The sequence below is a fragment of the Aeromonas molluscorum genome (assembly GCF_051376105.1).
Classification (GTDB): domain Bacteria; phylum Pseudomonadota; class Gammaproteobacteria; order Enterobacterales; family Aeromonadaceae; genus Aeromonas; species Aeromonas molluscorum.
In genome coordinates this window covers 1,139,047-1,191,093 of record NZ_JBPQCY010000001.1, presented here as the reverse complement: position 1 = coordinate 1,191,093, position 52,047 = coordinate 1,139,047, and the positions used below count along the sequence as shown (strand labels likewise).

Below are 52,047 nucleotides of genomic sequence, written 5' to 3'. Positions count from 1 at the left end.
GCTCACCTATGCCCGTGACATCGACAAGCAGGATATCCTGGATGCCACCGGACAGGAGTGGCAACGACTGGGCCTGGGGGATGAGCGGCAGCAGGTACGCTGGCTGGGGGCGCTGTCGAACATACTGCCCGACGTCAACAAGGGAGATCGGCTCACCTTCTATGTTAATGAGCAGGGACTCGGTGAGCTCTGGCTGCGCGACGCGCCCCTGGGCCTCATCACTGAGCCTGGCTTTCCTGATGCCTTTCTTGCCATCTGGCTCGCCGACAATAGTCGGGATCCGGCGCTGACCCGTCGCCTGCGTGGTCAGCCCTGAGCCGCGCTCAGCGATCCGGCGTCGGGGCATGGCCGTATCTCATCTGTGAGGCATAGCCTGTGTCAGCCCGGTTGACACCAGGCTTTGCCATATCCCTGGGATGGAGGCGCCAGTTAAGGGCCCCAGCGTACCAGGGCAATCAATCCCCCATCTGGAGCCTGTTATGACGTTATACCCTGGCCGCTGGCGCGGCGTTATTCTCCTGCTCTTACTCGCTTGCCTCGGTGGTTGTGGCGTTAGTCCGGATGCCTATCGTGGCCAAGGGCCAGACTGGGATCTTGCCCGCTTTTTCAACGGCAAGCTGGTGGCTCATGGTCTGGTGACCGACCGCAGCGGCGAAGTGACCAGTCGCTTCCGGGTCGAGATGGTGGGGCGCTGGCAGGATGGCAAGGGCGAGCTGTTCGAGCAGTTCCATTTCGATGACGGTCGTCAGCAGACCCGTACCTGGCATCTGGCCAAGGGGGCCGATGGTCACTGGCGCGGTACTGCATCGGACGTAGTGGGGGAGGCGATAGGCAAGACGGAAGGCTTTGCCCTCAACTGGCGCTACCAACTTGACCTGGCGCTGCCTGATGGCGATGTGGTGAGGGTGAGCTTCGATGACTGGATGTATCTGCTTGATGAGGATCGCCTCATCAATCGGGCCCAGATCAGCAAGTTTGGTATTCACCTCGGCGAGGTGATCCTCTATATCGAGCGACTGGGCGCCACCCCTCCTGCCCCTCCCGGTAACGGCAGCAATAAGGAAACCATTGATAGCCATTTGCTATCAATGGTTTAGCTAATAGCGATTACCTTTTGAGTCTGGTTGGCGATAAGCTACCCCTGTTTTCAAATCTGGAGGTGCATGATGAAGAACCCAATCGGCCTTGATATCGCCCAATCTCAAGCCCTGGCAACCGAGCTGAATCAGCTGCTGGCCAGCTACCAGATCCTCTACATGAACGTTCGCGGCTTCCATTGGAACATCCGTGGCAACCAGTTCTTCGAGCTGCATCTGAAGTTCGAGGAGATCTACAACGATTTGTTGCTGAAAATCGATGCCCTGGCCGAGCGTATCCTCACTCTGGATGGCGTGCCCCTGCACAGCTTTAGCGACTACTTGAGCGTCTCCGCCATCCCGGAGCAGAAGGGGCTGCATGACGGCCGTGCCTGCGTCGGCTCGCTGCTGGATGGTTTTCGCGAATTGCTCGGCACCCAGCGCCGTATACTGAGTCTCGCTGCCGAGGCGGGGGACGAGGGCACCAGCGCCTTGCTTTCTGACTACATACAGCAGCAGGAGAAGTTGGTGTGGATGCTGCGCGCCTACCTGGATTGAATCCAGATATTGTATTAACTAGCTGAGTTATCTCTCCTTTTATCTGGTTATCCACCCAGTTGCCGCCCGTTTGGGCGGCTTTTTTGTTTTTGATCTGCATCAATGAAAAGTTAATTGGTAAATTGAATGCCTATTAAGTTTTTTGCGAGAGACATAGAATCGCCACGGAACAAACAACTGAAATGTCCAATTAGGAGAGGCATGATGTTTTGTGTGCAATGTGAACAGACAATTCGTACCCCGGCAGGCAATGGCTGCGCTTATGCACAAGGTATGTGCGGCAAGACGGCTGAAACCTCGGATCTGCAGGATGTGCTGATCTATGCGCTGCAGGGGCTCAGCGCCTGGGCGCTGGCCGCCCGCGAGCACGGTGTCATCGACAACGAGATCGATGCCTTCGTGCCCAAGGCCTTCTTCGCCACCCTCACCAACGTCAACTTCGACTCCGCCCGCATCGTTGCCTATGTCAACCAGGCGCTGGCTCATCGTCGGCAACTGGCCGACCGTCTGGCTGCATTGGCGGTGCAAGTCACCGACTTGCCCCAGGCCGCCGGTTTCGAGCCGGGTGAGGAGCTGCTCGCCCAGTTGGCCCATGCGCCGCAAACCGCGGTCAATCGCGGCAAGAGCGAGGTGCACGAAGACATCATGGGGTTGCGTCTGCTCTGCCTCTATGGCCTCAAGGGTGCCGCCGCCTACATGGAACATGCCCGGGTGCTGGATCAGCAGGATAGCGAGGTGGCCGCCGAGTTCCATCGCATCATGAGCTGGCTCAGCACGGATCCGAGCGAGCTGGATCCCTTGTTCAAATGCGCCATGGAGATCGGCCTGCTCAACTTCCGCATCATGGAGATGCTGGATCTGGGCGAAACCACTGCCTTCGGCCACCCTGAGCCGACACAAGTGCGGGTCACTCCAGTGCCAGGCAAGTGCATCCTGGTCTCCGGCCACGACATGATGGATCTCAAGCTGATCCTGGAACAGACCGCAGGCACCGGCATCCATGTTTACACCCACGGCGAGATGCTGCCCGCGCTGGCCTACCCCTTCTTCAAGCAGTACCCCCATCTGGTGGGCAACTACGGCTCCGCCTGGCAGAACCAGCAGAAGGAATTCGCCAACTTCCCAGGCGCCGTGGTGATGACCTCCAACTGCATCATCGATCCCAAGGTGGGCGACTATAGCGACCGCATCTTTACCCGCTCCATCGTCGGCTGGCCGGGGGTGACGCACCTCGAAGGAGACGATTTCTCCGCCGTGGTGGTGAAAGCCTTGTCGCTGGACGGTTTCAAACACACCGAGCTTGAGCACTTCATCACCATCGGCTTTGCCCGTAATGCCCTGATGCAGGCCGCCCCAGCAGTGATTGACAAGGTGAAAGCGGGTGAAATCAGCCACTTCTTCCTGGTGGGCGGCTGTGACGGCGATAAGGCCGAGCGCGCCTACTTCACCGAGTTTGCCAAGGCCGCCCCCAAAGACAGCCTGCTGCTCACTCTGGGCTGCGGCAAGTACAAGTTCAACAAGCTCGACTTTGGCGACATAGGCGGCATTCCCCGTCTGCTGGACGTGGGTCAGTGCAACGATGCCTACTCCGCCATCCAGCTGGCGCTGGCGCTCTCCGAGGCGTTCGAGTGTGGCGTCAACGACCTGCCGTTGACCCTGGTGCTCTCCTGGTTCGAGCAGAAGGCCATCGTCATCCTGCTCACCTTGCTGGCGCTCGGTGTGAAAGACATTCGCACCGGTCCGACTGCTCCGGCCTTCCTGACCCCGGCCCTGCTCAAGGTGCTGGAGGAGCAGTTTGGTTTGAAAGGCACCACCACTGCCGAGGCGGACTTGGCCGAGATCCTGGCTGCCTGAATCCGGTGATAGCGCAAGCCGTGCCAGCCTGATCATCTCAGCATGTTGTAAGCGTTTGGCGAGCCCGATGGCTCGCCTTTTTTTCAAAAACTCGTATTTCAAAAGCTTTTTTAAATGAGGGGCCTTGCGATGATCTCCACCTCCCTTACCCTGCGTTGCATCGGTCGTCGCGCCGACACCCATGATGTGGTGAGCTGGCAGTTAGCGCCGGTTGCAGGAAGCCTGCCCCACGTGCTGGCCGGCCAGTGCGTCACTCTGCACACCGAGATGGATGGCCAGCCGGAGTGCCGCGCCTATACCCTCTCTTCCAGCCCGCAAGACACCCATTGGCAAGTCACCATCAAGGATGTGGGGCGGGTCTCCCATCATCTGCACCAGAGCCTGCAGGTGGGGGACGAGATCCGCGCCGAAGGTCCCTTCGGTGACTTCAACCTGACGGCGCTGCCCTGCGAGCGGCCGCTGCTGCTCAGTGCAGGCTCCGGCATCACCCCCATGTGGGCCATGCTGCGCGACGAGCTGGCCAAGCGGCCTGAGGCGGACATCCGCTTCATCCACAGCGCCCGCTCGCCCCAGGATGTGATCTTCGCAGACGAACTGGCCGTGCTGGCCGCAGCCCACCCCGGCGTGCGCCACGCTTTAGTGCTGGAGAAAGTACTGGAAGAGGCCCCGCCTGCGCACCCCTGGGTTGGCCGACTCAGCCCGGACATGCTCAAGGAACTGGTGCCGGACTTGCTTGCTCGCCACGTCTATCTGTGCGGACCTGCGCCTTACATGGCGGCCGTGAGTAGCATCTTGGCGGAGCTGGGGTTGCCGGCGGAGCAGTTGCATCAGGAGTCGTTCGGCCTGCCTGCTGTTACATCGAGCGCGGCGCCGGTTGCAGCCGCCAGCGACCATTTTTGGCTGACTCTCAACAAGAGCGGCAAGAAGGTGAAGATACTGCCGGGTCAGACCCTGCTCGCCGCCCTGGAAGCGGCGGGAGAGCGCATCAATGCCGCCTGCCGAGCCGGAGTGTGTGGCGCCTGTCGCTGTAACACGACCGGCGAGATCGAACGGCAGAGCGTGATGACGCTGAGTGAGCAGGATCTGGAGGGCGGCGTCGCACTGGCCTGCTCCTGTACCGCTAGGGGGGATGTCAGCCTCGACTATTGAGGGGCGTCATTAGTATCTCACTCTTTTCCCGAGCGGGCAGGGCGGGTAGACTCTGCCTCAGTTTCACCAAACACGGGATAACAAATGACGATATTGGTCACAGGGGGTGCCGGTTACATCGGCTCCCATACCCTGGTTGAGCTGCTGGGTGCCGGGCAGCGGGTCGTGGTGCTGGACAACCTCTCCAACTCGTCTCTCGAGTCCCTCAAACGGGTCGAGCGGATCACCGGCAAGCCGGTCACCTTCGTCGAAGGGGATATTTTGGACAGGGCTTGTCTGCAGCGGCTGTTTGCCGAGCACGACATTGCATCCGTGATCCACTTCGCCGGCCTCAAGGCGGTGGGGGAGTCGAGCCAGATCCCGCTCACTTACTATCAGAACAACATTACCGGCACTCTGGTCTTGTGCGAGGAGATGGCAAAGGCGGGCGTGTTCCGGCTGGTGTTCAGCTCCTCGGCCACCGTCTACGGGGATCCCGCCTCCGTGCCGCTGCGGGAAGACTTCCCCACCAGCGCCACCAACCCCTATGGCCGCTCCAAGCTGATGGTGGAAGAGATACTGCGGGATCTCTCCAGATCCGATCCGCGCTGGTCCATCGTGCTGCTGCGCTACTTCAACCCGGTCGGCGCTCACGAGAGCGGCCTCATCGGTGAAGATCCCAACGGCATCCCCAACAACCTGCTGCCCTATATCAGCCAGGTCGGTGTCGGCAAGCTCAAGGAGCTGGGGGTGTTTGGCAATGACTATCCGACCCCCGATGGCACCGGCGTGCGAGACTACATCCACGTGGTGGATCTCGCCATCGGTCACCTCAAGGCGCTGGCCCGCATCGAGTCAGATAGTGGCGTATTCACCTACAACCTGGGTACTGGTCAGGGTTATTCGGTGCTGGAGATGATCCGCGCGTTCGAAGCCGCCAGTGGCCGCACCATAGCGTACCAGATCAAACCCCGTCGCCCCGGTGACATCGCCGAGTGCTGGGCAGAACCGCACAAGGCCAGCGCTGAACTTGGCTGGCAGGCGCAGCGCGGGCTCGAGCAGATGATGGCCGACACCTGGCGCTGGCAAAGCCAGAACCCGAACGGTTATCAGTCGTAAGAGGTTGAACGGCAGATGGCAAAACGCCCCGACCAATGGTCGGGGCGTTTTAGTATGACGGGCAGTGTGTGACGGCTGAGTTACTGGATGGCTTTGCCGGCGCGTGCATCCTTGATCACATCTTGCAGGCTGGCCATGTCGCGAGGGGCGCCACGCAGGATCTGATCACCGATGATGAAACCCGGGGTGCCCGAGATATTCATGGCTTCGGCCAGTGCCCGGTTGGTGCCCAGGATCTTGTCTATGCTGGCATCCTTGAACTTGGCCTCGGCCTTGCTCCAGTTGACCCCAGCGCTTTCGGCGATCTGTTTGACCTGAGCTTCGCTGGCCAGCGGGCCCTGATGAGAGTAGAGAGCGTCATGGAAGGCCTGATACTTCTCGGGCTGACTCAGCTGGACAGCCAGGGCGGCGCGTGCGGCATAGGCGGAGGTCGGGCTCAGTATGGGGAACTGTTTGTAGATGTAGCGAATGTCCTTGTCTTCGGTCAGCAGCTGCTTGACGAGGGGGTGAGCCCGTTTGCAGTAGCCACAGTTGTAGTCAAAGAACTCGACCACGGTCAGCTTGCCTTTGGGGTTGCCGGCCTCGGGATCCTTGGCGCCATAGAGATCACTGGCATGGGCCTGGATCATCGCCTTGTCGTTGACCGATTGCTGGCTCTCCTGCTTGGCGCGCAGGGCATTGGACATCTCGACCAGGATTTCCGGGTTCTTGACCAGATAATCACGCACTATCTGTTCGACGTCGGACTTGGTCAGTTCGCTGGCCTGGACGGGGGCCGCGAGCAGGGACGCGCCAGCCAGGGCGCAAAACAGGGCATGCTTGATCGTCTTCATTCCATCTTTCCTGGCATTTTTACAGTGTTGCCTATAGTGGTGGAGCCATGCATCAAGTCAAGCCATCCGCTTGAAAAAGCGGGTCTTATGAGTTTTTTATCTACCAGATGTGCCAGATAGGCCAATAAAGCAGCAAACAGTCTGACAGGGGATTTACAAGGGCTCCGAGCATGGGTAATATCCGTCGCACTGCTGCGGAGGGGTGGCAGAGCGGCTGAATGCACCGGTCTTGAAAACCGGCGATGGGTGACCATCCGTGGGTTCAAATCCCACCTCCTCCGCCATTTATTGAAGCCAAAAAGGCCACCCAAGGGGTGGCCTTTTTGCATTGGGACTTTTGGTGCTTGCACAGCATTATTACTGTGCGTCGTCATGTTGCGCGGCTACCTGCAAGGCCGGCTGCCATGGCGGAGATCAGGCGCCACGTGTTATTGCTGCTACCAGTCTCGATAACTGCACAGGCGATAGCCTCGCTCGGCGATGAGGGCTGGCAGGGCTGGGTCGGTGAGAATGGCGAGCTCGGTGAGCCGGGGCAGGTTGTAAGAGCTGCGCTGCACGTCGAGATCGATGAAAGCGGGGTGGCACATGATCTCAAGGGAGCTTGCCCCTTGCTCATCGGCATCATCGAGCAGTTGCAGCAACCACTCCCGGGTGAGCTGTTCGCCATAGAAGCGACTGTCGAAATGCTCGCAGCTGAGCGCGTCAGTGACGGTCAAACCGTGGCGGCGAACTTCATCTCTGTCGATGCGCAGGGGAATACCCTGCTGCCGGGCAAAGGTTTCCACCAGCGGGTAGATGGTCGGCAACATATGCACATGGTGATGGCTGTCGATATGGCTGGGCGCCCGGCCAAACAGCGTCACGAAGCGGTCGAACTGCTGGTGGAGCTCCTGAATGATTTCGCTCTCGACCAGCAGGCCCTCCTCGCTTTTTCGCCAGATATCCTTGTCCAGCTCCCCTTGGGCGTTTACCAGGCAGGGGAGAGGGGAGAGGGGGTTGCCCCAACTGAGCACAAAATGCAGCCCAATGGGCAAGGCCGGGAAGCGGGCGGCCAGCCAGGCCCCATGTTCTATGGCCGGGGAGGTGACCATGGCGGTGGTCGAGCTGACCACCCCATGCTCGAAGGCTTCCACAATGCCGTAGTTCTGGGCGCGGCAAAGCCCGAAGTCATCGGCGTTGATAATCAATCTTTTATGCATCTCAATCTCCTGTATTGCCCCGCTGTAGGCCAGCGGGGTCCAGTGTCATCAGGCAAGATCCGCAATGGCGGCGGCAAACTTGGGCAAATGCTCGCGGTGTGCCAGCAGCAGCTCCCGCGCAACGATTTTCGCCTCGTTGTCTGAGTGGATCAGCGGATTGAGGTTCATGGCCAGCAGCAAGTCATCGAAGGAGCCACTCATTGCGGCCTGAGAGGCGGCAATCTCGAAGCTCTTGATGAGGTGAATGAGCCCGTTCACCTTGTCGTCAAAGCGAGTGAGGCGCGGGTGGGGAATGGCGCCATCACGGCCCACCAGACAGGTCATCTCGACGGTCCAGTCGGCCGGAATGTTGGTGACATGGCCATGGTGGGGGACTATCACATACTGCTCGCTGCGCTTGTCGTTATGGATGGCGCTGATCACCTCGCAGGCCGCATCGGAATAGTAGGCACCGCCGCGCAGCTCCAGCTCCTTGGGTTTCTCATTGAGTTCGGGGTTCTGGTAGAGCTCAAACAGCGTCTTCTCCACTTTTTGTACCACCTGGGCCCGGGCGCCGCCCTTGTAGAATTCGCCCATCTCGATCCCCAGCATCTCTTTCTCTTTGAAGTAGTAACGCAGGTAGGAGCAGGGCAACAGGCGCAGGCCACGCATCAGGCTCTCATCAAAGGGCAGGTCGAAGATATTCTTGACCGAGCTGGAGCTGGTGAGGCTGCCGTCGATCACCCCTTCGAGCAGCTCATCGAAGCGCGAGACCCCATTGACCCATACATCGCCGATGAAGACCAGGTGATTGAGGCCGAATATGTCGATGGAGAGCGTGTCCTGCGCCGTGACCTTCAGGGCGTCTCGCACAAACATCTGCATGCCGACCGGAATGTTGCACACCCCGATGAAGCGGCGGAACTGGGTGTGACGATGCACGGCTTCGGTCACCATGCCGGCTGGATTGGTGAAGTTGATGAGCCAGGCATCCGGGCAGATCTCCTCTACGTCCCTGATGATGTCGAAGATGACGGGGATGGTGCGCAGTCCCTTGAACAGGCCGCCCGCGCCATTGGTCTCCTGACCCAGCAGGCCATGGCTGAGGGGGATGCGCTCATCCTTCTCCCGGGCTTGCAGCTGGCCGACCCGCAACTGGGTGGTGACGAAGCTGGCGCCTTGCAGCGCGGCGCGGCGATCCAGGGTCTTGTGCAGTGTCATGGGGATGCCGGCTTTGGTGATCATGCGCTGGCAAAGGTCGAAGATGATGGCCAGTTTTGCCTCTCCTTCGGGGACATCGACCAGCCACAACTCGTCGATGGGCAGCTCGGCGTAGCGCTTGATGAAACCATCGACCAACTCCGGGGTGTAGCTGCTTCCGCCACCTATGGTGACCACTTTAAGCTTCGTGTTCATAAACACCTCTTCATCATTCTCAAATAGGTTGAATAAGGAGCCGCTCTGTACCAGGGGTGAGAGGGGCCGCAGCCACCTGGGGCAGGGGCCGATGAATCTGTTTGGTTCGTTCGCAAGGTATTGTTTTTAAAAAAAATACCTTCAGCCCATTTCAGGCAGGGGTCTCAAATTTCGGATAGAGATATTTTCGGTAACTGCCTGGGGTAAAGGAGGTCAGCTTCTTGAAGTTTTTGATAAAGAGGCTGACATCGTTGTAGCCGGTCTCGAAGGCAATATCGGCCACGGAGTCGTTGGTGACTTCCAGCTGCATCTTGGCGTAGTTGACCCGGATCTCGTTGATGATCTGCATCGGTGTCTTGTTGTAGTAACGCCGGGTGGCCCGGGTCAGGTACTCCTGGCTCTTGCCGGAGAGACTGACCAGATTGGCCAGGGCATCTTCGGCGAACAGGGGGCGATCGTGCATGCGCTCCACCGCTTCATGGAGCCAGAGCGGGAGATCTTCGCTGGCCGAAGCATCCTTGTAGTGGCGCAGCCGGTTCATCACCGAGTAGGTTACGCCTTCGAGGAACTCGGTCAGGGCCTCTTCCCTAAATCCGGGGGAGACCAGCACCGACTCTATGTAGCTCAGAAATTCGTTCTTGAGCGGATAGGCCTGGGAGGCCACGAAGTGCTCCGGCAGCAGGTATTTGAAGTGCTCGTCAAAGTAGCTGCGGCTGATCCCGACGTTGAAGATCCGGGTGGTGCCGAACTCGTAGAAGCTCTGATGCGATGAACCCAGCGGAATGAACACCAGATCGCCGCGCTCGAGCAGCACCCGCTTGCCGTTGACCTCCTGGTAGTAACGACCGGTCAACACCAGGGTGAACTCGTAATAGTCGTGCTGGTGCAACCCAGTGCCGCTCACCTGCTTGTTGTAGATGAACATGTGGAAGGGTCTGTTGTTGAACAGCTCGTTTTCCCGGATGGTCTTGACGTTCATTATTCGCCCCTTGTGACTGGCCGATGCCGTTGTTACTTGGCGAGCAGTTTTTCGTGCACGTCGATGAGCTCCCGCGCCAGCATGGAGGTCATCAGGTGATCCTGGGCATGGACCAGTACCAGAGTCACCGGGATCTTGCCCTCGCCCTGGTCGCTCTCAATCAGCTGGGTCTGTACCAGGTGGGCGGCATTGAGGGCCTCGCGGGATTGGGTCATCAGCTGGCGAGCCGCCGCCATGTCACCCTCCTTGGCCTTCTTCAAGGCGCTATAGGCCAGGCTGCGTGCCTGCCCCGAGTTGATGATGAGCCCCATCACCACCTCTTCCATGTCATCGCACGTCGTAGTCTCTGCCTCTATGTTGTCCATATCGAACATCTCTTTATCCCCTTGATTACAGCTAGTTGATTGAAAGCGGTTTATTTGAATCTCACTTAATTGAAACCATGGTTGCGTGCCACCTCGGCGAACCAATAGCCGCTCTTCTTGATGGTGCGCACCTGGCTCGCCAGATCGAGCCTGACCAGGCCATATCGATTCTTGTAGGCGTTGAGCCAGGACCAGTTGTCGATGAAGGTCCAGAGGTGATAGCCACAGCAGGCACTGCCCTCTTGGGAGGCGCGATGCAGCCACTCGAGGTGACCGCGAATAAAGTCGATGCGATAATCATCTTCGACCCGTCCTTCGGGCCCGATGAAGCGCTCTTCCCCCTCGACACCCATGCCATTTTCCGAGATGTAGCAACGAGGATTGCCATAGCCCAGGCGCAGCTCGGTGAGAATGTCATAGACCCCTTTCTCGTAGATCTCCCAGCCCCGGTGCGGGTTCATCTTGCGTCCCGGCATCTCGTAGAAGTCGAACAGATCTTCGGGAGTGCGCGGCGCCCCCGAACAGGCTTGCTCCTTGGCCTTGACCCGCCGTGGCTGGTAATAGTTGATCCCCAGCCAATCCACTCGCCCGGCACCGAGTAGCGCCTTGTCACCGGCTTCCACCTCGGGCAGCAGATCGTGCTGGCGCAGCAGGGCAACCAGCTCCGGGTCATAACTTCCCTTGAGCGCCGGATCGAGGAAACTCTTGTTGAGCAACAAGTCGGCCCAGCGCGCAGCCTGGCGGTCTTCTGCCGTGTCGGAGCGAGGGTAGGTAGGGCTCAAATTGAGGATGATGCCGATCTCTCCGCAGGCGCCCGCATCACGAAAGGCCTTGACCGCCCCGGCATGGGCCAGGGCGGTGTGATAGGCCACCGTGACCGCGCGGCGAAAATCCACCACGCAGGGGTAGTGGAAGTGGCCGAGGTAACCGCACTCGACCGGCACTATGGGTTCATTGAAGGTAAACCAATGCTTGATCCGTGAGCCGAACAGTTCGAAGCACAAGCCGGCGTAGCGTACATAGGCGGCCACGACGTCCCGGCTCTCCCATCCTCCTCGCGCCTGCATGCACATGGGCATATCGAAGTGGTAGAGATTGATGAAGGGGGTTATCCCCTCGGCCAGCAAGCGGTCAAAGACGCTGTTGTAGAAGGCGACGGCTTGTTGATTGACCTCACCCGTTCCGTCCGGGATCAGTCGAGACCAGGAAATGGAGGTACGAAAACTGTTGTGATTCAGCTGTTTGAGTAATGCTATATCGGTTTCAAAACGATCATAGAAGGTCGAGGCTTGCGCCGGGCCTATGCCCTGATGAAAGCGCTCTGGCTCAATGGAGAACCAGTAGTCGAAGATGTTGTCGGATTTGCCATCCCGCCTCGATGCCCCTTCCATCTGGGGCGCCGAGCTGGCACTTCCCCACCAAAACTCATCCGGAAAGCGATACGTCATCTTATTCTCCTTCGGCTTGAAGAGGGAGGAGCCAGGCTCCTCCCGGGGTTGTCATCAGAATTTCAGGGCCAGCGCGATATCCTCTTCGCTCTCCTCTTTCTCTTCTTCGATAACGGCTTGGGCCTTGTTGGCTATCAGCACGAAGGGGACATACATCAGGGTCGCAACCCCCAGGTTGAATATCGCCAGCAGCGCGGCGGTGATGCTGCCGTTGGTGTTGAAGAAAGCCCCCAATCCCGCCGGCATGGTCCAGGGCGCCATGTTGGTGATGGGCGGGATAAAACCTGTGTGGTAGGCGAACAGGGTGATGGTCGCCAGCACCGGCTGCACCATCACGAAGGGGATGAGCAGCACGGGGTTCATGATGACCGGCAGACCAAACAAGATGGGCTCGTTGATCTGGAAGATACCGGCGGGCAGACCCAGCTTGGCAACCTGACGGTAGTCATCACGGCGCGAGACCATGAACACCGCAAGAATGAGGCCCAACGTGGCACCCGTACCGCCGAGGAAGATGTAGGAGTCGAGCATCGGCTTGGTCCAGACGTGGAATGCCTTGCCCGCGGCGATGGCCGCATCGACCGAGCCGTATTGGGTATAGAGCGCAACGTTTTCCAGGGTGAAGGGTACCAGGATGCCATTCTCCAGCGCCGACAGGGCCAGGGAGCCATGAACCCCGAAGAACCAGAGCAGCGGCGAGAAGAGCACATAGACCCAACCGACCAGACCGCCCATGTTGGACAGGGGGGTGGAGATGGTATCCATGATGATTTGGTGGAAGTTGCTGCCCTCTGTCTGGAGCAGGTAAGCGACTATCCCCATGATGGAGAGGATGATGAAGCCAGGGATCAGGGCAGAGAAGGAGCGAGCGACCGAGGTCGGTACGCTGTCAGGCAGACGGATCACCCAGTTGCGACGGATGATGAAGGCAAACATCTCAGCCGAGACGATACCGATGAGCATGCCGGAGATGATGTTGGCGCCACCCAGCCAGTTGGCTCCCACTGCGTAGGCATCACCGACGCTGAAGGGGGTGACCGTCATGAAGGCGGCGACCGAGAGCAGGCCCGCCGAGAGGGGGTCGACCTTGCGCTCTTCTGCCATGGCATGACCAATGAAGAAGGGGGCCATCAGGGACATGATCCCCAGGGTGCCGTTATAGACGCTGCCCCCTATGCTTTTGAAGCCATCCAGGGTGGCGATGGTGGCGGGATCGAGGCGCACCCCCATGGAGTAGAAGAAGGATCCTTCCCCAAAACTCAGGAAGACGTTGTTGATAAGGACGAACATGGCCCCGGCCAGGGTCAGGGGCATCAGTTTGATGAAGCCATTCTTGATGGCGTTGATATGAGGCTGCTTACCCAGCTTGACGGCAACGGGCAATATGGCCTTTTCCAGGGACGCGATGATAGTGCTCACGGTGTTCTCCTTACTGAGTGAGGCTTTTCTTGATGGATGCGACGGCGGCTTTGAGGACGCCTAACCCATCGACCTTGCCATAGAGCAGGGAGTCGATGACCTCGACCGGCTTGCCCGGCAGCAGTGTCTGGATCTCAGCCAGCATGTAGGCAATCTGTGGGCCCAGCAGCACCAGGTCGGCATCCTGCCCTTTTTCGGCGGCCAGGGTTTCCGGGTAGGCATCTATCTCCACGGGCACATCATATTTCTCAGCCTGCGCCTTCATCTTCGAGACCAGCAGTGACGTCGACATCCCGGCAGAGCAAAACAGGTAAATCCGTTTCTTTTCCATAACCACTACCTCACGATTAAAAACCAGTTGTATAGGGGGGGATGAAGCTGTCTCTTGCCGTCACATCAATTGTTAAGTAATCATCCCTCATTGACATCATTGTAATGACTTACAGATTCAACTGATATTTCGACCAGTTACAAAATAGTTCCATATTGACCTGTCACTTTGGTGTCGTTCACGATTTCAATGAATGAAAAGATAGGGTTCCAAATGGAGGGTTTTTTGGTGAAGGGTTATGATGTTAAATATGTTTTGATTTCATCAACTTACAAATTTATTGACGGTTTTTAACCATTCAGTGGTAACAACTATCAATAATATGTGGTGCTTCACAGTTTCGAGCGAATGGACTTATATTGATGTTGTCGCCTGATATGGCTTTTGGTGGCTGCTGAAAGTTATGTGCTGTTGTTGACCATGTAGCGGGAGCTTCATCTCCTGGCCGTGCCCGGGTTCAGAGGCATCTTGCATGCTTGTGCAACATCAAAAAGCCACCAAGGGGCCATCAGAGGTCGGCGCCAACCGCAGCATGCCTCCATTTCGGTCTGATGGTTGGAGCCTGACACTGCCTAGCCTGACGGCGCCGAGAAGCGTGGGCACCTCAAGTCTTTGGAGCGTCTCAACGAGGTGGATAAATTGGTTTCATGAATTAGCGCCACTCTGCAAGCGGCTATGGCCGCCATCCCTCGGCGCGCATAAAAAAAGCCCTTGGAACAAGGGCTTTGGGGTTGCTAAGAGCGGTGTCGGGCTCAGAGGGCGGCAACCGCCTCCTGCACCAGCTGGGCCAGCTCGTCCCATTTCTCCTCATTGATAAGCTTGGCGGGCACCATCCAGGTGCCACCGCAGGCGATCACAGAATCCAGCGCCAGGTAATCTTGCAGATTGGCTGGCGTCACGCCGCCGGTAGGCATGAAACGCACCGGGTAGACGGCGCCGAGGGCCTTGAGCATGGGGATGCCGCCGGACTGTTCGGCCGGGAAGAACTTGAGCTGGCGCAGGCCCATCTCCATGGCCTGCTCGACCAGGCTGGGGTTGTTGACCCCCGGGATGATGGCAATGCCCTTGTCCAGGCAGTACTGCACCGTGGTGGGGTTGAAGCCAGGGCTGACGATGAAATCTGCCCCGGCGTCGATGGCGGCATCGACCTGCTCGCGGGTGAGTACGGTACCGGCACCAATCAACAACTCAGGGTAGGCGGTGCGCATCTGGCGGATGGCCTCGGCGGCGGCCGGGGTACGGAACGTCACCTCGGCGGCGGGCAGGCCGTTCTCGACCAGCACGCGGGCGAGGGGGGCTGCCTGCTTGGCGTCTTGCAGGGCGATGACGGGGATCACTTTGAGGGTTTCGAGGCGGGCGATGAGATCAGACATGGTCGATTTCCTTACTCAGTGGCATGGGGACTGTGGCATGTGAGAGGGGGGGATGATGGCCCCCGGGTATTGAATGACCGCGGCGGCGAGGCGATGGCCGGCGTGGGCCGCCGCTGTGGTGTCGCTACCTTGCAGGCGCGCGGCCAGGTAGCCTGCGCTGAACGAGTCGCCAGCGGCCGTGGTATCGACGACAAGGGCCGGATCAAGCCGGGTGGCGGCGACCTCGCTGCGCTGCTGCGCCGTGACGATGAGGCAAGGCTCGGCGCCGCGCTTGATGACGATCTCGGCCACGCCCAGATCCTGGGTGCGCACTATGGTCTGCTCCAGGGAAGGATCTTCCCAGAGTGCGACTTCGTCGTCCTGGGTCAGCAGAGCGATGTCGGTCTGGGCCAGCATGGCGGCGTAGGCCGCTCTTGCCGTGTCCTGGTCGGCCCAGAGCCGGGGGCGGTAGTTGTTGTCAAATACCAGCCGGGCACCCTGGGCACGGGCCTTGGCAAGGGCCGTCATCAGACGCTGACGCGAGGCGGCGGGCAAGATGGCCAGGCTGATGCCGCTCAGGTAGATGAGCTCGCATTGGCCCAGCGCGGCGAGGATGGCGTCGGCCGGTTCGCGTTCCAGCCAATAGCGGGCGGCGGCGTCATTGCGCCAATAGGTAAAGGATCGCTCGCCGTTTGCCGCCGTGTCGATGAGATAGAGGCCGGGCGCCTTGTCAGCCAGGCGCTGCACCCAGTCGATGTTGACGCCTGCCGCTTGCCAGGCCGCCAGCATCTGGCTGCTGAGCCCATCTTGCCCGAGTGCCGTGACATAACGCACCTGCAGCGCCTGACTGCCGAGGGGCTGATCCTCTGACGGTTGACCCAGGCGAGCAAGGTAGAGGGCTGTGTTGAGGGTGTCTCCGCCAAAGCCCTGTGCCAGCAGGCCCTGCGCGGCGCGGCGCAGCTCCACCATGCATTCGCCGATCACGGCTATCTGTCGGGTCATGGTCATGACTCCTTGCAAAAGTTAGGGAGTGCTCGTCAAGGGATGTCGCCACATGCGATACATGGTGTGACAGTTGACGAACAGGAAAGTGGTTTCGATCAGGCTGCCGCCGATGGAGCCTATCAAGATGTTGTGGCTGGTCCAGCACAGGCCACCGACCAGCATGCACAGCCGCAGGGCGATGCCGTGGGCGCGAAACAGCCCCCAGGTGCCTATGGTGGTGCCTATGATGGGCAGCCACTGCACCGTCTCTGTGATCCTGGGAATGCCCAGCACCCAGACCAGTACCAGGAAGAACAGCATCACCCAGGGGCTGCGGGTGCGCCCCGAGGCGATGGTGCGACCACAGCTGAGCCCCGCGCTGAGCGCCGCCGTGCTCGCCCCCATGAGGGCGAAGTGGAAGGCGATCGCGGCTTGGTAGAGGCACAGCCTCAGTCGAAAGCGTTTGTCGTCCCGCTGCAGGAAGGCACTCACCCCGACCAGCATGGCGGCAAGGCCGATGCCTTGCGCCAGGGGTTGCTGCTGGAACAGGGTCCAGAGCGGGGCCAGCCAGCCGAGCTCGGCCGTCACAGGGTGACTCCGCTCTTGAAGATGGCCAGCTCCCGGAAGTCGTTGCGCTCATTGCAGGTCGGCTTGCCGTTCGCTATCTCGACGATGAGATCGACGAACTGGCCGAGCAGGCTGTTCATGGGCGTGCCCTCTATCAGGGTGCCGGCATTGAAGTCGATCCAGTGCGGCTTGCGCCTGGCCAGATCGCTGTTGGTGGCGAGCTTGACCGTGGGGGCCGGGCCGCCATAGGGGGTACCACGGCCCGTGCTGAACAGCACCATGTGGCAGCCGGCACCGGTCAGGGCGCTGGTGGCCACGGCATCGTTGCCGGGGGCGCTGAGCAGGTTCAGGCCGGGGCGCTGCAGACGGGCGCCGTAGGGCAGGACATCCACCACCTGGCTCTGGCCCGCCTTCTGGGTGCAGCCGAGGGATTTCTCCTCCAGGGTCGAGATGCCACCCGCCTTGTTGCCGGGGGAGGGGTTCTCGTAGATGGGCTGGTGGTGGTCGATGAAGTACTGCTTGAACTCATTGACCATCAGCACCGTCTTGTCGAAGGTCAGCTCATCCTGGCAGCGGGACATCAGGATGCGCTCGGCGCCGAACATCTCGGGCACCTCGGTCAGCACCGAGGTGCCGCCGTGCTGGATCACATAATCGGAGAAACAGCCGAGCAGCGGGTTGGCCGTGATGCCGGACAGGCCATCGGATCCGCCGCACTCCAGGCCGAACTTGAGCTCGCCCAGACGCCCCGGCTGGCGCTGGTCCTCTTTCATGCGGGCGAGTAGCTCGGTGAGCAGCCCCACCCCATGTTCCACCTCGTCATCTTGCTGCTGGCACACCATGAAACGCACCCGGGACTCGTCGAAGTCGCCAAGCGTCTCCCTGAAGGCGGCTATCTGGTTGTTCTCGCAGCCCAGGCCCACAACCAGCACGCCCCCCGAGTTGGGGTGGTGTACCAGGTTTTGCAGCAGGGTACGGGTGTTGAGGTGATCCTGGCCGAGCTGGGAGCAGCCGTACTGGTGGCTGAACAGGTGCACGCCATCGATGGCTTGGAGATCGGCGTCTCGCTCTATCTGCTGTTTCATCTGTTTGGCCAGGGCATTGACGCAACCCACAGTCGGCAATATCCACAGCTCGTTGCGAATGCCGACCTGGCCATCCTGGCGGCGGTAGATCTGGATCTCCCTGTCCGGCAGCGTCGTGCTGACCTCGGCCAGCTCAGGCTGATAGCTGTACTCGTCCAGATCGTTGAGGTTGGTGGCCAGATTGTGGTGATGGATATGCTCACCGGGCGCGATGGCGGCGGTGGCATGACCGATGGGCAGACCGTACTTGATGATCTGCTCTCCCTGGGCGAGGGGGACCAGCGCGATTTTATGGCCACGGGCGAGGGGCAGCCCCAGCGTGAGGGTGATGCCTTGATGCTCGATGACCTCGCCGGCAGCGAGGTCGCGCAGGCTGACCAGCACATTGTCAGCGGGGTGAATACGGATAACGGCTTGCATCATGGTTCCTCAGCAGCAGGTGGCCAGCGCCGTGCGCAGCCCCCGCTCACGAATGGAGGTCAGGCAGTGATCGACGCGTTCGACCAGACCCGGAATATCGCACAGGGACTGACCCCAGTGCTCGGCGTTGGCGAGGATCTCGCACACCAGCTCGCGCTGGGCCAGTTCGCCGCGCTCGACTGCGGGCCAGAGACGGGCGTAGGCATCGAGCCAGGGTTGATCGTCTTGCAGCTGATAGGGCTGACCCTCACGCTCGCCGCGATAAAACGCCAGCAGGGCCGCCAATGCGAAGCTCAGGCGCGGCGGCAAGCCCCCTTGTTGCTGGTAGCGCAGCAGTTGCGGCAGCAGACGGGTGCGGAATTTGGTCATGCCGTTGAGGGCGATGGCGAGCAGCTGATGCTTGATGAAGGGGTTGCGAAAACGGCTCTGTACGTCACGGGCAAAGGAGAGCAGCTCATCCTTGGGCAAGTCGAGGGTGGGCACTATCTCGTCGCTCATGATGCGCAGCACGAATTCGCCGACCTGCTCATCGGCCATGGCGTCACCGACCGTATCCAGACCGGCCAGAAAGGCGACCGGCACCAGGGCGGTGTGGGCACCGTTGAGGATGGCGACCTTGCGCTCCTTGTAGGGCTTGATGTCGGAGACGATGCGGATATTGAGGGCATGCTCGGCGGGCATCTGGTCGAGGCAGAGGGCTTGCTCGAGCCAGGCTGGTCCCTGGATCACCAGCAGATAGAAGTGCTCTGCGGTGACCACGAACTGATCCTGATAGCCGAACTGCGCCTGCAGCTCGGCATGCTCGTCCCGGGGGAAGCCGGTGACGATACGATCGACCAGGGTGGAGCAGAAGGTGTTGTGCTCGCGCAGCCAGGTCTGGAAGGCGGCGGGCAGCTGCCACTTTGCGGCGTAGCGCAGCACCAACTCGCGCAGGGCCTCGCCGTTGTAGTCGATCAGCTCGCAGGGCAGCAACACCCAGCCCTTGTCGGCGGCGCCATTGAAGTGGGTGAACCGCTCGAACAAGAGGCGAGTCAGTTTGGCCGGGAAGCTGACCGGTGGCGCATCGCTGAGCTGGTCGGCCTCGTGGTAACTGATGCCCGCTTCGGTGGTATTGGAGAAGAGGAAGCGGATATCGGGGTTGCGCGCCAGGGCCAGCACCTCGTCGAACTGGCGATAACAGTTGAGTTCGCGGTTGACGCTGCGGATCAGCCGCTGGGTGCTGATCGCGTCACCCGACTCGTCCAGGCCGCGAATGACGGTGGTGTAGAGGCCACCCTGGGTGCTGAGGCTGGGCGGAAAATCGCTGTCGATGGGACGCACTATCACCACGCCAGCATCGAGGCGGGTGTGTTCATTGAGCAGATCCAGCTGCCAGTCGATGAAGGCGCGCAGGAAGTTTCCTTCGCCAAACTGGATCACGCGGTCCGGATACTGGGCCCCCGGAAAGGCGTCACGATTCAGGCGTTGCATCTTGTTGTCATTCCTCATGGGGGAGCGGGCTCCCCGGTTGGGTGGTATGAGTGCGGCACGGTTTGACTCGGATGGGTGCCGGCTGGCGGCAAGGGATCCCTCACCGCCTGTTGTGGGGTCAGTTCAACTCGATGGCGAAGTAGTCCCGCGCGTTGTTGAAGCAGATGTTCTCGACCATGGCGCCGAGCAGGGCCAGATCGGCCGGTGCCTCGCCCTCGGCGACCCAGCGACCTACCATGCGGCACAGGATGCGGCGGAAATATTCGTGGCGGGTATAGGAGAGGAAGCTGCGGCTGTCGGTCAGCATGCCGACGAAGCGGCTGAGCAGACCAAGCTGGGCGAGCTGGGTCAGCTGGCGCTCCATGCCATCCTTCTGATCGTTGAACCACCAGCCGGAGCCGAACTGCATCTTGCCGGGGATGTTGCCACCCTGGAAGTTGCCGATCATGGTACCAAGCACCTCGTTGTCCCGTGGGTTCAGGCAGTAGAGAATGGTCTTGGGCAGCAGATCCTGACGGTCCTGGGCATCGAGCAACTGCGACAGCGCCCGGGCCATGGGGGCGTCATTGATGGAGTCAAAACCGGTGTCCGGCCCCAGGCTCAGCAAGCGGCGACTGTTGTTATTGCGCAGGGCACCGATGTGGTACTGCTGCACCCAGTCCCGCCGCTTGTACTCCCCGGCCAGATAGATAAGCACGGCGGTCTTGAAGGCCGCCACATCGGTCAGCGTCAGAGTCTCGCCCCGCAGACGGCGGGCCAGCATGGCATCGAGTTCGGCCTCGCTGGCCTGCCCGAACAGCACCTCATCCAGGGCGTGGTCGGCTATCTTGCAGCCGTGGGCGGCGAAGTGGTCCAGGCGCACTCCCAGGGCCCGGGTGAGGTCGGCAAAGCGGCGGATCTCGACATCGCTCACCTCGCCAAGCCGGGCCAGATAGTCGAGGAAACCGTCGGCCTCTATGTTGAAGGCCTTGTCCGGACGCCAGCTCGGCAGCACCTTGATGTCGAAGCTGCTGTCGGCGGCGACAGTGGCGTGATGGCGCAGGTCGTCGACGGGGTCATCCGTGGTGCCCACCATCTTGACGTTCATCTGCCCCATGATGCCGCGGGCCGAGAATTCGGGTTGGGCCAGCTTGTCGTTGCAAAAATCCCACACTTCCCGCGCCGTTTGCGGCCCCAGCAGGGTGCCGGTCAGACCGAAGGGCCGTTTGAGCTCTAGGTGGGTCCAGTGGTAGAGGGGGTTGCCTATGGTCTGGGGCACTGTGCCGGCCCAGGCCTGGAACTTGGCATAGTCATCGGCATCGCCGGTGCAGAAGCGCTCGTCGACCCCGTTGGAGCGCATGGCCCGCCACTTGTAATGATCGCCCTTGAGCCAGATCTCGTACAGGTTCGCGAAGCGGTGGTCTTCGGCAATCAGGGCCGGGGGCAGGTGGCAGTGATAATCGAAGATCGGCTGTCCGGCGGCGAAGCCGTGATAAAGCTGGCGAGAGAATTCGGTATCCAGCAGAAAGTCATCTGTCATGAAGGCGGTCATTCGGCTTGCTCCGTACGAGGGATCTCGATGAATGGAATAGTTGTTGGACCAATTATTCGCCTTGCCAGACATCTCGTCTAGTCACCTTGACGTAAAAATACCAGCCAGGTCACAAAATAATCCTATTCAGGTAAAAAGGGGGCTTATTGAGGCTTCTTTTACGATGAAGCCTCACCAAAGTTGTGATATTGCGCGATATTCGGAGTCATTCTTTCCCTTTTTGTCTTCCTGTGGGCTCAAAATGTGACCCGTGTTGGGTTTATGACAGCGAAATTGTGAGGTCTTCATTTTTTGTGATGGTTCTCAATATTCATAGATGTTCTACCAATTACAGTTGGCCACACAAAGATGTAGGACATTAAGACTGACTCCTCAGGGAAGAGGTCTAGCAGATAACAACACACACACTTGAGGTCCCGCTCCAATGAAAATGAAAACACTCGCCGCCGCTATCCTGATGGCCGCTCCGCTGACCCTGGCCGCCTTCTCTTCCTATGCCATGGACAAGGTCACTCTGAAGCTGGCGCACAACCTGGATACCAATCATGTGGTGCATCAGGCCCTGGCCCAGATGGCCAAGGAGATCAGCACCGCCTCCGACGGCAAGATGAAGCTGCGCATCTATCCGGGTGGCCAGATGGGCGGCCCGCGTGAAACCTTGGAGCTGCTGCAAAATGGTGCCCTCGACATGACCAAGGCCAGCGCCAGCGAGATGGAGCCCTTCTCCCCAGCCTTCTCCATCTTCAGCCTGCCTTACCTGTTCAAGGATCAGGCCCATTTCAACAAGGTGATTTATGGCCCGGTTGGCCATGCCATGATGGCTGAGACCCGGGACAAGGGCTTCGTCTCCATCGCCGCTTATGTGGCCGGGACGCGCAGCTTCTACGCCAACAAGCCGATCCACACCCCGGCTGACATGAAAGGCATGAAGATCCGGGTCGTCGCCACGCCGACCACCATCAAGCTGATCGAGCTGCTTGGCGCCGCCCCGGCCCCGATCCCGTTCGGTGAGGTCTATACCGCGCTCCAGCAAGGGGTGATAGATGGTGCCGAGAACAACGAACCTTCCTATGTGCAGACCCGTCACGTCGAGGTCGCCAAGTTCTATGCCGAAGATCAACACACCTCGGTACCGGACTTCCTGGTGATCTCCACCAAGGTGTGGGACAAGCTCTCCGACGAGCAGAAACAGATATTGGAAGCGGCGGCCAAGCACTCCGAAACCTATGAGCAGGAGCTGTGGGACAAGGAAGTGGCGGCATCGCGCAAGCAGGCAACCGAGGCGGGCGCCACCTTTATCAAGGTCGACAAGGAGGCCTTCCGCACGGCGCTGGCTCCCCTGTATGACGATTTCCGCAAGGATCCGGTGCGCGGCGAGTGGCTCAGCAAGATCGAGAACGAAGCCGCTCAGTAAACTATTAGGGGAGGGCGGTCCTGGCTGCCCTCCCGGGAGAATTGCAATGCGTCTTGAAAAGTTCAAGCGACCGATCGACAGGTTGCTCGCCGGGTTCACCGTGGCCGTGATGGCCATGCTGGTGGTCTGCGTGGTCTGGCAGGTATTCAGCCGTTATGTGCTGTCCCAGCCCAGCACCATGACCGATGAAATCGCCCGTTTCAGCATGATTTGGGTGGGATTGCTGGGTGCAGCCTATGCCACCGGCAAGCGCCGCCATCTCAGCATCGACCTGTTTGTCTCCAATTTGAAAGGTGCCCCCAAGCTCATCAATCAGCTGTTCGTTGATTTTTGCGTACTGCTGTTTGCCGGCAGCACTATGGTATGGGGCGGTCTCACCCTGGTGACCAAGGTCTACAGCACGGGCCAGGTCTCTCCGGCCATGCAGTTGCCGATGGCCTATGTCTATATGGTGTTGCCGCTGAGCGGTCTCATCATCAGCTATTACTGCGTGCTCTACATATTGGAGACCCTGCTCGACAGCCTGGCTCCTAGCCCCGATCTTGCCCCCTCAGAGGAGAACATCTGATGGATTGGACCATAGCTCTGGTCATGTTCGGCTCCTTCTTCGTGCTGGTGTTTGCGGGCGTGCCCATCTCTTTCTCCATCGGTCTGGCAACCCTGGCCTCCGGCCTGATGATGCTGCCGCTGGAGACCATACTGGCGGTGATCGGCCAGAAGATGGCGACCGGCCTCGACAGCTTCTCCCTGCTGGCGATCCCCTTCTTCATCCTGGCGGGCACTCTGATGAACTGCGGCGGTATCGCCCAGCGTCTCATCAACTTTTCCCAGGTGCTGGTGGGCCGCATGCCGGGCTCCCTTGGTCACGTCAACGTCATGGCCAACATGCTGTTTGGCTCCATTTCCGGCTCTGCGGTGGCAGCCGCGGCAGCGGTGGGCGGCACTATGGCGCCCATGCAGAAGAAGGCAGGCTATGATCCGGCTTACTCTGCCGCCATCAACGTCACCTCCTGCATCTCCGGCCTGTTGATCCCCCCCTCCAACGTGTTGATCATCTATGCCCTGACCGCTGGCGGCATCTCGGTGGCGACCCTGTTCATGGCGGGCTATGTGCCTGGCATCCTGATGGGGGTCAGCATCATGGTGGTGGGCACCATCATCGCCAAGCGCCGTGGTTACCCTATTGCCGAACGACCTTCATTTGCCATGGTGATGCGCGCCTTCTGGGATGCCATCCCCAGCCTGCTGCTGGTCGTGGTGGTCATGGGCGGCATACTCGGCGGCATCTTCACCGCCACCGAGGCCTCTGCCATCGCCGTGGTTTATACCTTTGTGCTGTCGGTGATCATCTACCGCGAGGTCAAGCTCAAGGACTTGCCAGGCATCATGCTCGACTCCGTCATCACCACGGCCATAGTGTTGCTGCTGATTGGCATCTCGGTGGGCATGTCCTGGGCCATGACCAATGCCGACATCCCGTACACCATCAGCGACGCCTTGATGAATGTGTCTGATAACCCGCTGGTTATCCTGCTCATCATCAACGTGATACTGCTGATCGTCGGTGTCTTCATGGACATGACCCCGGCGGTGCTGATCTTCACCCCCATTTTCCTGCCGATCGTCACGGAATTGGGCATGGATCCGGTGCATTTTGGCATCATGATGATCTTCAACCTCTGCATTGGCCTCTGCACGCCACCGGTCGGCAGTGCGCTGTTCGTTGGTTGTTCGGTCTCGGGCGTCAAGTTGCAAGCCCTCATCAAGCCGATGCTGCCCTTCTTCTTCGTGCTGCTGCTGAGTCTGATGGCGGTGACCTATATACCGTCGCTTAGCCTCTTCTTGCCGGGCCTGTTCGGCATGCATTGATAAGTGCGCGGAACAGGTGAGCCTCTGGCTCATCTGTTCATTTTGAGTTAAATTGGTATAACAAGTTATCGCGCCGAGCACCATGCCGGGCGCTTGCAGCAGAGAGGCCAAGGTGTGAGTGACATGAATGTGGATGTCTTCGAGTCAAAACGGCTCTATCAGAAAGTCGCCGCCGAGTTGAAACAACGGATTGCCAGTCAGCGCTACAAGGTCGGTGAACGCCTGCCCGCGGAGCGACTCATCGCCGAGGAGATGGAGGTGAGCCGCACCGTGGTGCGCGAAGCCATCATCATGCTGGAAGTCGAAGGGCTGGTTGCGGTGCAAAAAGGCTCTGGCATCCATGTCATCGCCCGGGAGAGTCAGAGCGCCGAGCCTGCGCCGACCCTGGACGATGCCCTGCTGACCGCAGGTCCGTTCGAGCTGCTGCAGGCGCGCCAGTTGCTGGAGAGCAACATCGCCGAATTTGCCGCGACCCAGGTGACCAAGCAGGACATCATGGAGCTGCTCAAGATCCAGGCCCTTGCCCGCAATGAAGACAGGGCCCGCGACTCTGAATGGGACAAGCAGTTCCACATTCAGGTGGCCAAGGCGACGCAAAACTCGGTGCTGGTGATCCTGACCGAGCAGCTCTGGTTGCACCGCGAACGCAACCCCTACTGGCGCAAGCTGCATGAGCATATCGACGACAAGGCCATCGCCAGCTGGTGTGACGATCACGATCAGATCCTCAAGGCCTTGATGCGAAAAGATCCCCAGGCCGCCAAGCTCGCCATGTGGCAGCACCTGGAGAACACCAAGCAGATGTTGTTCCAGGCCACCACTTTTGATGATGAGATGAACGATGATCGCTATCTTTTCTCCGAAAATCCCGTGGTGCACCTAGTGATGAACGAGGTGGTCAACGAGTAACAACAGACGAGAGGTTGTGAACGACAGTCAACGAGAAACCCCGCCAGCTTGCTCGCGGGGTTTTTTATGTCAGATGGATAAGGAAAACTGAGTCATAGCGCAAGGTTAGTGACGCTGTCTGCCGTCAGGCGAGCAGCATTGCCATGGGCGATTGTCGGCCTGCACCTCTCTCCATGTCGTTGTCAGCCCCTGATGTGAGCGCCTCATTTGACTGCAAGTCACAGCACTTCAACAACGGGTTACTTGCGACTGCCTGTCAGTTGAGGGGCAGGTGTGTAGATATTGCTGGGGGGTCAGGCCGAACTCTTGCTTGAAGCGGGCTGCGAAGCGGCTGGGGGAGTCGTAACCGCAGGCGAGGGCCACGTCCAATGGCGTGAGGGCTTGTTGAAACAGGCTGAGGGCATGGCTCATGCGTATCTGAGTGAGCAGCGTGCGAAAGCTGCACCCCTCGGCGGCCAGTTTGCGCACCAGGGAGGCGCGGCTCATGGAAAAATGCGGGGCTATGCCCGCCAGGGTATGGTTGGCGCCAGGCTCCACGCTCAGATAACGGGCGAGCCGCTCACCCAGGCTCATGGTGCTGGCGGGAAAAAGCAGTGCCAGGCCGTTTGCAGCCTGCAGCTCGGCATAGAAGCCGCGCAGCAGCTCGGTCTGGGTGGCTTCACTCAGGTTGCGTTGCGCCATGGAGCAGACCAGATCGAAGCAAAATGCCAGCTCGGGGGTCACTGTCAGCCTGGGATCTTTTATGGGGGAGGCTGGATCGGGTGGTGAGTCTGTCAGCCACTGCGCCGGGGGTGGGGACAGCAGGGTCAGAACATGGGAGCTGAATTTGCCTTGCTCGGGCTGGTTGACGAAGGTGAGCTGGTGGCCCGCCGGGATCAGCAGCCAACTCCCCTTGTCAAACGACAGGCGCCTCTCCTGCCACCACAACTGTTTGTGGCCCTGCTGCACCCAGATGAGGGTCGGCGCATAGATGAGCACCCTGTGCAGGGGCTGCTGGCGGATCCCGAAATAGTGATTCAGTTGCAGCAGGGGAGTGCTCATCCGGCGGGCTCCTAGGGGGTGACGAAGGTGGCGGTCAGGGTGGCTTTGCCCAGCGCCATGGCATTGAGCATGTAGCCTACCATGGCGGGCGGGGTATCTGCCTTCACCTCGAGATCCTGGGGCAGGGCCCAGGCGGTGAACTGGTAACGGTGCATGCCGTGCCCGGCCGGGGGGCAGGGGCCGCCGTAACCCTGGCTGCCGAAGTCGGTTCTAAGCTCCAGCCCCTGCTTGAGCTTGCCGGAGGCGTTGCTGGCCAGTGCGCTCTGGTTGGCGGGTGTATAGGACCTATTGAATTGATCACTGGGAATGGTTAGGGAATAAGTGGGATCTTGAGGGAATAGATGGGATCGGGAAACCAAGAAGCATGCGGCCTGTAGAGCGATCGAAACTCTGCAGGCCGTTTTCGTTGGTGCGGATCCACGGAATGATCAACGGATCCGAAAGCGGCGAAAAATCGCTAGTGAATTGATCACAGCCGATTTCATTAGACCGGGTTTAAACAGGCTTTAAACCGACATCACGTTTCGTTGATGATGCGCACAACGCGGCCAATCACCTTGCACACCTCATCAGCATCGACAGGCAGCGTGATTGGCTCATAGCGCGGGTTCTCGCAGTTCAGGCTCCATCCGCCCGGGATCTTCTGCACATTGCGAATGAGCGCGGCGCCGTCGACTTCAACGACCATGAGGGATCCATCAGCCAGACGGTTGTCGCGGCTATTGATGATGACGGTGTCGCGGTGCTTGATCCGCTGCGCCATGCTGTCGCCGTTCTGCACAAAGAAAGCCAAATCGCTTGGCTCGAACCCACGCCATTTCAGCCACTTGGAAGAGACCGGGAAGGTGCCACCCATCTCATTCAAGAAAAGCTCTGGCTCTTCTATGAAGAAACGCAGTTCAACGACATCATCATGTCTTCTTGTTTTATAACTTATTGATTCTTCTTCAATACTAATATCTCTACCAAGAAGTTTACCAAGACCTCCAGCAACGGATCCCACTGTTGCAGCGGCCCCAAGGAATGGAAATCCAGCTGCCGCCGCCATCGGCCCGCCAGCCACTGTGACAATGGGGGCACTTAACGCTGCACCAGCGCCAGGAACCCACGTCGCCACTCCGTCCTGGTTCGGCGGCGATAACTGATCGCTCACCGCCTTGGGTAGCACTGAGATGTGATACTCGAATGCCTTGGTGCCAGAACGCTTGCGCCGGGCCCCCTCCTTTCCTTTCGCCCACTCGTCCAGGATGTCCCTGGTACGGCGGTCTGTCGTCGGCATTCCTTCTAGCCCGGCCACCTCTTTTGCAGTGACCCACAATTTCCGATTCCCACCCTGGGAATCGGAAATCACTTCCGATTCATGTTCACTCATTTCCGAATCCCGTAACCAATTGTTTGTATTGGCTTTGTATGCGTATTGAGGAGTGATTCTGAAAAGTCGAATCGGAAACAACGGAAAAATAAATTTCCGATTCGCTTGATCTCACGTCCGTTTTGTCTTTATAGTCTGGTTAATAAGACGAGTAACCAGACGGAGTTACAAAGATGAGTTACCAAGTTAGCGAAATAGTCTCGCAGAAAAAGACACCGGAGGGGAGCGGAAATGTTGACTGGCATCGTGCTGATGTCGTCGCCGCTCTCAAGAAAAAGGGGATGACCATCTCCGCGCTGAGCCGTGCCAACGGACTGGCGGCCAGCACACTGGCAAACGCATTCCGCTTGCCATGGCCGAAAGGGGAAAAAATCATCTCTGGTGCTCTTGGTCTTGAACCAAAAGACATCTGGCCTAGCCGTTATCAAAACCTGCAACAGGCCAGTTGAGGAGCATCGCGATGGAGTGGTTCACCTCATCTGAGTTGGCAGGCACAGCAGGCATGCCAACAACAGACCGCCAAATCAGAAACATCATGAAGGATCTGGCTTCATCCGATCCTGAGAAAGCCCGCCAGCGCGAAGGGAGCAAAGCCACCGAATACCACATCAGCATCTTGCCGCCGGTTGTCCAAGCCGCCCTGCTGCGCAAATCCGGCAAGGTCAAGGTCGGCGGCATGACACTGGATCTGCCCAAGCCACAGGCGCCGCGCTACTGCAAAGAGCAGCTCTGGGCCAACTGGAGCAAGGCCAATGACAAGGCCCACGCCAAGGCCAAAGACCGCCTGAAAGCGGTGCAAGCCGTGCATGCCCTGGTGGCAAACGGCAGCACCCTGATGGAGGCCTACCAGCATATTTCCGCCGAGTTCGCCATCGCCCTGCCGACCCTGCGCCGCTACTGCGCCGCCGTGAAGGGGTTTGATGACTGCGACTGGCTGGCTGTGCTGGTGCCCAAGCAGCAGCAAGCCGCCACCGAAAGCCGCGCCGCCCGTCTGGCCCCCGTCAGCGATCAAGCCTGGGAGTACTTCAAGGCCGACTACCTGCGCCGCGAGCAGCCGACCGCTGCCGCCTGTTACGAGCGGTTGAAGCTGGCCGCCCGCGATCAAGCCTGGGCCGTGCCCAGCCTGACCAGCCTGATGCGCCGCCTGGATCTGGAAGTGCCCAACCCCCAGCAGGTGATGCTGCGCCAGGGCGAGCACGCGCTGATGCAGCTCTACCCGCCGCAGGAGCGCACCATCGAAGGGCTGGATGCCATGGAGTGGGTCAACGGCGACGGCTACCTGCACAACGTCTTCGTGAAGTGGTTCAACGGCGAGGTGATCCGCCCCAAGACCTGGTTCTGGCAAGACATCTACAGCCGCAAGATCGTGGGCTGGCGCACCGACATCAGCGAAAACACCGACAGCATCCGCCTGTCCCTGATGGACGTCTGCAGCCAATACGGCATCCCACGCGAGATCACCATCGATAACACCCGCGCCGCCGCCAACAAATGGATGACCGGGGGCGTGCCGAACCGCTACCGCTTCAAGGTCAAGCCAGACGACCCGCTCGGCCTGATCCCTCAGTTGGGCATCAAGCTGCACTGGTCCAGCGTGCTGCTGGGCAAGGGCCACGGTCAGGCCAAGCCGATCGAACGTGCCTTCGGCGTGGGCGGGCTGGACGAAATCATCGACAAACACCCGGCGCTGGCTGGCTGCTACACCGGCCCCAACCCCATGGCCAAGCCGGATAATTATGGTGAACGGGCGGTGAGTGCCGACGAGTTCCTGCGCGTCGTGGCCGAAGGGGTCGCCCAGTACAACGCCAAGCTGGGCCGCCAGACCGAAGCCTGCCGGGGCGTCATGAGCTTTGACCAGGCCTTCGCCCAGAGCTATGCCCAGGCCACCGTGCGCAAGGCCAGCCGCGAGCAACTGATGATGATGATGCTGCAGGCCGAAGCCACCCGCGTCAGCAAGCACGGTTCCATTCATCTTGAGGCAGGCGGCGCCATCGCCAGTCGCAACAACCGCTACTACCACCCCGATCTGGCCCAATACGCCGGGCAGAAAGTGGTGGCCAAGTTTGACCCCCAACGCCTGCACGAGGCGGTGATCGTCACCACCTTGCAAGGCCAGACCATCTGCGAAGCGGAATGCCATGGAAAAGTCGCCTTTGGTGATACCCAGCAGGCCCGCGAGCACAAGCGCCGCCGCACCCAGTTCGTCAAGGCCAACAAGGCCGCCGCGCTGGCCCAGCAAGGGATGTCTGCCCTCGAAGCGGCCGCCCTGCTGCCCAGCATCAGCGACGAGCCAGCCCCCGAAACCAAGGTGGTGGAGATGGTGCGCCCGGTTGCGCTCGGCAATGCCGCCCTGGCGGTACAGCCCGCGCCGCTGGTCGCCAACCAACCCCAGACCGAACCCGCCCCAGTCGTCGACTACGAGGCTCGCTATATCGCAGCCAACGAGCTGGCTCTGGCCACGTTGAAGAAAAGCCGGATTTAACCGGCGTTTACCCAAGAAAAAAGCGGCCTGTGGGGCCGCCTGAAAGGAGATTTACATGTCAAACGTAGTCACTTTAGACCAGAACAGCAACACCGGCAGCGACGTGATCGCCCGCGTCAAAGCCCTGCTGGAACAGAGCACCGTCACTCAGGCGCAGATCGCCAAAGAGATCGGCGTCTCCGGCTCGACCGTCAACCAGCTGCTCAATGGCAACTACAAGGCGGACCCAACCGCGATGGTGCAGAAGCTGGCCAACTGGCTGACCGCCCGCGACCAGCGGGCCGATGCCCCCCGCGATCCCGGCTTTGTGATGACCGAAACCGCCAAGCAGATCATGGCCGACATGGGCTATGCGCTGACCACCCAGAGCATCGTCATCATTCACGGCATCTCTGGCGTGGGAAAAACGACCGCCCTGCGCGAGTTCCAGCGCAATAACAACAACGTCTGGGTGATCACCACCAGTCCGAGCCGCGCCACCATGACCGAATGCCTCTACGAGCTGGCCATGGAGCTGGGCATGGAAAACGCCCCGCGCCTGCGTGGCCCCCTGGCCCGCGCCCTGCGCCGTCGCCTGCGCAACACCAAGGGCTTGATCGTGGTGGACGAAGCGGACCACGTAGACCGCCCCACCCTGGAAGAGCTGCGCATCCTGGCCGAGGAGGTCGAGGTGGGCCTGGTGCTGGTCGGCAACAGCCGGGTTTACACCCAGTTGACCGGCGGCCCGCGCAGCGAGGACTTTGCCCGCCTGTTCTCTCGCATCGCCATGAAACGCGCCCTGACCAAGGCCAAGAAGGCCGATGTGCTCGCCTTCGCCAGCGCCTGGAACATCACCGGCGCGGCCGAGCTGGATCTGCTGCTGCGCATCAGCGAGCGCCCGGGGGCCCTGCGTCTGGTCAGCAAGAACCTGAAGCTGGCGGTGATGTACTCGGGCGGCGAACCGCTGACCGAGCAGATCCTGCTGCACACCTTCAACAAGCTGGAGGGGGAGTGATGGCCCTTGGACCCAATACAGACGCCGAAATCAGACGGCGCCTTGAAAAGGAGTTCGGCAACCCCGTCCCGTGGACTGGTCGATTAACCCACGTCCACCTGCTGAGCGGCATCAAGGGACGCGAGGTGAGCCGCAGTGATGGCGAGGTGGTGATCGAGAACGAGAAAGGCCTGGCGCAAGCCTATGACGAAGACCAGCTGCACCTGTTCTGGGCGCCGCTGACCCGTGATTCACAAGGAGAGAACGCATGAACATTCGCACCAACAGCATCGGCGTCATCGCCCAGCGCGTCATCGCCACCCTGCGCAAGAGTGGCTGCCAGGTGCTGGCCGTCAAGGCTGCCCAGGTACGCCCCATGATCGAGATCGCTTACCCCACCGACGAGCTGAAACGGGACGCGCTCGAACTGAACGAGCAGGTCAACGGGCTGCGCCGCCGCGCCTACGCCGCCCGCCTCGGCGGCTGCATCGTCCACTGGCACGAAGACCTGCCGCAAGACGACTTCGAACTGACCGGCAACATGACCGCGGTTGAGTACCTGCACCACCGCGCCGCCGGCTTTCCGGCTTAACAGGAGTACACAGCAATGACCAACCAACCTGACAACCTGCGCAAGAACGCCCTGGGCCACTTCGTACCGGAGTCCCTGATCGCCCCGCTCGACCTGCTGCGCGATGACCTGGTGACCCGCCTGTGCAACGAGGCGCACGAAGAGAAGCTGCGCCTGCTGGCCCGCAAGGCCAGCATCGCCCAGGAGATCGAAGCCTTCATGGATCTGTCGGCCGCCGAGTACGGCGTGCAGTACGGCGGCACCAAGGGCAACGTCACCCTGACCAGCTTTGATGGCCGCTTCCAGGTGGTGAGGGCCATCGGCGAGCACCGCAAGTTCGACGAGCGCCTGCAGACCGCCAAGACCCTGATCGACGCCTGCATCGGCCGCTGGAGCGAGGGCAGCAGCAGCGAGATCCGCGCCCTGGTGGACCACGCCTTCCGCGTCAACAAGGGCGGCCATGTGGACGTCAACCAGGTGCTCTCCCTGCGCAAGCTCGACATCCAGGATGCCGAGTGGAAAGAGGCGATGAAAGCCATCGCCGACGCTATCACCGTGGTCGGCAAGGCCGAGTACATCCGGTTCTATGAGAAGACCGACAACGGCGGCTACAAGGCCATCGTCATCGACTGGTCGAAGCTGTGAGGCCCGCCATGAAGAACCTAACCCCAGAAGTGATCAAGCAGTTGGCGCTGGCCCAACTGCTGGCAGACCGGAGCGAAGACCAGGGCACCGAGTTTGAAGATGGCACCTATGAGCAAGGTGTGCGGGATGCCCTGGGCTGGATGTGCGGGCTGCTCGATAACCCGCCCTACAACCCCGACGAGTGGCCAGTCACCGAAGAAGAGCTGGCCATCATGACCGAAGGCCTGGGGCTTGTCGGGCTGACCGATGTGGATATGCCAAGTGGTCGCAAGGTCGTTGACCAGAACAGCCCTGTCGCCCAGTTGATGCGCAATATCGAAAGCGCCTTAGACGATGGAGTTTGAAACCCGCTATGGCCCGCTGTACGTCACCCGCCACGCCTTCCAGCGTTGGGTGCAACGTACCGGCCGCAGCGAACTGGAGATGCTGGGCGCCCTGTCACGAGCGTGGCGCCCAAGCAAACGCCAGCTGCGGCGGATCCGGCAGCGCGAGGCGGGATGGAGCCCGCGCCGGATCCTCGAATGTGACCATGCCTACTTCATCTTGAAGAACGGCTCAATCGTCACCGTTTACGACAAGCACTGAACCGCATTTAAACAGGAGCAACACCATGAGTAATCCGGCTTTGAAGGGCGACGAGATCGCCCGTAACCCAAATGGTTACATGGCAATGGCCACCCGCGCCGCCGAACTGGAGCGCGAGGGGCGCTATATCCCCGCCCTGGATCTGTGGGTGATGGCCAAGAAGGCTGCCAAGAACGTCATCAACCAGCACTGGGCCCAGGCCCGCGTCGACCTGGGCATGACCTGCATCCACCGTTTCGGCAAGCGGGAGGCGTGATGGCTATCAGCAAGGAACAGTGGCTGGCCATTGCGGCCGAGCTGAAAGGCAGCTGGGTGCAGGTGAAGTTCAAGCTGCATGGCCACGAAATTCACATCACCCGCGAGCGCAAGAGCGAAAGCACCACGGTGCTGGCCGTGTATATCGATGGCGCCATCAAAGGTGCTTGGATGAAGGAGTTGGCCGAGATCGACCCGGCTGACGAGTTCATGAACAAGGTGGTCAAACAGGTTCACTTCCACAAATTCAAAGCCAGGTGGAATAAAAAAGAGCTGGATCGTATCGCCAGATTTAAACGGTCATTCGGTGTCAAGGAGGCTAGAAAGGTATTCGGCTCCGAACCGGAAAAAGATGGCTGGACCTACCTTTTTCCCTACTTCGGCAGCAGTGCCGCACTGGTGCGCCAGTTCAAGAAGATCGACGGGCTGGAGCTGGTCAGCGAGCTGAAAGAGGTGACGGCATGAGCATCAAACCCCGGACCTTCTATCTCGCGGTGGCGGTCTATTGGGCGCTGCTGATCCCGGCTGCCGCCTGGGCGGTGTACGAAATCGTGAAGTAGGGAGTGACCGACATGTCGAACGTGAAATACCTGCTCAATACCAGCGTGGCCGATGGCAAAAGCTCCCTGGAGTGCCAACTGCAGAGCAACCCGCAGCAGGCCCTGTCCGATGCGCAACTGGCCATCGACTTCATCAACCAGTATGGCCAAGCCGCGAAGCACCGCTCCCGCCTGGCCATGCTGACCACCATCGTCAACAAGGCGCGTAAAGCGCTGAAAAAGTGAAGGGGAACAACATGGTTACACAAGAGAAAGCCGAAGAACTGGCTCAGAAATATTTGCAGCAATACCTGAATGAATGCGGCCTGGATAAAACCAGTGATGCAGGTAATGCGCTGATGAAAATGTGCAGTGTTGCTGGGGTCATGATGGTCGCAACTGTCGGCTATGACGATGCAGTCCAGCGCATGTATGGGACCGCCTCTTTCATCGAACACAAGATGATTGGTGTGAAGTTCAGTCAGCAAACGGTGAACTGAGCAATAACGCGAAACGGGGGCCTTCCCCCGTCTGCCTGGCGTGGTTGCCAGGCACTGATGAGCAGCCGACCGGGCCCGGTCATAACCCACTCCTGAAACCAGTGAGGACGCTATGACCCGAGAAGTGCTGAACAACCTGTTAAACCGGCTCTATGGCGAGATGGCCATCGCGCTGGATTGGAAAGCGAAGCTGGTGCTGCAGCGCCGGTTTGTTGCCCTGTCACGGGGCGCGAGAAAGTACCACGCCAACGATCTGGCCGGCGATGCCCTGCGCGGCGCCGAACAGTTGCTGGCAGAGCTGGAGGCCGACCGCCTGCAGTGGAATGGCAAGGGGGCCGTATGCACGGTGAATACACGCCACTGATGAAACCCGGCTTGCTGGCCAAGCGGCTGTCCTCTGGCAAGGCCAGGCTGGATCCCGAGATGGGCCTGGAAAAGCTCTGTACCGGCTGCAACGAATACTGGCCGCAAGACACGGCCTTCTGGTCAGTGTGGAACAGCGCCAGATCCTGCGATGGGCTGCAGCACTACTGCAAGGCCTGCGAGGGGGAGATCGCCGTCAAGCGTTGGAAGGAGAAAGCAGCATGAAGCTGACCGCCTACCAACGCCGTCAGGTGGACTACGTCAAGGCCAATATGCCCGGCATGGTCACCCGCCAGCATAAGGGGATGAACCGGGCCGCCGTGAAGGCGGCCAAGGCCGAAGACGACCAGAAGGCGATGGCCTGGCTTGATAGCACAGTGCCCCGCTGGCGAGAAGGCAAGCCGCCCAAGACCAACAAGATTTATGTCGCTGCGCTATCGGTGAGCGATGCGGATGAGGAGCAAGACGATGATGAATAAACACAGCTGGGAAGCCATGGCGCAAAAGATCAAGCAGGTTCCTGACTACCGCCACAAGAGCGCGGCCATGCTGGCCGAGGCATTGGGAGAGTGTTCTGAACGGCAGATGCTGAGATGGATCCGCACCCTGATAGATAAGGGACTGATCGAGCCACGTTCACTGATCACTTATGATGGATTGCTGACGGTGCGCCGCATCCAGCGTTATCTGGCCCAGCATCAGGGCACTGTTTATCTGGGTCTGCTGGCTAAAGAGGTCTATGGAGCAGGCAACAATTACTCCTGGTTGCGCTGGCTGATCCAGAAGGCGGTGGCGGAAGGCTTCGAGCTGGATGCCTCGCGCATTAGCAGCGAGACCATCCCCACACAACTGCGGGCCAAACGCCGCGAAGTGGAGGGCAAGCCCCGCTTTATCAGCTGGGCAGAAGTTGACCCAGAGCACCTGCAGCGGTTCGTCGCCCTGCACCAGTTTGTAGGAGGTCGCCATGCAGCCTGATGCCAAGCGTCTGCTTACCCTGGTGCACGTCGGCCGCCGCGAATTGAGCCTGGATGATGAGGACTATCGCGCCCTGCTGGAGTCGGTCACCGGCTCCCGCTCTGCCAAGGGGCTCAAGGCCGCACAGCTTGAGGCCGTGGTCACCGCCATGAAGGGGCTGGGGTTCAAGGTGAAGGGCAACACGACTGGCCGCCGTTCGCCGCCCAGCGCCACCCATGTGCAAGCCCCCGAGGTGCGCAAGCTGCGGGCTATCTGGATCACCATGAACAATGACGGCCTGCTGCACGACGGCTCTGAGGATGCCCTGGGCAGCTTCATCCGCCGGATGACGGCCAATGCCAACGGCGGCGTGGGCATCAACCGGGCGGAATGGCTCACGTCAGTGCAAGCCGAACGGGTGTTGGAGGCGCTGAAAAAGTGGCACATTCGGCTGATGACCGATGCCATCATCGCCCTGGGTGAATCGGTGCCTGAGACCCTCAGCCATCGGCATGATGCCAAGCCGGGCTATGACCTGATCCGGGATGCCTATGAAAACCCGGGCCCGCGGCCGCCGCGAATCATGGTGCTGGATGGAAACAAGACCATAGACGAATTGAACAACAAGGCCCAATAATGGGCCTTTATTTTGGAGGTGTTATGACGTTATTGATCGGTTTGGTGGTGCTGGCCTGCGCGGTTTGGGTGCTGTTCGATTCACACAAGAAGGGGGCCCGCAATCCGGCAGGGTGGGCGGTGTTCGTGGCGGTGATCTGGTTCATCGCGTTCCCGTTCTACCTCTACAAGCGCAACAAGCTGGCACCCGCTGACAAGGCACCCGCGCCGAGTAATCGCTGGGTCGGGTTGGCGCTTGTGGTGGTGCTGGTTGGCGCTACCACCTTAAATGCCATGCGGCAGGAGGCCTTGCCCGCGTGCTCCTCGCCAGAAGTGACCGAGGTGCTGGGCCGCCTGTTGCCCGGTATGGCGATCACCAACCCGGCGCAGCGTCTGGAAAGCGCCGACTTCGGTGACGTTCGCCAGTGCAATGCCACCGTGGCCGGGAGCATCCAACCCTATCGGGTCACCTGGTACAGCAGCGACAAGGACCAGATCATCGTCACCCTGGAGTGATAGCCTGCCCCTTGGGAGCCCCGATCCAGGAGGTTATGATCTCAACACCCAGCCATGCTGGGTGTTGTTTTATCCGGGAGGGAGCGGCCATGAGCAATCGCGAAGAGCAGATCGAGATGTTTGGTGAAGCAGTGGGCAAGAACGAGGTGAGCCATCATCTTGACCGCCTGCTGGATGAAGATGCGGAGGCCGCCTGGCCGGAAACCCTGCGGGATCTCTACACCCTGATCGAGCGCACCGTCGAGCAGCACCGGGATGATAAATCCCTGTCGGTGATCCTGCTGTCGGAAATCGTTCAGACCTTCGGCGGTGCCCGCTTCTATCTGCCCCGGGGCAAGAGTATCGAGGTGATGGTGCGCAGCATGATGGTCTGGAAGGCCTTCACCGGCAACAACACCTATGAGCTGTCGCGCCAGTTCAAGGTATCGATGCGGGAGATCCAATATATCCTGGCCAGGATGCGCAAACTCGAAGCCCGTTCCCGTCAGCGCGATCTGTTTGCCGGCACGGAACAAGCCGCCCCGGCATTAATCAAAAAGCACGGACGTTTATATTAATTTGACGTTCGTGAAATTCACGGCAATATGACCCGCATATCACCCAGCACCATATCGAAATAGACAAAGGGCCCGTTGGCCATTTGTTATTTCATGGCGAAATCCGTCACTCTCAACCATTTACCACGCTCACGCACACTCGACATATTAACCGTGAGGTGGATATGTCGAACGTCATCCAATTTACTCAGCCATATAGCCTGGCATTCCAGCATGCGATCCATTTCGTGCTGGATAAAGAAGGCGGGCTGCGCCCCGATATGGGCTATGTCAACGACCCCAAAGACCGGGGCGGTGAGACCAAAGCCGGCATCAGCAAGCGCGCCTACCCCAACGAAGACATCAAGAATTTGTCTCTTGACCGGATCATCTTCCTCTATCACCGCGATTACTGGCGTCAGGCCTACTGCGCAGAATTGCCAGTCGGTATATCGCTAGCCGTGTTTGATGGTGCCGTCCAGCATGGCTGGCTCAGCTCGGTCAAGATGCTGCAGGAAGTCATGGGCGTTAAGGGTGACGGCATCATCGGCCCCAAGACCAAGGCAGCGATTGCCAGCATGGATCCCGAGTGGGTGCTGGCCCGTCTGCTGCTACGCCGCGCCCGCTTCTATGGCCGCATCCTTATCAAGAACCCTTCCCAGGGCCGCTTCTTCGAAGGTTGGCACAACCGGCTGGCGCACCTGTCAGATGCCTGCTGGCAGGTGGTCGAAGGCAGTTCCAACCCTGACTATCGCAAGGTGGCCTGACATGGGCCGAAACTGGCAATGGAGTTTCGACCATGGCCGCGAACAGCGGCTCAAGCTGGAGCGAGAGGCCGCCGAGCAGGGTATCGCCGAGTGCGATGTCGATCGCGCCGTGCCGTTCCATAGCCATGACGGCACCATGCAATCCCAGTTCGCCAAGGGCTGGCGCTCGGTCACCCCTGCCGAGGTGTATGAGTCCCGCAACAAGCATCGTTTCAAGATCCTCACCACCGGCAACAGCAAGGTGGCCGAACACTGCGCCCGCCTGCGTGCGCTGTTCGCCGACCCCGCCAATAAGGAATCCCCATGCTCCCGTTAATCCCAGCCCTGGCCGCCCTCGCGGTGCAGCAGGGCCCAGCCTTGATCCGTGGGATCGCCGGCATGTTTGGCGGCAGCGCCACCGCCAACAAGGTGGCCGACCTGGTCGAGCAGGTATCAGGCATCAACCTGACCGCTGCCCAGCAGCAGGCCAGCATCGAAGAACAACTCGGCCGCATCACCGATCCGGTCGTATTGCTCGAGCTGGATAAGCTCAGGGCCGAGATGGAGAAGGAGCAGACCCGCCGCATGGAGCTGCAACTGGCCGACAAGCAGAGCGAGCAGCACGAAACCCAGGAGACCATCCGCAGCGGCGACGGCGCCACCGACACCTATGTGCGCAACACCCGGCCGCTGATGGCCCGCCAGTCCTGGTATGTCACCGCCCTCTATGTGCTGGCGTTCGAGGGGCTGGCCGTCGCCGACTTAGGCACCGGTGCCGATCTCAGCATGGTCGCCATGCTCAGCACCCCCGCCTGGGCCTATCTCGGCTTGCGCACCCTGGACGGCTTCGCCCCGCATCCCAAGAGCAGTGGCCAGAAGGTGCAATCCGCCGTGACCGGTGCCGTCTCCAAACTGCTGACGAGGCGCTGATGACCAACCTGTTTGACCGTGCCCAACAACAAGAACAAGAGACCCGCGACCGCGACCTGGCCAACCAGCTTGCCAAGCGCCGTACCGAAACCCCAGACCAGGACGCCGCCGGCAACCGCTTCTGCCTGAGCTGTGGGGAACAGATTGCCAGCGACCGGCTGGAGGCAGCGCCCGACGCCGTGCGCTGCGTCCCCTGCCAAAGCTGGCAAGAGACACTGGGGAGGCATCGCCATGGAGTTTGACTGGATCCCGAAGTGGTGGGGCGTCATCACCACCGGGGTGGCGATTCTGGCCACCGTCGTCATGTTGTGGCTGAGCAAGACCTTTGCCCGCCGCGAAGAACTGAAAGAAGTGAGCACTGCCATGGACGAGCTGACCACCCGCGTTACCAGCCTCGAAAGTCGCGTCGACAACCTGCCGACCCAGGAGCAGTTCTATGAGCTGGGCATTCAGCTCGAAGGATTACGGGGGGACATCAAGGCGCTCACCGCCCAGCTCAAGCCCACCAATCACCAGATCAACCTGCTGCTTGAACAGCGTTTAAACGAGAAATAAACGGGGGTTATATGACGTCGATGAGAGAATTTGTGGTGTCGGATCAGCGCCTGCTGATCCTGCGCAGCTTGCGGGAAATGGCCGGCTACTCGGCCAACGAATCGATTCTGGATTCGTGCCTGGAAGAGTATGGCCACAGCTGCAGCCGCGATGTGGTGCGCAACCATATCCGCTGGTTGGAGGAACAGGGCCTGCTGACCGTCGAAGAGGTGGGCAAGACCCTGGTGGCCAAGCTGACCGGCCGGGGTGACGACGTGGCCACTGGCCAAGCCGTGGTCGATGGCGTCAAGAAACCGCGTCCGGTGTGACCATGAGGGAGCTGCTGATGAAAATGAAAAGCGCCCTGGTGGGGCTGATGCTGGGCGGTTTGAGTTTCATGTTGAGCAACAGCCGTGCCGACCCCGGTATCACGCCCATCGACACCATCATTCGGAAAGGGGAGCAAGCCAAGCACTCCCGCAACGCCTTCAATGGCGGGCTGCCGTCCGTCAAGCGGGCCCAGCGCTTGGCCAAGGCCAAACGGGCCACCCGCCGCGCTCGCAGGCTGGGTCACGCATGAAAGCCCGCCTGCTGGATATCGCCGCGATGATGGCCGTGGGTTACCTGCTGGCCCTGCCCATCGTGGGCGATCCGGTCCATGCGCTCTGGGGCTGCACCGCCCCGCTCGTTGACAAGCTGCTGGGGTAACCATGACCGCTCATAACCAGAACAGAAAGACCAAGAACACCAAGAGCAAGATCCAGCAGTTGCCAGCCGATATTCGCAGCCAACTGGCGGCCATGCTGCGCTCTGGAGACATGTCGCAGAAAGCCATTCTGGCCGAAGTCAATCAGTTGATCCTGGAAGCCGGCCTGCCGCCGGAAGAGCAGATCAGCCGCACCGGCTTGAACCGTTATTCGAAGCAGGTGGAGGCAGCAGGTAGCCGCATCGCCAAGGCGAGAGAAATGGCCGAAGTGCTGACGTCAAAACTGGGGGATGCCCCAACCAGTCAGATCGGCAACCTGATGGCCGAGAACATGAAGACCATGGCCTGGGAAACCTCCATGGCGTTGATGGAGGCAACGGAAGACGGCGAGATGATCGACATCAAGCAGTTCAACCAGTTGGCCCTTGCCTATCAGCGGATCTCTCAGTCATCCATCTTGAACCAGAAGCTGGAGAAAGAGATCCGCGCCGCGTTCGCCGCCGAGGCCGCCACCGCTGCCGAGAAGATTGTGACCCAGGCCGGGGTATCTGCAGAGACGGCCGCCGACATCCGCAACAAGATCCTGGGGATAGCGTGATGAACCACCTGACACCGGCTGAAAATGCCCTGCGCAACCAATCCGCGGCCGCCATCATTGGCGGCCAGTTCGATCCCAACGAGGTGCTGCTGCCCTATCAGAAGCGCTGGATTGCCGACACCTCGCCGCTCAAGATCGCCGAGAAGAGCCGGCGAACCGGCCTTACCTGGGCAGAGGCGGCCGATGCCGCACTGAACGGCTCCATGGCCGCCAGCGCCGGCGGCTGCGATACCTTCTATGTCGGCACCACCAAGGACATGGCCCGCGAGTTTATCGACGCCTGCGCCATGTGGGCCCGCGCCTACAACTGCGCCGCCAGCGAGGTGGGCGAAGAGGCGCTGGGGAACGAAGACAAAGACATCCTGGTCTATGTCATCAACTTCGCCAGCGGCTTCAAGATCAAGGCGCTCAGCTCGAACCCCAGCAACTTGCGGGGGATGCAGGGCAACGTGGTGATCGATGAAGGCGCCTTCCACAAAGACCTGGCCGCCATCCTCAAGGCTGCGCTGGCGCTGACCATGTGGGGCAGCAAGGTGCGCATCATCTCGACCCACAACGGCATCGAGAACCTGTTCAACACCCTGATCATGGATAGCCGCGCCGGTAAGAAGCGGTTCAGCGTGCACCGCATCGACATCGAGACGGCCATCAATGAGGGGCTCTATCAGCGCATCTGCCAGGTCACCAAGAAGACGTGGACCCAAGAGCTGCAGGACGAGTGGCTGCGCAATCTGCTGCGCGACACCGCCACCGAAGAAGATGCGCGGGAGGAGTATTACTGCGAGCCCAAGAGCGGCGGCGGTGCCTACTTGCCCCGTGGCCTACGCGAGAGGGCCTGCCGGGTCGAGGGGCCGGTGCTGCGCTTTACCGGCTCGGCCGCCTTCAACAGCGCCAGCGAATCGGAGCGCAACGCCGAGATGCAGGAGTGGCTGGAGGCCGAGGTCTTCCCCGAACTGATGAAGCTTGATCGCAGCCATCGCCACGCCCTGGGCGAAGACTTCGCCCGCTCGGGTGACCTGACGGTATTCGCCCCGATCCAGGTGCTGCCGGATACCCGTCGCCGGGTGCCCTTCACCGTCGAGCTGAAGAACACCCCGTTCAAGCAGCAGGAGCAGGCGCTCTATTTCATCTGTGATCGCCTGCCGCGCCGGGATGGCATCTGGCTCGATGCCCGTGGCAATGGCCAGTACCTGGCCGAACAGGCCGCCTATCGCTACGGCCAAGAGGTGGTGCAGGTGATGCTGTCGGTCGGCTTCTACCGGGAGAACATGCCGCGCTTCAAAGCGGCGTTTGAAGATGACGAGCTGGAGCTGCCCAAGCACGAAGACATCATCACCGACCTGGGGCAGATCCAGATCTACCGGGGCACCCCCGGCATTGACGACAGCCGCACCCAGGGCAGTGATGGCAACAAGCGCCACGGCGATAGCGCGGTGGCCATCTTCCTGGCCTATCTGGCCAGCCGGGCCGAAAGCCATGTTTACGAACTGCACCGCATCGCCAAGGTGGGTGCCCCCCAGAAAGACCAGGACGGGCAACGGCAGATGAACCTGACCCGTGGCCTGCGTAACGGAGGCGGATTACTGTGACCAGCATTCTCGACAAATGGGGCAATCCCTATAAGCCAGACAAACCGGCGCTCGGCGAAGATATCGCGCTGGCCCACACCACCAGCGTGCGCAACCCGCGACCCAACAGCGTGGCCAGCACCATCACCCCCCAGCGTCTGGCGGGCCTGCTGCGCTCGGTGGTCGATGGCAACAACCCCCAGGATTACATGACCCTGGCCGAAGAGATCGAAGAGCGGGATCCGCACTACGCCAGCGTGCTGCGTACCCGCAAGTTTGCTGTCGCATCGCTGGATCCGAGCGTGGAAGCGGCCAGCGATGATGCGGCCGATCAGAAACTGGCGGATGAAGTGCGGCGACTGATGGACAGCGACCAGACGCCGGATCTCTTCTTCGACCTGCTCGATGGCTTGGGCAAGGGCATGGGGGTGTGCCAGATCCTGTGGGACACCACCGTCAATCCCTGGGTGCCCAAGGATTACAAGTGGGTCGACCCCCGCTATCTGCGGCCGGATGCCGACACCCTGAGCGAGATTCTGCTTATCAGCGACGATGCCCCCCAGGGCAAGCCGCTGGAGCCCTACAAGTTCATCATCCACCTGCCGCGATCCAAGAGCGGGAGCATCTGGCGCAACGGCCTGGCCCGTCAGTGTGCCGTGCTCTACATGCTCAAGAGTTTCACTACCCGAGACTGGTGGGCGTTCGCCGAAGTGTTCGGCATCCCCATCCGGGTGGGCAAGTACGGACCCAATGCCACGCCCGAGCAGATCGCCACGCTCAAGAGCGCCATCGCCACCATCGCCAGCGACTCCGGCGCGGTGATTCCCGACAGCATGATGGTCGATCTGGTCGAGACGGCGAAGGGGAACGGCGGCGATACCCTGTTCGAAAGCATGGTGCGCTGGTGCAACGAAGAGATCAGCAAGCTGGTGTTGGGCCAGACCATGACCACTGAGAACGGCAGCAGCATGGCCCAGGCCAATGTGCACAACGAAGTGCGCCTGGACATCGCCAAGTGGGATGCCCGCCAGCTCGAAGCCACCATCAACGAGTACCTGGTCAAGCCGTTCATCGTGCTCAACTGGGGTGTGCAGAAAGTGTATCCGCGCGTCTGCATCCGGGTGCCGGAGCCGGAAGACCTCAAGGTCACCGTCGATAGCCTGATGCCGCTGATTGACCGGGGGATGCGAGTCAGCGAAAGCGAACTGCGTGACAAGTTCGGGCTGGCTGACCCTGGCGATGATGAAGCCACCCTACAGCCGCTGAGCGCCATGCAGCTGCCGGCCATGCAACCGCTGGCCATGAACAGGCAGCAACCCCAGCGCCTGGCCATCAACCGGATCCAGCAGCCGAGCGAGCAGGCCATCGAGCAGCTGACCGAGGAGGCCATGAGCGACTGGGTAGAAGTAGGCGGCGAGGACTTCATGAACCCGATCATCGAGCTGGCCAAGACCGCGACCAGTTTTGAGGAATTCAACGCGGGCCTGCTGACTCTGCAGGAGACCCTGGGCGCCTACACCTTCACCCCGCAACTGGCAGACTACCTGTTCAGGATGCGCGGCATGGGGGATGCGCAAGATGCCTGAACCCAAGACCACCGATTTTCCGCCCCAGGCGGCGCTGGACTGGTTCAAGGCCAAGGGCATTCAGCCCGGGTTCGATTACCGGGATGTGTGGCTGGAGGAGCAGGCCAACGCCTTCACCGTGGCCAAGATGCTCAACGCCGATCTGCTGGTAGAGGTGCGGGCCCTGGTCGAGCAGGCGCTGGAGCAGGGCCAGACCTATCAGCAGTTCGCGGCCGCCATCAAGCCGCTGCTGGTCAAATCTGGGTGGTGGGGCATCCAGGAGATGGACGACCCCGCCACCGGAGAAACCAAGCGGGTGCAGCTTGGCAGCGAGGGGCGCATCAAGACCATCTACCGCACCAACATGCGCACCGCCCGCGCCGCTGGCCAGTGGCAGCGCATCGAGCGCACCAAGCGGGCCATGCCCTACCTGGTCTACCAGCTCGGCCCGGCCCGTGAGCACCGCGCCCTGCATGTGAGCTGGAACGGCATCACCCTGCCGGTGGACGATCCCTGGTGGCAAACCCACATGCCGCCCAACGGCTGGGGCTGTCACTGCTGGGTGCGCCAGATCAGCAAGTTTGAATACGCCAAGCTCGAAGGCACCCAAGGTTATCAGTTCGCCGCGCCGGAAGATGGCACCAAGGAATGGGTGAACACCCGCACCGGTAAAGTGGAGACCCTGCCAAAGGGGATCGAGCCGGGATGGAACTACAACCCGGGCAAGAGCCGCGAGCAGGCCCTCAATGCCGACTTAGCAGCCAAGGAGCAAACCATGCGTCAGGCGCTCTCAGCGCCGCTGTGAGCGTTTTTGGCTACCAGCGTATTCATGAGCTGGCCCAAATAGAATATGGCGCTGTTTAAAGGTGGTTTAAAGATGGTGTGAGGTGGTGGCGAACCCTCGATAATGGCCCCGCCTCACCCTGTGCTGGATGGCCCCTCTTCTCGTCCGTGAGGATCCTGTGTACCCTGTTGATGTCCGGTCATCACCCCGCCCGGGCATCTCTTCCTCTTTACCCCATGCCGCCATCCGGCGAAAACCGTCACTCACATCGCCATGACCCGTGGCGTCATGCTCTCAACGTCCACACACATACCGTGTTCCATTCAACCAACAGCCACCTTGCGGGAGGTTGTTATGTGACGGAGCGAGCATGCACCAACGTACCCACATCGCCATCTGCTTTGACATGTCCCGCATGGTGGCAGAAGACCAAAGCAACTGGCTGCCGATGATTCCTGTCGGGATTTTTACCGGGCGAGACGGTCGCAGCTGGAACAACTCTGACCCGGATGGCGTCGTGGCGACTTTCACCATGAAACTGCCATTCGATGTTGAACACGCCACCGAAACCCGCGAAGGCAACACCGAAGCGGTCGGCTGGATTGTCGAGCTGCAGAACCGCGGCGGCGAAATCTGGGGCCGTGTGGAGTGGAATGCCGAAGGCAGTGAGCTGATTGAAGGCAAGAAGTATGGCTTCTATTCACCGGCCTTTGACTATTCACCGGTTGATGGGCGGGTGGTGGCGATGTCCAGCGCTGGCCTGACCAACAAACCCAATCTCTATGTCCCCGCCCTCAACAACCAAGAGGATAACACTGTGAAACTGCCCCTTATCCTGACCCAACTGCTGGGCCTGGCTGAGGATGCCACCGCCGAACAGGCAGTGACAGCCATCAACGCCATGCAAGCACAGCACCAGATCGCACTGAATGCCCAGCAAGACCCGACCAAGTTTGTTCCTGCTGCTACCCATCAGCTGGCGCTGAACCGCACCCTGGAACTGGAGACCACGCTGGCCGCGATCGAGCAGTCCAAGGTGGATGCGCTGGTTGATGCCGCCATCACCGAAGGCAAGGTCGCCCCAGCTGACAAGGCGATGTATCTCGGCCTCTGCAGTACCGAGGCAGGCCGCCAGCAGTTCACAGCCTGGTGCAGCCGTGCGCCGGTCATCGCCGATGCCAGCCAGGTGAGCACCACCACCCAGCAACAGGGCGCGACCCTGAGCAAGGACGAACTGGCCTTGTGTCGTGCGATGGGCGTCAGTCCTGAAACCTGGCTGGCCAACCGCCACCACAAACCCAACTATTAATCGGAGAGTCTGACCATGGCTTTTACTGAAGCGCAGATTATCGAAGCCCTGACCGTCGGCTCCAATGCCGCCTTCGTTGAAGGGCTCAACCGTACCACGCCGCAGTGGGACAAGATTGCCACCAAGGTGCCGAGTTCTGGCTCCAGCGAGTTCTATGGCTGGCTCAAAGACTTGCCGGGTATCGAGGCATGGGTCGGTGACCGTATGCTCAAAGAGCTGGGGTCCCATGGTTATGCGATCCCCAACGTCACCTATGAAGCCTCGATCAAGATCAAGCGCGAAGACCTCGACGATGACAAGATCGGAAAGTATTCGGTGCTGGCTCGCGCCTGGGGTCAGGAAAGCGGCCTGTTCCCGGACAAAAAATCCTATGCCCTGCTGGCGGCTGGTTTCTCCACCCTCTGCTATGACGGCCAGAACTTCTTCGACCCCGACCACCCGCTGGATACCACCCCGGCGACAACCTTCTCCAACGTGATCGGTACCCCGAGCACGGATACCGGTGCCGCCTGGTTCCTGTTGGACAATAGCCAGATCCTGCTGCCCGTGATCTTCCAGGAACGTAAGCCCATTTCCCTGGACTTCGTTGGCGCGACCAGCGAATACGCCTGGTTCAACAATATGGTGGCCCAGGGGGTCGATGGTCGTCATGGCTACGGCTTCGGCTTCCCGCAGACTGCCATCGGCTCCAAGACTGTGCTGGATGCGACCAACTTCGAAGCGGCCAAGACCAAGCTGGCCAGCATGAAGAAGTCCAACGGCACTCCTCTGGGCACTATGGCCACCACCCTGGTGGTGGGGCCGAGCAACGAAGCAGCGGCCAGGAAGGTTGTCGGTCGCGAGTTCCTCGAAAATGGCGAGTCGAACATCTACTACAACAACGTCGAGATCGTGGTTTCCCGTTACCTGGTGTAACCGGCGCCCCGCTGGCCTGGGCAGAGCTTCACGGCGATGAAGCCCAGGCATTTATCAACCCGGCCTGGGTGGAGCTTCCGAGCGTCGAAGCCCAGGCCACCAGGAGAACCCCATGGCCACGACCTCCCAAGCGCTGAGTGCTGATGCCTGGGTGCTGGTTTCCGCAGCCGGTAGCGGCACCCTGGAGAACCAGACCAACCAGATCGTGCTCTATCGCACTGATGCTGCGCTGCCTGCCCCGAGCGTGACGGTTGGCCATCACCTTGGCCGTGGCCAGCGTGATGCCTGGAGCTTTGATCCCCCCCAGAACCTGTACGCGCGGATGGCCCTGCCTGGCAGCGGCGTACTGGTGGTGACGGAGGGCTAAGCCATGCCATTAGCAAAGGCATTCGTCTACCAGGCGCCCAAGCGCAAGAAGAGCGAAGTGTTCTGGTCCGGGCTGACTGGCCCCTCGGCAGTTTTGGCAGCCGATACCGACGTAGATCTGATTGCCTGGGTAAAGGCCTTTGTGGCGCCGCAGTTCGGCACCCTGTCCCCATTCTTCAACACCACCAGTAACAAGCTGAACGCCTTCAACAGCGACAGCAGCTTGGCCTTCAAGCTCAACCTGATCGGCAGTTGGGCTGGCGGTTCGGCCCAGCGCTCGATGCAGCTGGATTTTATCGGCACCAATGGCAACCGCCTGGTGGCGAGTCGGGATGTCCAGGTGACCGATGACACCGTCACCCTGGCCACCTTCTTCTCCATTGACGCGGGCGGCGGCATTGTTACCAACGGCACCAAACCGGTGATCCGATCGAACAACGGCTCATTCACGGCCACGGCGGTGCTGCTGATTGCCGAACAGGCCACAAGGCAAACCCAGATTTCGGCGGTGTAAACCGCCTCTATCGACCCTTTACAGGAGCATTGACATGGCACCTCGCAGCAAGAAGGCAGACGACAAAAGCCAGCCGCTGGCAGCGGCAGCAGTGGGCACGGGTACCGAGCTGGTGCAAGCGCAAACCGAACAGAACAAAGACGGGACCGTGCTGGTAGACCCGGACGCCGAAGCCGCCCGCCTGGCAGCAGAACAGCAAGCCGCCGAAGAGGCTCGCCTGGCTGCCGAGGCCTCCGCCACCGCAGCGACCAGCGATATGCCCGACTGGCTGCTTGGCCAGTTCGATGTCAAGGCCAAGTCGCCGGCTGGCTTCTGGCGCTGCCAGGTGCAGTTTCTGCACTCCAGCCCCACCCGCGTGTTTGTGGTCGAAGACAAGGCCGCTGTGCCGCACGACCACGACTGCGCGATCCCATGCTGCTACCTGACCCCGGAAGAAGCCCAGCGCGTTCACCAGGACTCCTGGCTGATCGTGGTACCTGGCAGTGAAGTGACCAAGGACTAACCCATGGCCATCTACGCGACGAAACAGGATCTGATCGACCGTGACGAGGGCATGCTCTACAACTTCGCCCTCGACCGCTCGACCGACACCCTCAACGACACCTGGATCGATGAGGCGCTGACGGCCGCTGATGACGAAATCAACGGCTACCTGTCCCGTCGCTTTGTGCTGCCGCTGCCGACCGTGCCGGATCTGCTCAAGCGTCAGGCCATCGTCATCGCCTTCTACTGGCTGGGTGATCGTGATCCCCAGGTGACCAACCTGCTGCAAGACCGCTACGACCGGGCCATTGCCAAGGTCAAAGAGATTGCAGCCGGCAAGGTGGATCTGGGCCTGCCCACCCCCGACATGCCGCCCGAGGGCGCGGTCGGCAAGGTGGAGCTGGTGCAAGAGGGCGAGCGCTTGTTCACCCGTGACTCGCTGCGTGGGGTGCTCTGATGGCCGTCTCGGTCGAGGTCTCAACCCATGGCGTCGAGCTGGCCCGTTATCAGCGCCTGCTCGATACCCTGGGGCGCAGCGACCACAAGGCCGAGCTGCTGGAAAGTATCGGCGCCGTGGCTGAAAGCCAGACGCGGCGGCGCATCAGCGACGAGAAGACCGCGCCGGACGGCACGCCCTGGGCGCCCTGGTCGGCGGACTACGCCAAGACCCGCCACGGCAACCAGAGCCTGCTGCAGGGCGATGGCGATCTGCTCGACAGCATCGAATACCAGGTACAGCGCAACAGCGTGCGGGTGGGGTCGGCACTGGCCTATGCCGGTGTGCATCAAGACGGGTTCAGCGGCACCGTGCAGGTGCCAGCCCATATCCGCCGCATCACCCAGGCATTCGGCAAGGCGTTGGCCTTCCCGGTGTATCAGTCGGTGGGGTCGTTCACCCGCCAGATGGAGATCCCCCAGCGCCAGTTCCTGGGGCTCTCCAGTGACAACCAGACCGAGCTGCTCGCCGTGGTCGGCGACTTCTGGCAAGACGTGATGAAGGAGGCAGGCCTATGAGCCGCCCGGATTTTGGCACCATCGGCAGCACCGTCTCGGCCTGCGAGGCCGTGGTGCAGTACCTCAAGCCATACCTGGAAGCGACCGGCCCCGGCGCTGATCGCAAGATTGACCGCGTCCAGACCGTGGAGCGCCACATCGGCCGCTTCAACGAGCCGGACGACATCAAACGCTGGATGAGTGGCAAAGAGGGCGGCATCCGCATCTGCGCCCAGCGGGTAGTGGCCATGCAGAACCAGGGCGGCCGGTTGATCGGCACCGTCGAGTTCGTCGCCTTCGTCTTCTGCGCAAAACAGTTTGCCTATGACAAAGACCAGCGGGCCGAGGTGATCGCCTGCCGCTTGGCCAAGGCGCTGATGCTCACAGGTGGATGGGTTGGTACCAGCGCCAGTGGAAAGCCTGACGGTCTGCGGGCGGACAATCTCTACACCACCGCCATCGACCAGCTGGGGCTGGCCATCTGGTCCGTGACCTGGCGTCAGGACTGGCCGCTGGATGACCCCATCGACGAGGCCACCCTGGACGACTTCTTGCGCTGTAACTTCAAGGCCGAACTGGCCGATGGCGCCCCCGTCTGCGAGGCAATGATCGAACTGCCTGGCCCCACCCCATAGGAGCACCCGTGGAACTGCACCTGAAACCGAAAGAAGGGCTGACCCTCCGCAAGCCGGATGGCAGCAAGTTGGCCGCCGAGGGTGAGCGGGTACCGCGCACCAGCTTCTGGCTGAAAAGGCTCGCCGATGGCGATGTCGAGCATGTGAAACCGGCCGCCAAGGCCACCAAGAAACCGCAAGTGAAGGAGTGACCATGGCTCTCGGAACCATCCCCAATGACGTGCGCGTGCCGCTCGTCTATATCGAGATCGACAACAGCCAGGCCCTGAGCGGCAACATCGCCCAGGATCAGAACGTGATGCTGTTCGGCCAGATGACTGACGCGGGCGGCGACGCCGGTACCGCCACGCCGCTGCAGGTGGTCGAGGTGCCGGTCAGCGAATCGGCCATCGATAGCCTGTTCGGCGTCGGCTCCATGATGGCGCTGGCTGCCAAGCGCTACCGCAAGGCCAACAGCTACACCCGCACCTTCGCCTTGCCCATCGGCGATATCAGTGCCGGCGCCGCCGCTGCCGGGTCGTTCAAGTTCACCGGCCCCGCCACCCAGGCGGGCACCCTCTATCTGTTGATCGCTGGCCAGCTGGTGCAGGTGGGCGTGGCCGCGGCCGCTACCGCCGCCATCACCGCCATCAAGAACCTGCCGGTGACCGCCGCCGTGGATGGGGTAGACACAGCCAAGGTCAACATCACCGCGAAATGGAAGGGCCTGACCGGCAACAGCATCGACCTGCGTTACAACTACAACGCCGGCGAGCAGCTGCCGCCTGGGGTGACCATCACCACCGTGGCCATGACTGGCGGATCCGGCGCCCCCGACATGGCTGCCGTCATCAGCGCGATGCCCGATGAGTGGTACAACCACATCATGATGCCGTTCAACGACACGACCAGCCTCAACACCCTGCGTGACGAGCTGCTCGAACGTTGGGGACCGCTCAAGATGAGCGAGGCGAACGCCTATACCGCGTTCCGGGGTACCTACGGCGAGACCATCACCTTCGGCGAAGCCCGCAACGACTTCCTGATCTCCTGCATGGGCACCAGCAAGTCACCGAGCCCGGTCTGGGAGTGGGCGGCCAGCTATTGCGGCATCGCGGCATACCACCTGGCCATCGACCCGGCGCGGCCGCTGCAGACCCTGGTGCTACCCGGCATCCTGGCCCCGGCCAAGGCAGACCGCTTCGCCTTTGACGAGCGCAACAACCTGCTCAAGTCCGGCATCGCCACCCACCAGATCCAGCCAGGCGACGTGGTGGCCATCGAGCGCGAGATCTCGATGTACCAGCTCAACAGCTACGGCGACGCCGACCCCAGCTACCTGGACATCACCACCCCGGCCACCCTGGGCAAGATGCGCTATGACATCAAGGTCATGGTCACCAACCGTTACCCGCGCCACAAGCTGGCCGATGACAACGTGCTGCCGCTGCTCGACCCGGCGCAGCCGGTGGTTACGCCTGAGCTGATGCGTCAGGCCATTCTGGAAGTGGCGCTCGGCTGGGTGAGTGCTGGCCTGATGGAAAACTTTGACCTGTTCAAAGAGACCCTGGAAGTGACCCGCGATACCAGCGATCGCAACCGCCTCAACTGCGTCTGCCACCCGGACGTTGTCAACCAGCTGCGCGTCTTCGCAGCCCTGATCCAGTTCAAACTGTAAGGAGAGCACCATGGGAATGATCCTGGGTGAAGTGACCATTCGCGGTAATGGCAAGCAATTCAAAACCAAGGCGGGTGCCGTGCTCAACCCGGGCGGCTACACCCGTACCCAGCACAATGGCCCTGGTCGGTCTTGGGGGAAGAGCAAAAAGTATGCTGGCCCCAGCATCGAGGTAGTTATCGCCGCCGATGAAGATGTCGATGTCATGGAGATCAACGCCATGGAGAACATGACCATGACCTGGGAAGGAGACAACGGCGTCAGCTACATGATGACCCAGGCCAGTACCAACGAACCTGCCACCCTGCGGGAAGACAGCGGCGACATCGCCGCCACCTTCTTCGGTGATAAGACGGTAAGGATCTGACCATGGCCGTGATCACCTTCCAACTCGAACACGGGCTGAAGGCGATGGGGGGCGGCGACGAGCCGCTCCTTTATCGTGAAGTCGGCCTGCGCGAACTGACTGCTGCTGACCTGATTGATGCCCAG

Annotated in this window: 69 protein-coding genes, 1 tRNA gene, 1 other RNA gene and 1 pseudogene (2 of these 72 cut by a window edge); 55 read left to right on the top strand and 17 right to left on the bottom strand. The window is 60.6% G+C overall.

Annotated elements, in window-relative coordinates; genetic code table 11:
- From ACSMDR_RS05700 to galE, 6 genes are all read left to right on the top strand, one after another.
- Window positions 1-316 carry the 3' portion of a chalcone isomerase family protein gene (locus tag ACSMDR_RS05700; protein ID WP_436467565.1) on the top strand. It extends 203 nt beyond the left edge of the window, so only the last 316 of its 519 coding nucleotides appear in the window; its start codon lies off the left edge, out of view; it ends in the stop codon at window positions 314-316.
- Window positions 317-479: 163 nt separating this feature from the next.
- Window positions 480-1,097: a DUF3833 domain-containing protein gene (locus tag ACSMDR_RS05695; RefSeq protein WP_436467564.1), complete on the top strand. Its 618-nt coding sequence runs from the start codon at window positions 480-482 to the stop codon at window positions 1,095-1,097.
- Window positions 1,098-1,166: 69 nt separating this feature from the next.
- A complete protein-coding gene (locus ACSMDR_RS05690; protein ID WP_436468203.1) occupies window positions 1,167-1,634 on the top strand; it encodes a Dps family protein in 468 nt (155 codons plus the stop codon).
- 204 nt (window positions 1,635-1,838) lie between these two features.
- Window positions 1,839-3,488: a hydroxylamine reductase gene (gene hcp, locus ACSMDR_RS05685; protein ID WP_436468202.1), complete on the top strand. Its 1,650-nt coding sequence runs from the start codon at window positions 1,839-1,841 to the stop codon at window positions 3,486-3,488.
- A gap of 129 nt (window positions 3,489-3,617) precedes the next feature.
- Entirely contained in the window at window positions 3,618-4,637 is a 1,020-nt protein-coding gene (locus tag ACSMDR_RS05680) for an FAD-binding oxidoreductase (RefSeq protein ID WP_436467563.1), read from the top strand.
- A gap of 84 nt (window positions 4,638-4,721) precedes the next feature.
- Window positions 4,722-5,735, top strand: coding sequence for a UDP-glucose 4-epimerase GalE (galE, locus tag ACSMDR_RS05675; protein WP_436467562.1), 1,014 nt, complete (start codon window positions 4,722-4,724; stop codon window positions 5,733-5,735).
- An 80-nt stretch (window positions 5,736-5,815) separates the two neighbouring features.
- Here the strand turns inward: galE and ACSMDR_RS05670 are convergent, their stop codons facing one another.
- The gene (locus tag ACSMDR_RS05670; RefSeq protein ID WP_436467561.1) at window positions 5,816-6,568 is read right to left on the bottom strand and encodes a DsbA family protein; all 753 of its coding nucleotides are present in this window, start codon (window positions 6,566-6,568) and stop codon (window positions 5,816-5,818) included.
- A gap of 196 nt (window positions 6,569-6,764) precedes the next feature.
- Between ACSMDR_RS05670 and ACSMDR_RS05665 the strand changes: the two genes are divergently transcribed.
- Window positions 6,765-6,852: transfer RNA gene (locus ACSMDR_RS05665), tRNA-Ser, on the top strand.
- A gap of 153 nt (window positions 6,853-7,005) precedes the next feature.
- Here the strand turns inward: ACSMDR_RS05665 and chbG are convergent.
- The 13 genes from chbG to uxaC all read right to left on the bottom strand — a co-directional run bounded on the left by chbG (window position 7,006) and on the right by uxaC (window position 21,113).
- Window positions 7,006-7,767: a chitin disaccharide deacetylase gene (gene chbG, locus ACSMDR_RS05660; protein ID WP_436467560.1), complete on the bottom strand. Its 762-nt coding sequence runs from the start codon at window positions 7,765-7,767 to the stop codon at window positions 7,006-7,008.
- 48 nt (window positions 7,768-7,815) lie between these two features.
- Window positions 7,816-9,162 (bottom strand): 6-phospho-beta-glucosidase, encoded by a 1,347-nt coding sequence (locus ACSMDR_RS05655; RefSeq protein WP_436467559.1) that lies wholly within the window; start codon window positions 9,160-9,162, stop codon window positions 7,816-7,818.
- 151 nt (window positions 9,163-9,313) lie between these two features.
- Entirely contained in the window at window positions 9,314-10,141 is an 828-nt protein-coding gene (chbR, locus tag ACSMDR_RS05650; RefSeq protein WP_436467558.1) for a transcriptional regulator ChbR, read from the bottom strand.
- Window positions 10,142-10,173: 32 nt separating this feature from the next.
- Window positions 10,174-10,515, bottom strand: coding sequence for a PTS N,N'-diacetylchitobiose transporter subunit IIA (chbA, locus tag ACSMDR_RS05645; RefSeq protein ID WP_436467557.1), 342 nt, complete (start codon window positions 10,513-10,515; stop codon window positions 10,174-10,176).
- A 56-nt stretch (window positions 10,516-10,571) separates the two neighbouring features.
- Window positions 10,572-11,954, bottom strand: a complete 1,383-nt coding sequence (locus ACSMDR_RS05640; protein ID WP_436467556.1) for a glycoside hydrolase family 1 protein — start codon at window positions 11,952-11,954, stop codon at window positions 10,572-10,574.
- Window positions 11,955-12,008: 54 nt separating this feature from the next.
- The gene (gene chbC / locus ACSMDR_RS05635) at window positions 12,009-13,373 is read right to left on the bottom strand and encodes a PTS N,N'-diacetylchitobiose transporter subunit IIC (protein WP_436467555.1); all 1,365 of its coding nucleotides are present in this window, start codon (window positions 13,371-13,373) and stop codon (window positions 12,009-12,011) included.
- A 10-nt stretch (window positions 13,374-13,383) separates the two neighbouring features.
- Window positions 13,384-13,704, bottom strand: a complete 321-nt coding sequence (locus tag ACSMDR_RS05630) for a PTS sugar transporter subunit IIB (RefSeq protein ID WP_436467554.1) — start codon at window positions 13,702-13,704, stop codon at window positions 13,384-13,386.
- Between the two features lie 752 nt (window positions 13,705-14,456).
- Window positions 14,457-15,077 (bottom strand): bifunctional 4-hydroxy-2-oxoglutarate aldolase/2-dehydro-3-deoxy-phosphogluconate aldolase, encoded by a 621-nt coding sequence (locus ACSMDR_RS05625; RefSeq protein WP_436467553.1) that lies wholly within the window; start codon window positions 15,075-15,077, stop codon window positions 14,457-14,459.
- 15 nt (window positions 15,078-15,092) lie between these two features.
- Complete coding sequence (gene kdgK / locus ACSMDR_RS05620; RefSeq protein WP_436467552.1) at window positions 15,093-16,058, bottom strand: 2-dehydro-3-deoxygluconokinase; 966 nt, start codon at window positions 16,056-16,058, stop codon at window positions 15,093-15,095.
- Between the two features lie 21 nt (window positions 16,059-16,079).
- Window positions 16,080-16,628: a YgjV family protein gene (locus tag ACSMDR_RS05615; protein WP_436467551.1), complete on the bottom strand. Its 549-nt coding sequence runs from the start codon at window positions 16,626-16,628 to the stop codon at window positions 16,080-16,082.
- Window positions 16,625-18,115 (bottom strand): UxaA family hydrolase, encoded by a 1,491-nt coding sequence (locus tag ACSMDR_RS05610; RefSeq protein WP_436467550.1) that lies wholly within the window; start codon window positions 18,113-18,115, stop codon window positions 16,625-16,627. Before ACSMDR_RS05610 ends, ACSMDR_RS05615 begins: the two co-directional genes overlap by 4 nt.
- Before the next feature lie 6 nt (window positions 18,116-18,121).
- Entirely contained in the window at window positions 18,122-19,582 is a 1,461-nt protein-coding gene (locus tag ACSMDR_RS05605; protein ID WP_436467549.1) for a tagaturonate reductase, read from the bottom strand.
- A 118-nt stretch (window positions 19,583-19,700) separates the two neighbouring features.
- Complete coding sequence (gene uxaC / locus ACSMDR_RS05600; RefSeq protein ID WP_436467548.1) at window positions 19,701-21,113, bottom strand: glucuronate isomerase; 1,413 nt, start codon at window positions 21,111-21,113, stop codon at window positions 19,701-19,703.
- 424 nt (window positions 21,114-21,537) lie between these two features.
- Between uxaC and ACSMDR_RS05595 the strand changes: the two genes are divergently transcribed.
- From ACSMDR_RS05595 to exuR, 4 genes are all read left to right on the top strand, one after another.
- Complete coding sequence (locus ACSMDR_RS05595; protein ID WP_436467547.1) at window positions 21,538-22,527, top strand: TRAP transporter substrate-binding protein; 990 nt, start codon at window positions 21,538-21,540, stop codon at window positions 22,525-22,527.
- 46 nt (window positions 22,528-22,573) lie between these two features.
- The gene (locus ACSMDR_RS05590; RefSeq protein WP_005904898.1) at window positions 22,574-23,095 is read left to right on the top strand and encodes a TRAP transporter small permease; all 522 of its coding nucleotides are present in this window, start codon (window positions 22,574-22,576) and stop codon (window positions 23,093-23,095) included.
- The gene (locus ACSMDR_RS05585) at window positions 23,095-24,396 is read left to right on the top strand and encodes a TRAP transporter large permease (protein WP_005904896.1); all 1,302 of its coding nucleotides are present in this window, start codon (window positions 23,095-23,097) and stop codon (window positions 24,394-24,396) included. The genes ACSMDR_RS05590 and ACSMDR_RS05585 overlap by 1 nt, the downstream gene beginning before the upstream one ends.
- Window positions 24,397-24,519: 123 nt before the next feature.
- Window positions 24,520-25,305, top strand: a complete 786-nt coding sequence (exuR, locus tag ACSMDR_RS05580) for a transcriptional regulator ExuR (RefSeq protein ID WP_436468201.1) — start codon at window positions 24,520-24,522, stop codon at window positions 25,303-25,305.
- 228 nt (window positions 25,306-25,533) lie between these two features.
- On the opposite strand, the gene ACSMDR_RS05575 is transcribed toward exuR, so the two are convergent.
- The 3 genes and pseudogenes from ACSMDR_RS05575 to ACSMDR_RS05565 all read right to left on the bottom strand — a co-directional run bounded on the left by ACSMDR_RS05575 (window position 25,534) and on the right by ACSMDR_RS05565 (window position 27,718).
- Complete coding sequence (locus tag ACSMDR_RS05575) at window positions 25,534-26,346, bottom strand: helix-turn-helix transcriptional regulator (protein ID WP_436467546.1); 813 nt, start codon at window positions 26,344-26,346, stop codon at window positions 25,534-25,536.
- An 11-nt stretch (window positions 26,347-26,357) separates the two neighbouring features.
- Window positions 26,358-26,621 (bottom strand): annotated as a pseudogene (locus tag ACSMDR_RS05570) (YbhB/YbcL family Raf kinase inhibitor-like protein); the annotation flags it as partial.
- Window positions 26,622-26,863: 242 nt separating this feature from the next.
- Complete coding sequence (locus ACSMDR_RS05565; protein ID WP_436467545.1) at window positions 26,864-27,718, bottom strand: helix-turn-helix domain-containing protein; 855 nt, start codon at window positions 27,716-27,718, stop codon at window positions 26,864-26,866.
- 173 nt (window positions 27,719-27,891) lie between these two features.
- Here ACSMDR_RS05565 and ACSMDR_RS05560 point away from each other — a divergent pair, with 173 nt between their 5' ends.
- From ACSMDR_RS05560 to ACSMDR_RS05345, 44 genes are all read left to right on the top strand, one after another.
- On the top strand, window positions 27,892-28,167 hold the full coding sequence (locus ACSMDR_RS05560; protein ID WP_187593171.1) for a helix-turn-helix domain-containing protein: 276 nt from the start codon (window positions 27,892-27,894) through the stop codon (window positions 28,165-28,167).
- Between the two features lie 11 nt (window positions 28,168-28,178).
- Window positions 28,179-30,200 (top strand): transposase domain-containing protein, encoded by a 2,022-nt coding sequence (locus tag ACSMDR_RS05555; protein WP_436467544.1) that lies wholly within the window; start codon window positions 28,179-28,181, stop codon window positions 30,198-30,200.
- 55 nt (window positions 30,201-30,255) lie between these two features.
- Window positions 30,256-31,194 carry an AAA family ATPase gene (locus tag ACSMDR_RS05550; RefSeq protein WP_236267791.1) on the top strand — a complete coding sequence of 313 codons (939 nt, stop codon included), beginning with the start codon at window positions 30,256-30,258 and terminating at the stop codon, window positions 31,192-31,194.
- Window positions 31,194-31,445 carry a hypothetical protein gene (locus tag ACSMDR_RS05545; protein ID WP_436468200.1) on the top strand — a complete coding sequence of 84 codons (252 nt, stop codon included), beginning with the start codon at window positions 31,194-31,196 and terminating at the stop codon, window positions 31,443-31,445. The genes ACSMDR_RS05550 and ACSMDR_RS05545 overlap by 1 nt, the downstream gene beginning before the upstream one ends.
- Window positions 31,442-31,765: a Kil protein family gene (locus ACSMDR_RS05540; protein ID WP_319893154.1), complete on the top strand. Its 324-nt coding sequence runs from the start codon at window positions 31,442-31,444 to the stop codon at window positions 31,763-31,765. Before ACSMDR_RS05545 ends, ACSMDR_RS05540 begins: the two co-directional genes overlap by 4 nt.
- A 15-nt stretch (window positions 31,766-31,780) precedes the next feature.
- Window positions 31,781-32,389, top strand: coding sequence for a DUF3164 family protein (locus tag ACSMDR_RS05535; protein WP_436467543.1), 609 nt, complete (start codon window positions 31,781-31,783; stop codon window positions 32,387-32,389).
- A gap of 8 nt (window positions 32,390-32,397) precedes the next feature.
- Window positions 32,398-32,733 (top strand): hypothetical protein, encoded by a 336-nt coding sequence (locus tag ACSMDR_RS05530; protein WP_436467542.1) that lies wholly within the window; start codon window positions 32,398-32,400, stop codon window positions 32,731-32,733.
- The gene (locus ACSMDR_RS05525; RefSeq protein ID WP_103259281.1) at window positions 32,723-32,974 is read left to right on the top strand and encodes a hypothetical protein; all 252 of its coding nucleotides are present in this window, start codon (window positions 32,723-32,725) and stop codon (window positions 32,972-32,974) included. Before ACSMDR_RS05530 ends, ACSMDR_RS05525 begins: the two co-directional genes overlap by 11 nt.
- Before the next feature lie 25 nt (window positions 32,975-32,999).
- Entirely contained in the window at window positions 33,000-33,230 is a 231-nt protein-coding gene (locus ACSMDR_RS05520; RefSeq protein ID WP_436467541.1) for an ANR family transcriptional regulator, read from the top strand.
- Window positions 33,230-33,694, top strand: a complete 465-nt coding sequence (locus ACSMDR_RS05515) for a hypothetical protein (RefSeq protein WP_436467540.1) — start codon at window positions 33,230-33,232, stop codon at window positions 33,692-33,694. Before ACSMDR_RS05520 ends, ACSMDR_RS05515 begins: the two co-directional genes overlap by 1 nt.
- A gap of 107 nt (window positions 33,695-33,801) precedes the next feature.
- Entirely contained in the window at window positions 33,802-34,014 is a 213-nt protein-coding gene (locus tag ACSMDR_RS05510; RefSeq protein ID WP_436467539.1) for a hypothetical protein, read from the top strand.
- An 11-nt stretch (window positions 34,015-34,025) separates the two neighbouring features.
- Entirely contained in the window at window positions 34,026-34,268 is a 243-nt protein-coding gene (locus tag ACSMDR_RS05505; protein WP_436467538.1) for a hypothetical protein, read from the top strand.
- A gap of 6 nt (window positions 34,269-34,274) precedes the next feature.
- Window positions 34,275-34,339: hammerhead ribozyme type II (locus ACSMDR_RS05500), an RNA gene on the top strand.
- A 41-nt stretch (window positions 34,340-34,380) separates the two neighbouring features.
- Complete coding sequence (locus ACSMDR_RS05495; RefSeq protein WP_103259285.1) at window positions 34,381-34,632, top strand: hypothetical protein; 252 nt, start codon at window positions 34,381-34,383, stop codon at window positions 34,630-34,632.
- Complete coding sequence (locus tag ACSMDR_RS05490; RefSeq protein ID WP_436467537.1) at window positions 34,608-34,856, top strand: hypothetical protein; 249 nt, start codon at window positions 34,608-34,610, stop codon at window positions 34,854-34,856. The genes ACSMDR_RS05495 and ACSMDR_RS05490 overlap by 25 nt, the downstream gene beginning before the upstream one ends.
- Window positions 34,853-35,110 carry a hypothetical protein gene (locus ACSMDR_RS05485; protein ID WP_436467536.1) on the top strand — a complete coding sequence of 86 codons (258 nt, stop codon included), beginning with the start codon at window positions 34,853-34,855 and terminating at the stop codon, window positions 35,108-35,110. Before ACSMDR_RS05490 ends, ACSMDR_RS05485 begins: the two co-directional genes overlap by 4 nt.
- Entirely contained in the window at window positions 35,100-35,606 is a 507-nt protein-coding gene (locus tag ACSMDR_RS05480; RefSeq protein WP_436467535.1) for a hypothetical protein, read from the top strand. The genes ACSMDR_RS05485 and ACSMDR_RS05480 overlap by 11 nt, the downstream gene beginning before the upstream one ends.
- A complete protein-coding gene (locus tag ACSMDR_RS05475; protein WP_436467534.1) occupies window positions 35,596-36,222 on the top strand; it encodes a gp16 family protein in 627 nt (208 codons plus the stop codon). Before ACSMDR_RS05480 ends, ACSMDR_RS05475 begins: the two co-directional genes overlap by 11 nt.
- Window positions 36,223-36,245: 23 nt before the next feature.
- On the top strand, window positions 36,246-36,716 hold the full coding sequence (locus tag ACSMDR_RS05470) for a hypothetical protein (RefSeq protein ID WP_436467533.1): 471 nt from the start codon (window positions 36,246-36,248) through the stop codon (window positions 36,714-36,716).
- 89 nt (window positions 36,717-36,805) lie between these two features.
- Complete coding sequence (locus tag ACSMDR_RS05465; RefSeq protein ID WP_436467531.1) at window positions 36,806-37,273, top strand: Mor transcription activator family protein; 468 nt, start codon at window positions 36,806-36,808, stop codon at window positions 37,271-37,273.
- Between the two features lie 164 nt (window positions 37,274-37,437).
- Window positions 37,438-38,019, top strand: a complete 582-nt coding sequence (locus ACSMDR_RS05460; RefSeq protein ID WP_436467530.1) for a glycoside hydrolase family 108 protein — start codon at window positions 37,438-37,440, stop codon at window positions 38,017-38,019.
- Window position 38,020: 1 nt separating this feature from the next.
- Window positions 38,021-38,335, top strand: a complete 315-nt coding sequence (locus ACSMDR_RS05455) for a hypothetical protein (RefSeq protein WP_103259292.1) — start codon at window positions 38,021-38,023, stop codon at window positions 38,333-38,335.
- The gene (locus ACSMDR_RS05450) at window positions 38,323-38,928 is read left to right on the top strand and encodes a hypothetical protein (RefSeq protein ID WP_436467529.1); all 606 of its coding nucleotides are present in this window, start codon (window positions 38,323-38,325) and stop codon (window positions 38,926-38,928) included. The genes ACSMDR_RS05455 and ACSMDR_RS05450 overlap by 13 nt, the downstream gene beginning before the upstream one ends.
- Window positions 38,928-39,170 carry a TraR/DksA C4-type zinc finger protein gene (locus ACSMDR_RS05445; protein WP_436467527.1) on the top strand — a complete coding sequence of 81 codons (243 nt, stop codon included), beginning with the start codon at window positions 38,928-38,930 and terminating at the stop codon, window positions 39,168-39,170. Before ACSMDR_RS05450 ends, ACSMDR_RS05445 begins: the two co-directional genes overlap by 1 nt.
- Complete coding sequence (locus ACSMDR_RS05440) at window positions 39,160-39,483, top strand: DUF2730 family protein (RefSeq protein WP_103259295.1); 324 nt, start codon at window positions 39,160-39,162, stop codon at window positions 39,481-39,483. The genes ACSMDR_RS05445 and ACSMDR_RS05440 overlap by 11 nt, the downstream gene beginning before the upstream one ends.
- 11 nt (window positions 39,484-39,494) lie before the next feature.
- Complete coding sequence (locus ACSMDR_RS05435) at window positions 39,495-39,791, top strand: VpaChn25_0724 family phage protein (RefSeq protein WP_323094337.1); 297 nt, start codon at window positions 39,495-39,497, stop codon at window positions 39,789-39,791.
- 17 nt (window positions 39,792-39,808) lie between these two features.
- Window positions 39,809-40,042, top strand: coding sequence for a hypothetical protein (locus tag ACSMDR_RS05430; RefSeq protein WP_436467524.1), 234 nt, complete (start codon window positions 39,809-39,811; stop codon window positions 40,040-40,042).
- Window positions 40,039-40,170, top strand: a complete 132-nt coding sequence (locus ACSMDR_RS05425; RefSeq protein WP_265344171.1) for a hypothetical protein — start codon at window positions 40,039-40,041, stop codon at window positions 40,168-40,170. The genes ACSMDR_RS05430 and ACSMDR_RS05425 overlap by 4 nt, the downstream gene beginning before the upstream one ends.
- 2 nt (window positions 40,171-40,172) lie before the next feature.
- Window positions 40,173-40,766 carry a DUF3486 family protein gene (locus ACSMDR_RS05420; protein ID WP_042007607.1) on the top strand — a complete coding sequence of 198 codons (594 nt, stop codon included), beginning with the start codon at window positions 40,173-40,175 and terminating at the stop codon, window positions 40,764-40,766.
- A complete protein-coding gene (locus ACSMDR_RS05415; RefSeq protein ID WP_436467521.1) occupies window positions 40,766-42,355 on the top strand; it encodes a terminase large subunit domain-containing protein in 1,590 nt (529 codons plus the stop codon). The genes ACSMDR_RS05420 and ACSMDR_RS05415 overlap by 1 nt, the downstream gene beginning before the upstream one ends.
- The gene (locus ACSMDR_RS05410) at window positions 42,352-43,920 is read left to right on the top strand and encodes a DUF935 domain-containing protein (RefSeq protein WP_436467519.1); all 1,569 of its coding nucleotides are present in this window, start codon (window positions 42,352-42,354) and stop codon (window positions 43,918-43,920) included. The genes ACSMDR_RS05415 and ACSMDR_RS05410 overlap by 4 nt, the downstream gene beginning before the upstream one ends.
- The gene (locus ACSMDR_RS05405; protein ID WP_436467517.1) at window positions 43,913-44,704 is read left to right on the top strand and encodes a phage head morphogenesis protein; all 792 of its coding nucleotides are present in this window, start codon (window positions 43,913-43,915) and stop codon (window positions 44,702-44,704) included. Before ACSMDR_RS05410 ends, ACSMDR_RS05405 begins: the two co-directional genes overlap by 8 nt.
- A 349-nt stretch (window positions 44,705-45,053) precedes the next feature.
- Window positions 45,054-45,992 (top strand): phage protease, encoded by a 939-nt coding sequence (locus ACSMDR_RS05400; protein ID WP_436467515.1) that lies wholly within the window; start codon window positions 45,054-45,056, stop codon window positions 45,990-45,992.
- A gap of 15 nt (window positions 45,993-46,007) precedes the next feature.
- On the top strand, window positions 46,008-46,907 hold the full coding sequence (locus tag ACSMDR_RS05395) for a Mu-like prophage major head subunit gpT family protein (RefSeq protein ID WP_436467513.1): 900 nt from the start codon (window positions 46,008-46,010) through the stop codon (window positions 46,905-46,907).
- Between the two features lie 112 nt (window positions 46,908-47,019).
- Window positions 47,020-47,274 (top strand): hypothetical protein, encoded by a 255-nt coding sequence (locus ACSMDR_RS05390; RefSeq protein WP_436467511.1) that lies wholly within the window; start codon window positions 47,020-47,022, stop codon window positions 47,272-47,274.
- A 3-nt stretch (window positions 47,275-47,277) separates the two neighbouring features.
- A complete protein-coding gene (locus ACSMDR_RS05385) occupies window positions 47,278-47,787 on the top strand; it encodes a tail needle knob protein (protein ID WP_436467509.1) in 510 nt (169 codons plus the stop codon).
- Between the two features lie 34 nt (window positions 47,788-47,821).
- Window positions 47,822-48,289, top strand: a complete 468-nt coding sequence (locus ACSMDR_RS05380) for a hypothetical protein (protein ID WP_436467507.1) — start codon at window positions 47,822-47,824, stop codon at window positions 48,287-48,289.
- A 3-nt stretch (window positions 48,290-48,292) separates the two neighbouring features.
- Window positions 48,293-48,727, top strand: a complete 435-nt coding sequence (locus ACSMDR_RS05375; protein ID WP_103259304.1) for a gp436 family protein — start codon at window positions 48,293-48,295, stop codon at window positions 48,725-48,727.
- Window positions 48,727-49,284 (top strand): phage virion morphogenesis protein, encoded by a 558-nt coding sequence (locus ACSMDR_RS05370; protein ID WP_436467505.1) that lies wholly within the window; start codon window positions 48,727-48,729, stop codon window positions 49,282-49,284. Before ACSMDR_RS05375 ends, ACSMDR_RS05370 begins: the two co-directional genes overlap by 1 nt.
- Entirely contained in the window at window positions 49,281-49,898 is a 618-nt protein-coding gene (locus tag ACSMDR_RS05365) for a hypothetical protein (RefSeq protein WP_436467503.1), read from the top strand. The genes ACSMDR_RS05370 and ACSMDR_RS05365 overlap by 4 nt, the downstream gene beginning before the upstream one ends.
- An 8-nt stretch (window positions 49,899-49,906) precedes the next feature.
- Window positions 49,907-50,089: a DUF2635 domain-containing protein gene (locus ACSMDR_RS05360; RefSeq protein ID WP_223954557.1), complete on the top strand. Its 183-nt coding sequence runs from the start codon at window positions 49,907-49,909 to the stop codon at window positions 50,087-50,089.
- A gap of 2 nt (window positions 50,090-50,091) precedes the next feature.
- On the top strand, window positions 50,092-51,555 hold the full coding sequence (locus ACSMDR_RS05355) for a phage tail sheath subtilisin-like domain-containing protein (protein WP_436467501.1): 1,464 nt from the start codon (window positions 50,092-50,094) through the stop codon (window positions 51,553-51,555).
- A 10-nt stretch (window positions 51,556-51,565) separates the two neighbouring features.
- Window positions 51,566-51,922, top strand: a complete 357-nt coding sequence (locus ACSMDR_RS05350; protein ID WP_436467499.1) for a phage tail tube protein — start codon at window positions 51,566-51,568, stop codon at window positions 51,920-51,922.
- 2 nt (window positions 51,923-51,924) lie between these two features.
- A protein-coding gene (locus ACSMDR_RS05345) for a phage tail assembly protein (RefSeq protein ID WP_436467497.1) crosses the window boundary here: on the top strand, window positions 51,925-52,047 show its start. 249 nt of this gene lie beyond the right edge of the window; only the first 123 of its 372 coding nucleotides appear in the window; the start codon lies at window positions 51,925-51,927; its stop codon lies off the right edge, out of view.

Excerpts from the sequence above, each read along its gene's own strand:
- ACSMDR_RS05695 (WP_436467564.1), top strand. The coding sequence starts at position 480 with ATGACGTTATACCCTGGCCGCTGGCGCGGCGTTATTCTCCTGCTCTTA.
- ACSMDR_RS05690 (WP_436468203.1), top strand. The coding sequence starts at position 1,167 with ATGAAGAACCCAATCGGCCTTGATATCGCCCAATCTCAAGCCCTGGCA.
- hcp (WP_436468202.1), top strand. The coding sequence starts at position 1,839 with ATGTTTTGTGTGCAATGTGAACAGACAATTCGTACCCCGGCAGGCAAT.
- ACSMDR_RS05680 (WP_436467563.1), top strand. The coding sequence starts at position 3,618 with ATGATCTCCACCTCCCTTACCCTGCGTTGCATCGGTCGTCGCGCCGAC.
- galE (WP_436467562.1), top strand. The coding sequence starts at position 4,722 with ATGACGATATTGGTCACAGGGGGTGCCGGTTACATCGGCTCCCATACC.
- ACSMDR_RS05670 (WP_436467561.1), bottom strand. The coding sequence starts at position 6,568 with ATGAAGACGATCAAGCATGCCCTGTTTTGCGCCCTGGCTGGCGCGTCC.
- chbG (WP_436467560.1), bottom strand. The coding sequence starts at position 7,767 with ATGCATAAAAGATTGATTATCAACGCCGATGACTTCGGGCTTTGCCGC.
- ACSMDR_RS05655 (WP_436467559.1), bottom strand. The coding sequence starts at position 9,162 with ATGAACACGAAGCTTAAAGTGGTCACCATAGGTGGCGGAAGCAGCTAC.
- chbR (WP_436467558.1), bottom strand. The coding sequence starts at position 10,141 with ATGAACGTCAAGACCATCCGGGAAAACGAGCTGTTCAACAACAGACCC.
- chbA (WP_436467557.1), bottom strand. The coding sequence starts at position 10,515 with ATGTTCGATATGGACAACATAGAGGCAGAGACTACGACGTGCGATGAC.
- ACSMDR_RS05640 (WP_436467556.1), bottom strand. The coding sequence starts at position 11,954 with ATGACGTATCGCTTTCCGGATGAGTTTTGGTGGGGAAGTGCCAGCTCG.
- ACSMDR_RS05630 (WP_436467554.1), bottom strand. The coding sequence starts at position 13,704 with ATGGAAAAGAAACGGATTTACCTGTTTTGCTCTGCCGGGATGTCGACG.
- ACSMDR_RS05625 (WP_436467553.1), bottom strand. The coding sequence starts at position 15,077 with ATGTCTGATCTCATCGCCCGCCTCGAAACCCTCAAAGTGATCCCCGTC.
- kdgK (WP_436467552.1), bottom strand. The coding sequence starts at position 16,058 with ATGACCCGACAGATAGCCGTGATCGGCGAATGCATGGTGGAGCTGCGC.
- ACSMDR_RS05610 (WP_436467550.1), bottom strand. The coding sequence starts at position 18,115 with ATGATGCAAGCCGTTATCCGTATTCACCCCGCTGACAATGTGCTGGTC.
- ACSMDR_RS05605 (WP_436467549.1), bottom strand. The coding sequence starts at position 19,582 with ATGCAACGCCTGAATCGTGACGCCTTTCCGGGGGCCCAGTATCCGGAC.
- uxaC (WP_436467548.1), bottom strand. The coding sequence starts at position 21,113 with ATGACCGCCTTCATGACAGATGACTTTCTGCTGGATACCGAATTCTCT.
- ACSMDR_RS05595 (WP_436467547.1), top strand. The coding sequence starts at position 21,538 with ATGAAAATGAAAACACTCGCCGCCGCTATCCTGATGGCCGCTCCGCTG.
- ACSMDR_RS05590 (WP_005904898.1), top strand. The coding sequence starts at position 22,574 with ATGCGTCTTGAAAAGTTCAAGCGACCGATCGACAGGTTGCTCGCCGGG.
- ACSMDR_RS05585 (WP_005904896.1), top strand. The coding sequence starts at position 23,095 with ATGGATTGGACCATAGCTCTGGTCATGTTCGGCTCCTTCTTCGTGCTG.
- exuR (WP_436468201.1), top strand. The coding sequence starts at position 24,520 with ATGAATGTGGATGTCTTCGAGTCAAAACGGCTCTATCAGAAAGTCGCC.
- ACSMDR_RS05575 (WP_436467546.1), bottom strand. The coding sequence starts at position 26,346 with ATGAGCACTCCCCTGCTGCAACTGAATCACTATTTCGGGATCCGCCAG.
- ACSMDR_RS05565 (WP_436467545.1), bottom strand. The coding sequence starts at position 27,718 with ATGAGTGAACATGAATCGGAAGTGATTTCCGATTCCCAGGGTGGGAAT.
- ACSMDR_RS05560 (WP_187593171.1), top strand. The coding sequence starts at position 27,892 with ATGAGTTACCAAGTTAGCGAAATAGTCTCGCAGAAAAAGACACCGGAG.
- ACSMDR_RS05555 (WP_436467544.1), top strand. The coding sequence starts at position 28,179 with ATGGAGTGGTTCACCTCATCTGAGTTGGCAGGCACAGCAGGCATGCCA.
- ACSMDR_RS05550 (WP_236267791.1), top strand. The coding sequence starts at position 30,256 with ATGTCAAACGTAGTCACTTTAGACCAGAACAGCAACACCGGCAGCGAC.
- ACSMDR_RS05545 (WP_436468200.1), top strand. The coding sequence starts at position 31,194 with ATGGCCCTTGGACCCAATACAGACGCCGAAATCAGACGGCGCCTTGAA.
- ACSMDR_RS05540 (WP_319893154.1), top strand. The coding sequence starts at position 31,442 with ATGAACATTCGCACCAACAGCATCGGCGTCATCGCCCAGCGCGTCATC.
- ACSMDR_RS05535 (WP_436467543.1), top strand. The coding sequence starts at position 31,781 with ATGACCAACCAACCTGACAACCTGCGCAAGAACGCCCTGGGCCACTTC.
- ACSMDR_RS05530 (WP_436467542.1), top strand. The coding sequence starts at position 32,398 with ATGAAGAACCTAACCCCAGAAGTGATCAAGCAGTTGGCGCTGGCCCAA.
- ACSMDR_RS05525 (WP_103259281.1), top strand. The coding sequence starts at position 32,723 with ATGGAGTTTGAAACCCGCTATGGCCCGCTGTACGTCACCCGCCACGCC.
- ACSMDR_RS05520 (WP_436467541.1), top strand. The coding sequence starts at position 33,000 with ATGAGTAATCCGGCTTTGAAGGGCGACGAGATCGCCCGTAACCCAAAT.
- ACSMDR_RS05515 (WP_436467540.1), top strand. The coding sequence starts at position 33,230 with ATGGCTATCAGCAAGGAACAGTGGCTGGCCATTGCGGCCGAGCTGAAA.
- ACSMDR_RS05510 (WP_436467539.1), top strand. The coding sequence starts at position 33,802 with ATGTCGAACGTGAAATACCTGCTCAATACCAGCGTGGCCGATGGCAAA.
- ACSMDR_RS05505 (WP_436467538.1), top strand. The coding sequence starts at position 34,026 with ATGGTTACACAAGAGAAAGCCGAAGAACTGGCTCAGAAATATTTGCAG.
- ACSMDR_RS05495 (WP_103259285.1), top strand. The coding sequence starts at position 34,381 with ATGACCCGAGAAGTGCTGAACAACCTGTTAAACCGGCTCTATGGCGAG.
- ACSMDR_RS05490 (WP_436467537.1), top strand. The coding sequence starts at position 34,608 with ATGCACGGTGAATACACGCCACTGATGAAACCCGGCTTGCTGGCCAAG.
- ACSMDR_RS05485 (WP_436467536.1), top strand. The coding sequence starts at position 34,853 with ATGAAGCTGACCGCCTACCAACGCCGTCAGGTGGACTACGTCAAGGCC.
- ACSMDR_RS05480 (WP_436467535.1), top strand. The coding sequence starts at position 35,100 with ATGATGAATAAACACAGCTGGGAAGCCATGGCGCAAAAGATCAAGCAG.
- ACSMDR_RS05475 (WP_436467534.1), top strand. The coding sequence starts at position 35,596 with ATGCAGCCTGATGCCAAGCGTCTGCTTACCCTGGTGCACGTCGGCCGC.
- ACSMDR_RS05470 (WP_436467533.1), top strand. The coding sequence starts at position 36,246 with ATGACGTTATTGATCGGTTTGGTGGTGCTGGCCTGCGCGGTTTGGGTG.
- ACSMDR_RS05465 (WP_436467531.1), top strand. The coding sequence starts at position 36,806 with ATGAGCAATCGCGAAGAGCAGATCGAGATGTTTGGTGAAGCAGTGGGC.
- ACSMDR_RS05460 (WP_436467530.1), top strand. The coding sequence starts at position 37,438 with ATGTCGAACGTCATCCAATTTACTCAGCCATATAGCCTGGCATTCCAG.
- ACSMDR_RS05455 (WP_103259292.1), top strand. The coding sequence starts at position 38,021 with ATGGGCCGAAACTGGCAATGGAGTTTCGACCATGGCCGCGAACAGCGG.
- ACSMDR_RS05450 (WP_436467529.1), top strand. The coding sequence starts at position 38,323 with ATGCTCCCGTTAATCCCAGCCCTGGCCGCCCTCGCGGTGCAGCAGGGC.
- ACSMDR_RS05445 (WP_436467527.1), top strand. The coding sequence starts at position 38,928 with ATGACCAACCTGTTTGACCGTGCCCAACAACAAGAACAAGAGACCCGC.
- ACSMDR_RS05440 (WP_103259295.1), top strand. The coding sequence starts at position 39,160 with ATGGAGTTTGACTGGATCCCGAAGTGGTGGGGCGTCATCACCACCGGG.
- ACSMDR_RS05435 (WP_323094337.1), top strand. The coding sequence starts at position 39,495 with ATGACGTCGATGAGAGAATTTGTGGTGTCGGATCAGCGCCTGCTGATC.
- ACSMDR_RS05430 (WP_436467524.1), top strand. The coding sequence starts at position 39,809 with ATGAAAATGAAAAGCGCCCTGGTGGGGCTGATGCTGGGCGGTTTGAGT.
- ACSMDR_RS05425 (WP_265344171.1), top strand. The coding sequence starts at position 40,039 with ATGAAAGCCCGCCTGCTGGATATCGCCGCGATGATGGCCGTGGGTTAC.
- ACSMDR_RS05420 (WP_042007607.1), top strand. The coding sequence starts at position 40,173 with ATGACCGCTCATAACCAGAACAGAAAGACCAAGAACACCAAGAGCAAG.
- ACSMDR_RS05415 (WP_436467521.1), top strand. The coding sequence starts at position 40,766 with ATGAACCACCTGACACCGGCTGAAAATGCCCTGCGCAACCAATCCGCG.
- ACSMDR_RS05405 (WP_436467517.1), top strand. The coding sequence starts at position 43,913 with ATGCCTGAACCCAAGACCACCGATTTTCCGCCCCAGGCGGCGCTGGAC.
- ACSMDR_RS05400 (WP_436467515.1), top strand. The coding sequence starts at position 45,054 with ATGCACCAACGTACCCACATCGCCATCTGCTTTGACATGTCCCGCATG.
- ACSMDR_RS05395 (WP_436467513.1), top strand. The coding sequence starts at position 46,008 with ATGGCTTTTACTGAAGCGCAGATTATCGAAGCCCTGACCGTCGGCTCC.
- ACSMDR_RS05390 (WP_436467511.1), top strand. The coding sequence starts at position 47,020 with ATGGCCACGACCTCCCAAGCGCTGAGTGCTGATGCCTGGGTGCTGGTT.
- ACSMDR_RS05385 (WP_436467509.1), top strand. The coding sequence starts at position 47,278 with ATGCCATTAGCAAAGGCATTCGTCTACCAGGCGCCCAAGCGCAAGAAG.
- ACSMDR_RS05380 (WP_436467507.1), top strand. The coding sequence starts at position 47,822 with ATGGCACCTCGCAGCAAGAAGGCAGACGACAAAAGCCAGCCGCTGGCA.
- ACSMDR_RS05375 (WP_103259304.1), top strand. The coding sequence starts at position 48,293 with ATGGCCATCTACGCGACGAAACAGGATCTGATCGACCGTGACGAGGGC.
- ACSMDR_RS05370 (WP_436467505.1), top strand. The coding sequence starts at position 48,727 with ATGGCCGTCTCGGTCGAGGTCTCAACCCATGGCGTCGAGCTGGCCCGT.
- ACSMDR_RS05365 (WP_436467503.1), top strand. The coding sequence starts at position 49,281 with ATGAGCCGCCCGGATTTTGGCACCATCGGCAGCACCGTCTCGGCCTGC.
- ACSMDR_RS05355 (WP_436467501.1), top strand. The coding sequence starts at position 50,092 with ATGGCTCTCGGAACCATCCCCAATGACGTGCGCGTGCCGCTCGTCTAT.
- ACSMDR_RS05350 (WP_436467499.1), top strand. The coding sequence starts at position 51,566 with ATGGGAATGATCCTGGGTGAAGTGACCATTCGCGGTAATGGCAAGCAA.